The 57106-nt window shown below is 68.6% G+C and carries 46 protein-coding genes (1 of these 46 cut by a window edge); 29 read left to right on the forward strand and 17 right to left on the reverse strand.

Going from position 1 to position 57106, the window contains the following annotated elements:
• Nucleotides 1–170: 170 nt before the first annotated feature.
• Nucleotides 171–3350: a beta propeller repeat protein gene (locus ABQJ56_RS05650; protein ID WP_367844017.1), complete on the reverse strand. Its 3180-nt coding sequence runs from the start codon at nucleotides 3348–3350 to the stop codon at nucleotides 171–173.
• Nucleotides 3351–3797: 447 nt separating this feature from the next.
• Here ABQJ56_RS05650 and cycA point away from each other — a divergent pair, with 447 nt between their 5' ends.
• From cycA to ABQJ56_RS05700, 10 genes are all read left to right on the forward strand, one after another.
• A complete protein-coding gene (gene cycA, locus ABQJ56_RS05655; protein ID WP_367844018.1) occupies nucleotides 3798–5183 on the forward strand; it encodes a D-serine/D-alanine/glycine transporter in 1386 nt (461 codons plus the stop codon).
• An 83-nt stretch (nucleotides 5184–5266) separates the two neighbouring features.
• Nucleotides 5267–6193 carry a 2OG-Fe(II) oxygenase gene (locus tag ABQJ56_RS05660; protein WP_367844019.1) on the forward strand — a complete coding sequence of 309 codons (927 nt, stop codon included), beginning with the start codon at nucleotides 5267–5269 and terminating at the stop codon, nucleotides 6191–6193.
• A 60-nt stretch (nucleotides 6194–6253) separates the two neighbouring features.
• Complete coding sequence (locus ABQJ56_RS05665) at nucleotides 6254–7186, forward strand: peptidylprolyl isomerase (protein WP_367844020.1); 933 nt, start codon at nucleotides 6254–6256, stop codon at nucleotides 7184–7186.
• Between the two features lie 212 nt (nucleotides 7187–7398).
• Nucleotides 7399–7959, forward strand: coding sequence for a class I SAM-dependent methyltransferase (locus tag ABQJ56_RS05670; protein WP_367844021.1), 561 nt, complete (start codon nucleotides 7399–7401; stop codon nucleotides 7957–7959).
• A 98-nt stretch (nucleotides 7960–8057) separates the two neighbouring features.
• Nucleotides 8058–8705, forward strand: coding sequence for a PadR family transcriptional regulator (locus tag ABQJ56_RS05675; protein WP_367844022.1), 648 nt, complete (start codon nucleotides 8058–8060; stop codon nucleotides 8703–8705).
• A gap of 79 nt (nucleotides 8706–8784) precedes the next feature.
• On the forward strand, nucleotides 8785–9567 hold the full coding sequence (locus ABQJ56_RS05680; RefSeq protein WP_367844023.1) for a siderophore-interacting protein: 783 nt from the start codon (nucleotides 8785–8787) through the stop codon (nucleotides 9565–9567).
• Nucleotides 9568–9697: 130 nt separating this feature from the next.
• Complete coding sequence (locus ABQJ56_RS05685) at nucleotides 9698–11818, forward strand: AsmA family protein (RefSeq protein WP_367844024.1); 2121 nt, start codon at nucleotides 9698–9700, stop codon at nucleotides 11816–11818.
• Nucleotides 11819–11999: 181 nt separating this feature from the next.
• Nucleotides 12000–12929 carry a DMT family transporter gene (locus ABQJ56_RS05690; RefSeq protein ID WP_367844025.1) on the forward strand — a complete coding sequence of 310 codons (930 nt, stop codon included), beginning with the start codon at nucleotides 12000–12002 and terminating at the stop codon, nucleotides 12927–12929.
• A 357-nt stretch (nucleotides 12930–13286) separates the two neighbouring features.
• Nucleotides 13287–14213: a 23S rRNA (adenine(2030)-N(6))-methyltransferase RlmJ gene (locus ABQJ56_RS05695; RefSeq protein WP_367844026.1), complete on the forward strand. Its 927-nt coding sequence runs from the start codon at nucleotides 13287–13289 to the stop codon at nucleotides 14211–14213.
• A 51-nt stretch (nucleotides 14214–14264) separates the two neighbouring features.
• Nucleotides 14265–14774, forward strand: a complete 510-nt coding sequence (locus ABQJ56_RS05700; RefSeq protein ID WP_367844027.1) for a Slp family lipoprotein — start codon at nucleotides 14265–14267, stop codon at nucleotides 14772–14774.
• 108 nt (nucleotides 14775–14882) lie between these two features.
• Here the strand turns inward: ABQJ56_RS05700 and ABQJ56_RS05705 are convergent, their stop codons facing one another.
• Nucleotides 14883–15548: a DUF8737 domain-containing protein gene (locus ABQJ56_RS05705; RefSeq protein ID WP_367844028.1), complete on the reverse strand. Its 666-nt coding sequence runs from the start codon at nucleotides 15546–15548 to the stop codon at nucleotides 14883–14885.
• Between the two features lie 106 nt (nucleotides 15549–15654).
• On the opposite strand from ABQJ56_RS05705, the gene ABQJ56_RS05710 reads away from it, so the two are divergent.
• The 5 genes from ABQJ56_RS05710 (at nucleotide 15655) to ABQJ56_RS05730 (ending at nucleotide 21870) form a co-directional block, all read left to right on the forward strand.
• Complete coding sequence (locus tag ABQJ56_RS05710; protein WP_367844029.1) at nucleotides 15655–16068, forward strand: winged helix-turn-helix transcriptional regulator; 414 nt, start codon at nucleotides 15655–15657, stop codon at nucleotides 16066–16068.
• Nucleotides 16069–16143: 75 nt separating this feature from the next.
• Entirely contained in the window at nucleotides 16144–16692 is a 549-nt protein-coding gene (gene tsaA / locus ABQJ56_RS05715; protein ID WP_367844030.1) for a tRNA (N6-threonylcarbamoyladenosine(37)-N6)-methyltransferase TrmO, read from the forward strand.
• Between the two features lie 100 nt (nucleotides 16693–16792).
• Nucleotides 16793–17395: a GNAT family N-acetyltransferase gene (locus ABQJ56_RS05720; RefSeq protein WP_367844031.1), complete on the forward strand. Its 603-nt coding sequence runs from the start codon at nucleotides 16793–16795 to the stop codon at nucleotides 17393–17395.
• Between the two features lie 270 nt (nucleotides 17396–17665).
• Nucleotides 17666–21253 carry a transcription-repair coupling factor gene (gene mfd / locus ABQJ56_RS05725; RefSeq protein ID WP_367844032.1) on the forward strand — a complete coding sequence of 1196 codons (3588 nt, stop codon included), beginning with the start codon at nucleotides 17666–17668 and terminating at the stop codon, nucleotides 21251–21253.
• A 152-nt stretch (nucleotides 21254–21405) separates the two neighbouring features.
• Nucleotides 21406–21870, forward strand: coding sequence for a hypothetical protein (locus ABQJ56_RS05730; RefSeq protein ID WP_367844033.1), 465 nt, complete (start codon nucleotides 21406–21408; stop codon nucleotides 21868–21870).
• A 94-nt stretch (nucleotides 21871–21964) separates the two neighbouring features.
• Here ABQJ56_RS05730 and ABQJ56_RS05735 read toward each other — a convergent pair whose 3' ends face one another.
• The 6 genes from ABQJ56_RS05735 to ABQJ56_RS05760 all read right to left on the reverse strand — a co-directional run bounded on the left by ABQJ56_RS05735 (nucleotide 21965) and on the right by ABQJ56_RS05760 (nucleotide 28140).
• The gene (locus ABQJ56_RS05735) at nucleotides 21965–23524 is read right to left on the reverse strand and encodes a protein adenylyltransferase SelO (RefSeq protein WP_367844034.1); all 1560 of its coding nucleotides are present in this window, start codon (nucleotides 23522–23524) and stop codon (nucleotides 21965–21967) included.
• Nucleotides 23525–23703: 179 nt separating this feature from the next.
• On the reverse strand, nucleotides 23704–24417 hold the full coding sequence (locus tag ABQJ56_RS05740) for a class I SAM-dependent methyltransferase (protein WP_437343399.1): 714 nt from the start codon (nucleotides 24415–24417) through the stop codon (nucleotides 23704–23706).
• Nucleotides 24418–24562: 145 nt separating this feature from the next.
• Complete coding sequence (locus tag ABQJ56_RS05745; RefSeq protein WP_367844036.1) at nucleotides 24563–25165, reverse strand: 2'-5' RNA ligase family protein; 603 nt, start codon at nucleotides 25163–25165, stop codon at nucleotides 24563–24565.
• Nucleotides 25166–25502: 337 nt separating this feature from the next.
• Complete coding sequence (locus ABQJ56_RS05750; RefSeq protein ID WP_437343395.1) at nucleotides 25503–26354, reverse strand: DUF3014 domain-containing protein; 852 nt, start codon at nucleotides 26352–26354, stop codon at nucleotides 25503–25505.
• A 74-nt stretch (nucleotides 26355–26428) separates the two neighbouring features.
• The gene (locus ABQJ56_RS05755; protein WP_367844038.1) at nucleotides 26429–27190 is read right to left on the reverse strand and encodes an ABC transporter permease; all 762 of its coding nucleotides are present in this window, start codon (nucleotides 27188–27190) and stop codon (nucleotides 26429–26431) included.
• Nucleotides 27187–28140, reverse strand: coding sequence for an ABC transporter ATP-binding protein (locus ABQJ56_RS05760; protein ID WP_367844039.1), 954 nt, complete (start codon nucleotides 28138–28140; stop codon nucleotides 27187–27189). Before ABQJ56_RS05760 ends, ABQJ56_RS05755 begins: the two co-directional genes overlap by 4 nt.
• Nucleotides 28141–28305: 165 nt before the next feature.
• On the opposite strand from ABQJ56_RS05760, the gene ABQJ56_RS05765 reads away from it, so the two are divergent.
• From ABQJ56_RS05765 to ABQJ56_RS05790, 6 genes are all read left to right on the forward strand, one after another.
• Nucleotides 28306–28755, forward strand: a complete 450-nt coding sequence (locus ABQJ56_RS05765) for a MarR family winged helix-turn-helix transcriptional regulator (RefSeq protein ID WP_367844040.1) — start codon at nucleotides 28306–28308, stop codon at nucleotides 28753–28755.
• Between the two features lie 36 nt (nucleotides 28756–28791).
• Nucleotides 28792–29355, forward strand: a complete 564-nt coding sequence (locus tag ABQJ56_RS05770) for an isochorismatase family protein (protein WP_367844041.1) — start codon at nucleotides 28792–28794, stop codon at nucleotides 29353–29355.
• A 14-nt stretch (nucleotides 29356–29369) separates the two neighbouring features.
• Nucleotides 29370–29699 (forward strand): hypothetical protein, encoded by a 330-nt coding sequence (locus ABQJ56_RS05775; RefSeq protein WP_367844042.1) that lies wholly within the window; start codon nucleotides 29370–29372, stop codon nucleotides 29697–29699.
• Nucleotides 29696–30928 carry an MFS transporter gene (locus ABQJ56_RS05780; protein ID WP_367844043.1) on the forward strand — a complete coding sequence of 411 codons (1233 nt, stop codon included), beginning with the start codon at nucleotides 29696–29698 and terminating at the stop codon, nucleotides 30926–30928. The genes ABQJ56_RS05775 and ABQJ56_RS05780 overlap by 4 nt, the downstream gene beginning before the upstream one ends.
• A 98-nt stretch (nucleotides 30929–31026) precedes the next feature.
• A complete protein-coding gene (locus tag ABQJ56_RS05785; RefSeq protein ID WP_367844044.1) occupies nucleotides 31027–31488 on the forward strand; it encodes an SRPBCC family protein in 462 nt (153 codons plus the stop codon).
• A gap of 5 nt (nucleotides 31489–31493) precedes the next feature.
• Nucleotides 31494–31823, forward strand: a complete 330-nt coding sequence (locus ABQJ56_RS05790) for an ArsR/SmtB family transcription factor (protein ID WP_367844045.1) — start codon at nucleotides 31494–31496, stop codon at nucleotides 31821–31823.
• A gap of 3 nt (nucleotides 31824–31826) precedes the next feature.
• On the opposite strand, the gene ABQJ56_RS05795 is transcribed toward ABQJ56_RS05790, so the two are convergent.
• On the reverse strand, nucleotides 31827–32189 hold the full coding sequence (locus ABQJ56_RS05795) for a YciI family protein (protein ID WP_367844046.1): 363 nt from the start codon (nucleotides 32187–32189) through the stop codon (nucleotides 31827–31829).
• A gap of 176 nt (nucleotides 32190–32365) precedes the next feature.
• On the opposite strand from ABQJ56_RS05795, the gene ABQJ56_RS05800 reads away from it, so the two are divergent.
• Complete coding sequence (locus tag ABQJ56_RS05800; RefSeq protein ID WP_367844047.1) at nucleotides 32366–32536, forward strand: helix-turn-helix transcriptional regulator; 171 nt, start codon at nucleotides 32366–32368, stop codon at nucleotides 32534–32536.
• 121 nt (nucleotides 32537–32657) lie between these two features.
• Here ABQJ56_RS05800 and ABQJ56_RS05805 read toward each other — a convergent pair whose 3' ends face one another.
• Nucleotides 32658–34610, reverse strand: coding sequence for a M61 family metallopeptidase (locus ABQJ56_RS05805; RefSeq protein ID WP_367844048.1), 1953 nt, complete (start codon nucleotides 34608–34610; stop codon nucleotides 32658–32660).
• Between the two features lie 130 nt (nucleotides 34611–34740).
• On the opposite strand from ABQJ56_RS05805, the gene ABQJ56_RS05810 reads away from it, so the two are divergent.
• On the forward strand, nucleotides 34741–35283 hold the full coding sequence (locus tag ABQJ56_RS05810) for a DUF924 family protein (RefSeq protein ID WP_367844049.1): 543 nt from the start codon (nucleotides 34741–34743) through the stop codon (nucleotides 35281–35283).
• A 97-nt stretch (nucleotides 35284–35380) separates the two neighbouring features.
• On the opposite strand, the gene ABQJ56_RS05815 is transcribed toward ABQJ56_RS05810, so the two are convergent.
• The 3 genes from ABQJ56_RS05815 to ABQJ56_RS05825 all read right to left on the reverse strand — a co-directional run bounded on the left by ABQJ56_RS05815 (nucleotide 35381) and on the right by ABQJ56_RS05825 (nucleotide 39602).
• Nucleotides 35381–37648: a thiamine pyrophosphate-dependent enzyme gene (locus ABQJ56_RS05815; RefSeq protein WP_367844050.1), complete on the reverse strand. Its 2268-nt coding sequence runs from the start codon at nucleotides 37646–37648 to the stop codon at nucleotides 35381–35383.
• A gap of 10 nt (nucleotides 37649–37658) precedes the next feature.
• Nucleotides 37659–38162, reverse strand: coding sequence for a hypothetical protein (locus ABQJ56_RS05820; RefSeq protein WP_367844051.1), 504 nt, complete (start codon nucleotides 38160–38162; stop codon nucleotides 37659–37661).
• A 267-nt stretch (nucleotides 38163–38429) separates the two neighbouring features.
• The gene (locus tag ABQJ56_RS05825) at nucleotides 38430–39602 is read right to left on the reverse strand and encodes an acyl-CoA dehydrogenase family protein (RefSeq protein ID WP_367844052.1); all 1173 of its coding nucleotides are present in this window, start codon (nucleotides 39600–39602) and stop codon (nucleotides 38430–38432) included.
• A gap of 125 nt (nucleotides 39603–39727) precedes the next feature.
• On the opposite strand from ABQJ56_RS05825, the gene ABQJ56_RS05830 reads away from it, so the two are divergent.
• The 6 genes from ABQJ56_RS05830 (at nucleotide 39728) to ABQJ56_RS05855 (ending at nucleotide 51507) form a co-directional block, all read left to right on the forward strand.
• Nucleotides 39728–40603: a DMT family transporter gene (locus ABQJ56_RS05830; protein WP_367844053.1), complete on the forward strand. Its 876-nt coding sequence runs from the start codon at nucleotides 39728–39730 to the stop codon at nucleotides 40601–40603.
• A 70-nt stretch (nucleotides 40604–40673) separates the two neighbouring features.
• Complete coding sequence (locus ABQJ56_RS05835) at nucleotides 40674–41567, forward strand: aldo/keto reductase (RefSeq protein WP_367844054.1); 894 nt, start codon at nucleotides 40674–40676, stop codon at nucleotides 41565–41567.
• A gap of 311 nt (nucleotides 41568–41878) precedes the next feature.
• Nucleotides 41879–43129 carry an efflux RND transporter periplasmic adaptor subunit gene (locus ABQJ56_RS05840; protein WP_367844055.1) on the forward strand — a complete coding sequence of 417 codons (1251 nt, stop codon included), beginning with the start codon at nucleotides 41879–41881 and terminating at the stop codon, nucleotides 43127–43129.
• Between the two features lie 287 nt (nucleotides 43130–43416).
• On the forward strand, nucleotides 43417–46524 hold the full coding sequence (locus ABQJ56_RS05845; RefSeq protein WP_367844056.1) for an efflux RND transporter permease subunit: 3108 nt from the start codon (nucleotides 43417–43419) through the stop codon (nucleotides 46522–46524).
• Between the two features lie 208 nt (nucleotides 46525–46732).
• Nucleotides 46733–50038, forward strand: coding sequence for an efflux RND transporter permease subunit (locus ABQJ56_RS05850; RefSeq protein WP_367844057.1), 3306 nt, complete (start codon nucleotides 46733–46735; stop codon nucleotides 50036–50038).
• Entirely contained in the window at nucleotides 50035–51507 is a 1473-nt protein-coding gene (locus ABQJ56_RS05855; RefSeq protein ID WP_367844058.1) for an efflux transporter outer membrane subunit, read from the forward strand. Before ABQJ56_RS05850 ends, ABQJ56_RS05855 begins: the two co-directional genes overlap by 4 nt.
• A gap of 96 nt (nucleotides 51508–51603) precedes the next feature.
• Here the strand turns inward: ABQJ56_RS05855 and ABQJ56_RS05860 are convergent, their stop codons facing one another.
• From ABQJ56_RS05860 to ABQJ56_RS05875, 4 genes are all read right to left on the reverse strand, one after another.
• The gene (locus ABQJ56_RS05860) at nucleotides 51604–52002 is read right to left on the reverse strand and encodes a LiaF transmembrane domain-containing protein (RefSeq protein WP_367844059.1); all 399 of its coding nucleotides are present in this window, start codon (nucleotides 52000–52002) and stop codon (nucleotides 51604–51606) included.
• 97 nt (nucleotides 52003–52099) lie between these two features.
• On the reverse strand, nucleotides 52100–53014 hold the full coding sequence (locus tag ABQJ56_RS05865; RefSeq protein WP_367844060.1) for a 5'-nucleotidase: 915 nt from the start codon (nucleotides 53012–53014) through the stop codon (nucleotides 52100–52102).
• A 78-nt stretch (nucleotides 53015–53092) separates the two neighbouring features.
• Nucleotides 53093–53854: an NAD kinase gene (locus ABQJ56_RS05870; RefSeq protein WP_367844061.1), complete on the reverse strand. Its 762-nt coding sequence runs from the start codon at nucleotides 53852–53854 to the stop codon at nucleotides 53093–53095.
• 180 nt (nucleotides 53855–54034) lie between these two features.
• Nucleotides 54035–57106: the 3' portion of an NAD-glutamate dehydrogenase gene (locus ABQJ56_RS05875; protein ID WP_367844062.1), read on the reverse strand. Its footprint extends 1860 nt past the window's final position; only the last 3072 of its 4932 coding nucleotides appear in the window; its start codon lies beyond the right edge, outside the window; its stop codon occupies nucleotides 54035–54037.

Below are 57106 nucleotides of genomic sequence, written 5' to 3' on the forward strand. Positions count from 1 at the left end.
CGGCGGGTAGGCTTCTTCTTGGCGTCGAAACTCAACGAGGCGAACGAACGTTGTTTCATCGGGAATGGGCTTCCTGGGGCTCGCCGCTATGATGCCTCGGATGGGGAATAGATCAGAGCATCCCTAGCCGCCGAGATCTGGCGGCACCGACCGGTCCGCTCTGAGTCCGATCATTCGTTGCAAGTCAACAGGGAAATGTCTTTCGACATACGGTGCGGGTCCGTGCCGGTTTGCTCGAGTGCGGTATCCGGTTTCGTGAACTGCCGGCGCAATGCATTCCACGCTGCTGCATCGGTATTGAAGTCCCTGCACACTTCCCGATAAGTACGGTAAAGCGAAGCAGTCGGAGCGTTTTCACTGGTCGAAGCGATCATCTCGAGCAAGGCCGCTGATTGCCCGTTGATTCTGCTGAAGCTGGTGGCGCCTTTGACAGGTAGTACGGCGTAAGGCCCTCCGGAAAGACCGATGGATGCGTCGTCAAGTGTGCCGGTGAGTTTGGCAAGCTGCCGCTGCAGCGACTTGGTCTGCTGGTCGGGAGCAGCTTTGCTCGACGATGTCAGTTGCGTGCCCCATGCCTGGCCCTGTTCGTAGGCTTGCTTGCTAGCCGCCATGACGGCGATGACCTGTTGCGAGAGCGCCAGCTGCTTGCGCATGGCGTCCACGGTCGCCGGTGTCTCGCCCAAACGCGGGTCCGGCTCGAGCGTCAGCGGCTGCGTGGTCGAAATTCCGTCGACAGTCAGCCTCACCGTGTAGTTGCCGGGCAGCGCCACGGGACCTTGCGGGATGAAAGGCGTGTCATGCGGTTCGGCGCCCATGGATTGGTCGAAAAACAGCGCCGGCGGCGTCGGGTAACGCATGTCCCAGGTCACCCGATGAGCGCCGGCAGCAGCAGACAATGGCCGCTGCGGCCGGATCCAGAAACTGGGTGCAGGCGGGGCAGGCTGATCGAGCGCGGGGATCGGTGCAGTCGAATAGCTGCGCACGACCTTGCCGGTGTCGTCGAGAATCTGCAGTTGCACCGAACGTGCCGATTGCTCCAGCCAGTAGTCGATGATCGCTCCTTGCGGCGGATTCTTCGCGTGCGGAACCTCGGGCGGAAACGGGGTGTCCTGGTTCACGTTCGCTTGCACCAATATCGCCGCGGCGGGCCGGAACAAATGGACTGGCTGGCCGGCGCTATTCGCACTCATCTGCTCCAGTGGCGAGATATCGTCCAGGATCCAGATGGCGCGGCCGTAGGTCGCGGCGATCAGATCGCCGTCGTGGAGTTGCAGATCGTTGAAGGCCGTGGTCGGCAGGTTGAGCCGTAGCGATTGCCAGTGGTTGCCGTCATCGAACGACACGTAAACCGATGTTTCCGTGCCCGCGAACAACAAGCCCTGCTTGTGCGGGTCTTCGCGCACGACCTCCACGAAACTGCCGGTGGCCTGGTCCGTCGGCAGGCCGTCGACGATGCTCCGCCAGGATTTTCCATAGTCGCGGGTGCGATAGATGTGCGGCGTATCATCGCCGGTGGCGTCGTCTGCCACCGCCGCGTAGGCTTCCGCCGGATCGAAGCCCGACGCCTGGATATTGACAACGCCGTGCGTAGACAACTTCGGTGGCGTCACGTCCTGCCAATGTTGCCCACCGTCCCGGGTGACGTATACCACGCCGTTATTGCTACCGGTCCAGATCACCCCGGCCTTTACGGTCGAAGGCGACAGCGACTCGAGCGCGTCGCCGTGATGCACGCCTGCCGGCGGAGGCATTGGCGGCTTGCCCGGATGGGCGGTGAGGTCCGGGCTGATTTTCAGCCAGTGGTCGCCACCGTCCACGGTTTTCCAGACGTTCTGCGTGCCGTAATACAAGGCGTGCGAATCCTGCGGCGAGAACACGATCGGGGGTGAAATGGCCCGCCGAAAGTCGGTGTCGCTCACTGCACTGATGGCGCCGACGCCGGGATCGACGCTTTGTGCGCCCCAGGTCCTGCGGTTGAGCTTTTGCAGGAAGCCCATGTTGCCACCGTTGTAGATCACGTCGGGATTGGCGGGGTCGAGGGTCACGAATCCCGTCTCCCAGCCCGGCAGCGGAAACCAGTCGAGGTCGGTGACCTCGCCGAACAGGCCGCGACTGGCCACGGCGACCGCTCCGCTGTCCTGCTTGGTGCCATAGATCCAGTAGGGAAAGCGGTTGTCCGTGGTGATCTTGTACATCTCGGCCGTCGCCTGGTTGTACCAGAGGCTCCAGCTGCCACCGCCGTCGAGACTGATCGAGGCGCCCTGATCGCCACCGTAGACAATGTGCTTCGGATTGGTCGGGTCGATCCACCACTGGTTTGGATCGTCACCACCCGGCGCGCCTTTGTACGCAACCAGGGTGCGGCCTCCATCGGTGGACCGGTACACGCAAGTGCCCATGGTGTAAACGACGTCCGGATTGGCCGGATCCACCAACACCTGCTTGCTCGACGTATAGATGGTGCCGGTGGCGAGCGACCAGTTGTCACCGCCATCGTCCGAGCGATACAGGCCCTTGTGATTCAGCAGATACACACGCTGCGAATGGGTGCCGTCCGCGACCGCGGTCGGCCCGATCATTTCAGGCAGGCCGTGGCCCGTGAGTTTGGTCCAGGTCAGGCCTTCGTCGGTGGATTTGTAGAGATTTGAAGGCGCGGGGTGCTTGACCAGCGCATACCCGGGAGCTCCCGCCGAGTGATACGTCTGCGCCACGGTCGCAAATATCACGCGCGGATTGTCGCTCGCCCAGGAAAGATAGGTGGAACCCGACTCCGGCCCGACCGCCAGCACCAACCGCCAGCTGCGCCCGCCATCGGTACTTCGATACACCCCGCGCGCGCCGCCCTGGCGGTGATCCACCCCGCGCGTGGCTGCCAGCACCAGCTCGGGATTGTGCGGATCAACCAACAGCCAGCTGATGGCCCCGGCCTGTTCCAGCCCCGCGCTCTGCCAGTGCGCCCCGGCATCGATCGATTTCCATACCCCGCTGCCGTACTGGGTTCCGAAGATGCTGCCGGTGCCCGCATAGACGACCGACGCTTGGGACGGGGCCACCGCCAGTGCCGTGATCCCGCGAATTGCGTGCACGGCATCCGTCAGCGGATGCCAGGTGACCCCGGCATTCACGGTCTTCCAGACGCCGCCGTTGTCGGTGCCGACGTAGCCGATGGCTGGCTGCCCGCTCGCGCCCGACACGGAATCCACCTTGCCGGCGATGAACGGACCGACGTTGCGCCAATGCATGCCCTGCAACAGCTTCGGGCTGACCTGGGCTGGCGCCAGCGTCGCGATGCACAGTGCTCCGGCAGCCACCACGGTGCGGATACCCGCCGTTCCAAGCCGAGAAATCATGCTGAGCTCCTGTTTCTCCGTGATGGATTCCCCCAACCCAAGAACTCACGGCACGGGAAGATTCGGCCTTCGGGATGAGTATGGTCGGGCGGCAACCCGAGCGAAGCTGCATCGCCTTGCGGCGCATGGCCATGCAATCGAGTCTAGTTGATTCTCCCGTGCTCGGGCTTCTCGTGCGGCATGATCTCATGCGGCATGGTCAGGGGTTCTATCCCATTGGCACGACAAGTCACGCCTTGAACGGCTGCTATCCAATAGCTTGATCGGGGCCGCGAGTGGCTCCTCATGGCCGAGGCTGGCCCGTTGACCCGCGCTGCTAACAAGCGTTGCCAGTTCCCACGGCGGTGGTCAGGCTCGACATCGGGAATACTGCGCGGACTTCGCCGCCATTCCCTCGACCGAAGGTTTCTTCTATGGTGGCGAACCGTCTCCGACCATGGCGCCCGCATGTCCACATCCATCGAGCAACTGGACCACCTGAGGCGCAGCCTCTCCAACCGCCACCTGCAGCTGATCGCGCTTGGCGGCGCCATCGGCACCGGCCTGTTCATGGGGTCGGGCAAGACCATCAGCCTCGCCGGGCCGTCGATCCTCTTCGTCTATCTGATCATCGGCGTGATGCTGTTCTTCGTGATGCGCGCGATGGGCGAGCTGCTGCTGTCGAACCTGGAGTACAAGTCGTTCATCGACTTCTCCACCGACCTGCTCGGGCCGTGGGCCGGCTTCTTCTGCGGCTGGACGTACTGGTTCTGCTGGATCGTCACCGCGATCGCGGAAGTGATCGCGATCGCCGCCTACGTGCAGTTCTGGCTGCCGCACCTCGCCCCCTGGATACCGGCGCTGCTGTGCGTGCTGCTGCTGCTCAGCCTGAACCTGGCGACGGTGAAGATGTTCGGCGAGCTGGAGTTCTGGTTCGCGCTGATCAAGATCGTGGCGATCATCGCGCTGGTGGTGGTCGGCTTCGCGCTGGTGGCATGGGGCTTCCATTCGCCGGCGGGGAACAAGGCTACGCTGGCCAACCTGTGGAACGACGGCGGCTTCTTCCCGCACGGGCTGTCGGGTTTCTTCGCCGGGTTCCAGATCGCGGTGTTCGCCTTCGTCGGCATCGAGCTGGTCGGCACCACCGCCGCCGAGACGGCGGACCCGCGGCGCAACCTGCCCAAGGCGATCAACGCGATCCCGCTGCGCATCATCATCTTCTACGTGCTGGCGCTGGCGGCGATCATGGCGGTGACGCCGTGGCGCCTGGTCGAGGCGGACAAGAGCCCGTTCGTGGAACTGTTCGTGCTGGCCGGCGTGCCGGCGGCCGCCAGCCTGATCAACTTCGTGGTGCTGACCTCGGCCACCTCCTCGGCCAACAGCGGCATCTTCTCCACCAGCCGCATGCTGTACGGCCTGGCCGGCGAGAACCACGCGCCGAAGGCGTTCGCGCGGCTGTCAAAGGCGGCAGTGCCTTCGCTGGGCCTGCTGTTCTCCTGCTTCTGCCTGCTGCTGGGCGCGGCGCTGATCTACCTCGTGCCGAACCTGGTCACCGCATTCACCCTGGTCACCACGCTGTCCGCGGTGCTGTTCATGTTCGTGTGGTCGCTGATCCTGTGCGCCTACATGGCCTACCGCCGCCAGCGCCCGCAGCAGCACGCGGACTCGGCATACAAGATGCCCGGCGGCGTCTTCATGTGCTGGGCGTGCCTGGCGTTCTTCGCGTTCGTGCTGGTGCTGCTGTGCCTGCAGTCCGATACCCGCGCCGCCCTGCTGGCCAGCCCGGTGTGGTTCGTGCTGCTGGGGATCGGCTACGCGTGGAAGAAGCGGCGCGCCGGCCAGTCCGCCCCCTGAAAGGCGGGCCAGTCCAGCCATGGCTGCCGGTACGCGCCCGCGAGCCAAGTAGAATGGCGCGCCATCCACCGTCGGGAAGACACATGCAGGGTTCGCCGGGAGTCTCGATCATCCATCCGCACGTATTGGCGTCTGCGGATGCCTGCCGGGCCGAGTTCATCTCGGCGGCGCCGTTCCCGCACGTGGTGATCGACGATTTCCTCGCGCCGGATTTCGCCGCGGCGCTGCTGGACAACTTCCCCGCCTTCGAGCGCGGCAACGCGGTGGGCGACGACGGCAAGCCGGGCGGCAAGTCCACGCTGGCGAAGATCCGCCAGCTCGGCCCGGTCTGGCAGCAGCTGGACGACGCGATCCAGAGCCCCGAATTCCTCGAAGCGGTAGGCAGGCTCACCGGCATCGAAGGGCTGATCTACGACCCGTGGTATCTCGGCGGCGGCACGCACGAGAACCGCGACGGGATGAGCCTCGACCCGCACGTGGACTTCAACTACCACCCCAGCGAACGCTGGCACCGGCGGCTCAACCTCATCGTCTACCTCAACCCGGAATGGGATGCGCAGTGGGGCGGCTGCCTGGAACTGTTCCGCGACCCGCACGCCGATGCGCGGCCCGCGCGTTCGGTGGCGCCCGCGTTCAACCGCTGCGTGATCTTCGAGACCTCCGAGCGCTCCTGGCATGCCTTCGACCGGATCGAGCTGCCGCCGGAGCATGCCGGGCTCACGCGCCGCTCCGTCGCGCTGTACTTCTACACCAAGGATCGCCCCGCCGCGGAGACGGCGCCGCGCCACACCACCTATTACGTGAACCGCCAGCTGCCGCCGCACCTGGACGAAGGGCACACGCTGACGCGCGGCGACGTGGCCGAGATCCGGCAACTGATCGAGCAGCGCGACGGCCACATCCGCATGCTCTACGCCGAGAACACCGCGCTGCGCCAGGCCCAGGATGCCGGCCTCACCGGGCACCTGCTGTACCTGGCCAAGCGCGCCTTCGTGCGATTCCGCAAATAGCGCACACGCGAGCCGGCGCCTGCTAACGTGCCGCCACGCCAGCCACCCGGGGAGATCATCATGCGCCATCACCTTGCCGCCGCCCTCGCGATGACGCTAGCCCTCGCGGCAACGTCGACCCGTGCCGCAGAGGACAAGCCCACGCCCACCGCGAAGGAACTGCTGGCGGCCTCGAAGCCTTCCGAATGGCGCACACCCGACCCGGCCAACCTGCTCTACATGCAGTTGCCGCAGGGCCGCGTGGTGATCGAGCTGGCGCCGGACTTCAGCCCGCTGCATGCACAGAACATCCGCACCCTGGTGCGCCAGCGCTACTTCGACGGCCTCGCCATCGTGCGCGTGCAGGACAACTTCGTCACCCAGTGGGACGACCCGAACGGTGACGACGGTGGCGACAAGGCGAAGATGCATCCGCTGGGCAACGCCAGGGCCACCCTGCCGCCGGAATTCACCCGCCCGATCGACCCGAAGCAGGCGTGGACGCCGCTGCCCGACGGCGACATCCATGCGCCGCAGGTCGGCTTCTCCGAGGGCTTCCCGGTGGCGCGCGATCCGGCCCATGACAAGGAGTGGCTGGTGCAGTGCTACGGCATGGTCGGCGTGGGGCGCGACGTGCCGCCCGACAGCGGCAACGGCAGCGCGCTGTACGCCGTCATCGGCCAGGCGCCGCGCCGGCTGGACCACAACCTGGCCGTGGCCGGCCGCGTGCTGCAAGGCATGCAATACCTCTCGGCGCTGCCGCGCGGCACCGGGCCGATGGGCTTTTACGACAAGGCGTCCGAACGAACGGCGATCCTGTCGGTGAAGCTGGCTTCCGAGCTGCCGCCCGCGCAGCGCGAGAAGATCCAGGTGCTGCGCACCGACAGCCCCACGTTCTATGCGCTGATCGATGTCGCGCGCCATGGCCACAACGCGTTCTATCCCGTGCCGGTGGGCAAGCTGGGCATCTGCGACATCCAGGCGCCGGTGCGGGTGGACGGCAAGCCGCTGTAACAAGCCGCGCGGTCGCCAGCACAGACTCCCGCCCCACCCTTCCCGCAAGGGTGGCATCGACGCTCCGTTGCGCGGCAGCGGCAAGGCATGACGCCTTGGGCGTGACGATGGGCACGACGGCATAACCGTATCCGAACATCCGGCCTGGGCGTTCCGGTTATGGTGACTTCCATGCGTCGACCGGCCCGGCACCCATGTCCTTGAACGACACCATGCATCTGTTGCGTGCCTGGCTGCGCGATCCGCGCAGCGTGGGCGCCCTGGCGCCGTCCGGCCCTGCGTTGGCGCGCTTGATGACCGCCCACATCGACCATGCGCATGGCCCGGTGATCGAACTGGGCCCCGGCACCGGCGTGTTCACGCGGGCCCTGCTGGAACGTGGCCTGCCGGGACACCGGCTGGTGCTGGTGGAGACCGATCCGGTGCTGGCCAGCACGCTGGCGCAACGCTATCCGCATGCACGCGTGCTGCGCATGGATGCGGCCAGGCTGGGTCGCTCGTCGTCGCTGTTCGGCGACGAGCGCGCCAGTGCCGTGATCAGCGGCCTGCCCCTGCTGTCGATCCCCGCCGACAAGGTCGCCGCCATCGTCGAGGGCGTGTTCGAACGCCAGCTGCAGCACGATGGCGCGCTCTACCAGTTCACCTACGGCCTGCGCTGCCCGGTGCCGCGCGCGCTGCGCCAGCGCCTGGGACTGGAGGCCGAGCGCATCGGCGGCGCCTGGCTCAACCTGCCGCCAGCCTGGGTCTGGCGCATCCACCGCCGCAACCGCTGAGTCCCCGGTCACGTACGGCCGTGCCGGTCGCCCGCACTTGCAAACGACATATCTGCGATATATCTTAAATTTCCCAATTCGATATATCGGAGTTTGCCATGCGCATGCACCACCTGTTCCACCGCTTCGCGCACCATCACCACCACAGCTTCCAGGGCTTTGCCATGGACGAGGCCGGGTACGGCTACCACGCCGGCCGCCACGGCCCGTTCGGCGAGCATCACGGCGGCGACGCCTTCGGCGGCTGGGATGGCTTGCGCGGCGGCGGCCGGCGCGGCGGCGGCCGCATGTTCGGCCACGGTGACCTCAAGCTGCTGCTGCTGGCGCTGATCGAGCAGCAACCGCGCCACGGCTACGAGCTGATCCGCACCATCGAGGAGATGTTCCACGGCCAGTACTCGCCCAGCCCCGGCGCGATCTACCCCATCCTCGCCATGCTGGAGGACATGGGCTATGCACAGGTGGAAAGCGCGGCGGGCAACCGCAAGCTGTACGCGATCACCGCCGAGGGGCGCGCCTTCCTCGACGAGAACCGCGCCGCCGTGGACGCCGCGACCTCGCGCACCGAACACAGCGCACGCATCGCGGCGAAGATGGCCGCGCCGATGGCGGTGCGCAAGGCCATGCATGCGCTGAAGCATGCGCTGCTGATGCGCACGAGCTGGGACAAGGCCGAGGCGGAGCGCGTGGCCGCGATCCTGCAGCGCGCCGCCAGCGAGGTCGCCACCGGCCGCCCGCACGACTGAACCACGCCCGCCGCCGCCACGCGGCGGCTTCACCGCGCGCCAGCCATCGCCAGCGCCCGCTCCCCACGAGGTAACCACGATGGCCCTTCATGTCCACCGGCGCCTGCGCCACGACGTCGTGCTGCGCACGCTCGAGGTGCTGCGCGTCGAGCGTCTCTCCCCGCACATGCAGCGGGTGACGCTCGGCGGTCCCGGACTGCACGGCTTCCACAGCGCCGCGCCCGACGATCACGTGAAGCTGTTCTTCCCCAACCGCGACGGCGAGCTGGTGCTGCCCGCGCTCGGGCCGAACGGTCCGGAGTTCCCCGCCGGGCGCGAGGCTTCGCCGATGCGCGACTACACCCCGCGTCGCCACGATGCCGCACGCAACGAGCTGGTGATCGACTTCGTGCTGCACGGCGACGGCCCCGCCTCCGACTGGGCGGCCCGGGTCGCGCCCGGCCAGCGCCTCGGTGCCGGCGGCCCGCGCGGTTCCCACCTGGTCGCCGACGACTTCGACCGCTACGTGCTGCTCGGCGACGAGACCGCCCTGCCCGCGATCGGCCGGTGGCTGGAGGAACTGCCCGCCGGCACGCGTGCTACCGCGCTGATCGAGATTCCCGAAGCCGCCGATCGCCAGCCGCTGCCCTCGCGCGCCGATGTCGAAGTCCGCTGGCTGGTGCGCGACGGCGCCGCACACGGCGAACTGCTGGAGCATGCGCTGCGCGAACTGCCCGCCATCGAAGGCGACAGCTTCCACTGGATCGCCGCCGAGTCGAAGCGCGCCCGTGCGATGCGCCAGTGGCTGGAGCAGCGTGGCGTGCCAAAGGACTGGATCAAGGCCACCGGCTACTGGAAGGCCGGCGCGGACGACGACGACTGATCCCGGCCCGGCGCCGCAAGTGAACGCGCGGTGAGTGGAACCGCGCCATCACCACGAAATCTTGCCGCGCCATCGGCTATGCCTCGATCCATCGCCATCACCGGTCGCGCCGCGGCCGCAGGAGACGGGCATGAGGCGCAGGCACAAGCTGCTGGCATGGATCATCGGCGTGCCGGTGACGCTGTTCGTCGTACTGGTCTCGGCGCTGGTGATTACGCTGTCCCTGTTCAACTGGAACAGGCTGAAGCCGACCATAGCCGCGCAGGCCAGCACGGCGCTCGGCCGCCCGTTCGCGATCAACGGCGACCTCGGCGTGCAGTGGATGCGCGAGCCGCAATCGCGGGGCTGGCGCGCATGGGTGCCGTGGCCGCACATCGTGGCGCAGGACATCGCCGTCGCGAATCCGGCGTGGGCGAAGCAGCCGCAATTCGCGCATCTCGACGCGCTGCGCTTCAGCCTCTCGCCGCTGGACCTGCTGCGGCACCGCGTGCGCATCCCCACCCTGCAACTGGTGAATCCCAGCGTGGATCTGGAACGCGACGCGCAGGGCCGCGCCAACTGGACATTCAACCCGCCACCAGGCAATACGCCGTCCACGTGGACGGCGGATCTCGGCGCCATCGGTTTCGACGCCGGCCGGATCGCGCTGGACGACGCCACCGGCCGCGTGAAGATGGCCGTGCACATCGAGCCGCTGCAGCAGGCGATTCCCTACGACCAGATCGTGGCGCAGGCGACGGCGGACGCGCGCACGCAGGCGATCAGCAGCGCCGGCCGCGGCGCCGGCAAGACGATGGGCAAGGACGACGGGCAGAACCAGCCCGACGACGCGGCCGCGCGGCGATCCAGCTACCAGTTCGCCTGGACCGCGAAGGGCAGCTACCAGGGCGCACCGCTGGACGGCAGCGGCAGGATGGGCGCCGTGCTGGCCTTGCAGCAGTCCGACCAGCCGTTCCCGCTGCAGGCCAAGCTGCGCATCGGCGACACCCACATCGCCCTGGTCGGCACGCTCACCGATCCCGTGCACCTTGGCGCGCTGGACCTGCGCCTGTGGCTTGCCGGCTCCAGCATGGCCAGGCTCTATCCCATCCTCGGCGTCACCCTGCCCGACACGCCGCCCTACGCCACCCGCGGCCGCCTCACCGCCACGCTGGGCCGCCACGGCAGCCGCTTCGGCTATCACGATTTCCACGCGCGCGTGGGCGGCAGCGACCTCGCCGGCGACGTCGACTACGTCACCGGCGGTACGCGCCCCAGGCTCAGCGGCAAGGTACAGGCCACGCAATTGCGCTTCGCCGATCTCGCGCCGCTGGTAGGCAGCGGCGGCTCCAGCACCACCGCGCCGCCACCCGCCGCATCGGACCGCGTGCTGCCCACGCAATCCTTCCGCACCGACCGCTGGAAGGCGATGGATGCCGACGTGAGCTTCTCTGCCGGGCGCATCGAGCACGGCCCGTCGCTGCCGATCCAGTCGCTGTCCACGCACCTGGTGATGGACGACGGCACGCTCACGCTGGATCCGCTGCGTTTCGGCGTGGCCGGCGGCCAGGTGGACGGCATGCTGCGCCTCGACGGCAGCACCGCGCCGATGCGCGGCACGCTGAAGCTCGATGTGCGCCACCTGCACATCGAGCAGTTGTCGCAGCGTTTCGCGGCGATGCGCACCAGCCTGGGCGAGATCAACGGCGACGCCGCGCTGGATGCGCGCGGCAACTCCGTCGCCACCCTGCTCGGCACGGCCAGCGGCCAACTGAAGCTGCTGATGAACAACGGTGCGATCAGCCGCAACCTGCTGGAAATGGCCGGCCTCAACGTGGGCAACATCGTGCTCGGCAAGCTGTTCGGCGACAAGACGGTGAAGATCGACTGCGCCGCCAGCGACCTCGTGGCGCAGGACGGCCTGTTCCGCACGCGGCTGTTCGTGTTCGACACCCGGGACGCGCTGATCGACGTCAAGGGCAACGTGAACTTCGCCAACGAGAAGATGGACCTGGACGTGACGCCCCACACCAAGGGCCTGCGCGTGCTGTCCCTGCGCTCGCCGCTGTACGTGCGCGGCACGTTCAAGCAGCCCGACGTGGGCGTGCACACCGGCCCGCTGCTGGCACGCGGCGCCGGCGCGGTGGCGCTGGGCGTGGTCGCTGCGCCGGCGGCCGCGCTGCTGGCGCTGGTCGCCCCCAGCCACGACACCGGCAACGCCGATACCTGCACCACCATCCTGCAGCAGATGCGCACGCCGGCACGGCGCTGAGTGTTTATCCTTGCGATCGTCCCTGATCGCGTGGAGCGAACGGGTGGCCATCCCCGGCCGCACTTTATCCATGGTCCTTGCGATCGTTCCTGATCGCGAAAATCAACCGGGCAGCCATCCCTGGCCGCACTTTTCAGATGGGCGCGACGTAGAATGCCGCGTCTCCCATCGATGCATCCCCATGCAAGCCACCAACCAGGCCCGCCTGCAGATCCACTTCTGCGTGCTGTTGTGGGGCTTCACCGCGATCCTCGGCAAGCTGATCACCCTGCCCGCGCTGCCGCTGGTGTGGTGGCGCATGCTGCTGGTGACGGCCGCGCTGCTGCTGATGCCGCGGGTATGGCGCGGCCTGCGCGCGATGCCGGCGCGGCTGCGCTGGGCGTATGCCGGCATCGGCGTGCTGGTGTCGCTGCACTGGCTCACCTTCTACGCGGCGATCAAGCTGGCCAACGCCTCGGTGGGCGCCACCTGCATCGCGCTGGGGCCGGTGTTCCTCGCCTTCGTCGAGCCGTGGATCGCCAGGCGCAAGTTCGACCCGCGCGAACTGCTGGTCGGCGCGGCCGTGGTGCCGGGCGTGGCGATGGTGGTGGGTGGCGTGCCCGGCGGCATGCGCCTGGGCATCGCGGTGGGCGTGCTGTCGGCGCTGTTCGTGGCGTTGTTCGGCGCGCTCAACAAGCGCCTGGTGGAACACGGCGACCCGCTCACCGTCACCTGCATCGAACTGGGCACCGGCACCGCCTTCCTCACCCTGCTGGCGCCGCTGCTACCCCACACGGGCGCCGCCTTCGTGCTGCCGGACGCACACGACGCGCTGCTGCTGCTCGCGCTGGCCTTCGGCTGCACCCTGCTGCCGTTTGCACTGGCGCTGGTGGCGTTGCGCCACTTGAGCGCGTTCGGCACGCAGATGGTGACCAACCTGGAACCGGTGTACGCGATCGTGCTGGCGATATTGCTGCTAGGCGAGCAGCGGCAGCTGGACGGTTGGTTCTATGCGGGCGTGGCGGTGATCCTGGTCGCGGTGTTCGCGCATCCGCTGCTGGGGCGTCGGCAGCGGCCCGCCGGGCAGCCGGAGTTGCTGGGGACTGCCGAGAGCCACAACATCGTGGAGTAGAGGCTGGTTCGGCAGCAGCGGGCCCCGCCCCTGCGTGGCTGCTGCGGCCTGCTTCGCGGCCGCTCCAGTCGCCGGATGCCCGGCCTTCGTCATGGCGATGCACTCGCGCAGATGCTCGATGAAGGCACGCACCTTGGCCCGGACGCGCGGTATCGGGCGCACGCAGGTCTCAAGGCAAGGGCGCCGCCACCCGCCATGGGCGAAAGCCGGACGGGTGCACCGCACGCAGGCCGGAACCGCGCAGCGGGCCAACGCCAGGTCAAAGCAGCCGCCCGGCGCCCGCTCTGCAGCGGCCTTCATGCGGCCCGCGCACCACCCGCGGCCTATACTTGCGCGCCAATACCCACGGTCGCCGCCATGAACTACCGCCACGCCTACCACGCGGGCAATTTCGCCGATGTCCTGAAGCACACGGTGCTGCTGGCGCTGGTCGAAGCGCTCAGGCTCAAGCCCGCCCCGTTCTGCGTGGTCGACACCCATGCCGGCAGCGGCTGCTACGCGCTGGATGGCGCCGAGGCCGACAAGACCGGCGAATACCGGGACGGCATCGCCCGCCTGCTGTTTCCCGACCTGCACGGCGGCGGCGCCCACGCTGCCGCGCTGCCGCCGCTGCTGCGGCGCTGGCTGGACGCCATCCTCGCGCTGCCCGGCAACGAACACGGGCTGAAGCTCTATCCCGGCTCGCCGCTGCAAGTCGCGCAGGCCATGCGCGACATCGACAGCGCGCAACTATGCGAACTGCATCCGGAGGAGGCCGCGCGCCTGCGCGAGCTGTTACGTCGCGACGCGCGCATGCACGTGCACGAACGCAACGGCTACGAGGCGCTGAAGGCGCTGCTGCCGCCGAAGGAGAAGCGCGGCCTGGTGCTGATCGATCCGCCCTACGAGGCGCAGGAGGCCGAGTACCGGCTGATCGAGCAGGCCTTGAAGGAGGCCTTGCAGCGCTGGCCCACCGGCATCTACGCGATCTGGTACCCGATCAAGCGGCGCAGCCAGGTGCAGCCCTTCCTGCGCTGGCTCGGCCACTGCGGCGCCAGGCGCGTGCTGCGCGCGGAACTGCTGGTGCACGGCGACGACTCGCCGCTGCGCCTCAACGGTTCCGGCATGGCCATCATCAATGCGCCCTGGCAACTCGACGAAACCCTGCGCGAGCCGCTGCGCGCGCTGGCACGCCTGCTGACGCAGGAGCATCCGGCCGAATGGAAGCTGGATTGGCTGGCGAGCGAAACCGCTGCCGCGCCCGCCAGGCCACTGCGGCTACCGCCCACACCGCGCCGACGCTAAGCTCGCGACGCACCTTTGCGCTCAGGCCATCACACGATCCGGGAGCCCGCCATGCGCCATGCCACCGTTGCCGCCCGCATCCTTCTGCCCACCCTGCTGCTCGGCCTCGCCGCCTGCGCACCCGCACCGATTTACAAGAACGCGCCCGGCATCATCGCCGCCACGCCGATGCAAGTGGCGCAGGCTCCGGAGCAATACGCACACGGCCAGGTGATCTGGGGCGGCCGCGTGGTGGATGTGCGCAACCTGCCCGACCACAGCGAGATCGAGATCCTTGCCTACCCGCTGGACTCTTCGCAGCGCCCGGAATTCGGCGCTGGCGGCAGCGGTCGCTTCATCGCCATCGTGCCCGGCTACGCCGAGCCGATGAACTATCCCGCCGGCGCCCCGATCACCGTCGACGGCCAGCTGGCCGGCAGCCGCGCCGGCAAGGTCGGCGAAGCCGACTACGTGTTCCCGCTGGTGCGCGCGGCGCAATCGCACGTGTGGACTGCCGGGGAAATGCGCAGCGGACACCCGAATGTCAGCTTCGGCGTGGGGCTGGGGGTTGGCATCCGCTGAGCCGCGCCTCGGCGCCGCAACCGCGCGAGGCCCAGGAACGACAGGAGCGGCCGGCGTACCGTCGCCACCGCCGACAGCAGACAGCACGCCGGCCGCTGCCGTGCTTCCTTACACGTCCTGCCCGCGGGCGATGAGCCGGCTTTGCATCAAGGCCGCGGTGTGCAGCATCAGGAACAACGGAACCAGGAACGCCGGGATCACCAGCAGCGGCAGCGTTGCCATGGGAGCGGCCGTGACCTCGCCCGGGGCCCCCGTGGACAAGCTGGCACTCAAGGCCCCAAGGACGATGGCCACGGCAAGATCGAGCATGCCCAGCACGTTCCAGCGGACGAATGCACGGCTGGCGGCAAAGTCGCGGCGACGTGCAAGGGCCAGGACCATCCATGGGGCGACGAAGCCTACCGCCATGTCGCCCAGGCCCGCCGGCAACGCGAACACGGCCGGCAGCACATCGTGTGCGTACAGTGACAGGAAGCCCAGGCCGGCCCATCGCCAGGCCTGCATGCCCGTGATCAGGCGCAGGTCGAGCGAGAGAACGAACGCGCGAAACGACGGCGAGAACCGCAGCCACGCAAAGAACAGCAGGAGGGGCGTCGCGACCCCGATGGCAATGGCGATCGGCGGCTGCCCGGGACGCCCGACGAAGGCGCCCGATGCACCGAGTGACACGACAAGCGCGAACCATAGGGACAGGACCAGGATGATCCCGGGGCGGATGCCGCCGTTCCCCATGGGACGGGATCTGGTCGGGCGCGGAAAAGCCGTGGCTGACATGGGCGCTCTCCTCAAGCAACTTGCATTTTGCAAGTCTATGGCGACGCTACCCCACTTGCTTGCATAATGCAAGTGACAGGCCTCCCATCATCGAGAGCCAGCGAAAATGAGTATCGCCAAGCCCTTCGCGCGCTCCGCCTGCGCGGTCGCCAATTCGCTCGACATCGTGGGCGACAAATGGTCGCTGCTGGTGGTGCGCGACCTGTTGCACGGCAAGAGCACCTACGGTGAGCTCGCGGACTCGCCGGAACGCATCCCGACCAATATCCTCGCGGAGCGCCTCAAGCGTCTGGAGGCTGCCGGCATCATCGTCGGCACACCCTACCAGGAGCGCCCGGTGCGTTACGCCTACACGCTTACCCCGAAGGGCAAGGCCCTGGGCGACGTGCTGCTCGCGTTCGTACGCTGGGGCAAGCGGCACATACCGGGAACGGTGGTGATGGGCCGGGGGCCGGCCGGCGGCGGAACCGCGGCACCGGCGGCGACCACGCGGCGCACGCGCACGACACGCGCGAAATAAACAAGACAGCCGGCGGCGCCTAACGCGACCACTACAATGGCAGCCACCTCCGGACCATGGCTCGCATGCCCGACCATGTCGACGTCGCACGTCACTCCCTTCACCGCCAGCCCCATCGCCCATGTGCGCTCGCCCTATGCGCGGCGCATCGATGCGCCGCACCAGTCCACCGTGGTGGCGGGCACCGAAACGGGCAGCGAAGTCGAGGCGCGCATCGAGTTCGTGGAGAGCCTGCCGTCTGAAGCGTTTGCCGATCTCCCCGGCTTCGAGCGGATCTGGCTGCTGTTCGTGTTCCACCGCAGCGAGGGCTGGAAGCCGCAGGTGCGACCGCCGCGCGGCGGCGGCAAGCGCGGCGTGCTGGCCACGCGCTCGCCGCATCGGCCGAACGCCATCGGGCTGTCCGCAGTCGAGCTGGTGGCGGTGGAGGAGCGCGCGCTGCGTGTGCGCGGCGTGGATCTGCTGGACGGCACGCCCATCCTCGACATCAAGCCCTATGTGCCTTACGCCGATGCCTTTCCCGATTCGCGCGCCGGCTGGATCGACGCGATCGACGCGGCGCAGGGCCGGCATTCCGCCCCTGGTCCAAGGCGGCCGCGGAAACCCGCCAACGACGAGAAAAGCTGAATCGCGGCGCTTGCGCGACTGCGGCAAACCGGCGCAAGGACTTGTATCCAGGCTGGAATCGGAACATGCTGCACTGCACACAATACGCCGAAGTATTGAAATGATCTCCGCCAGCCTGCGCTCGACCACCCCGCACCCGCCGCTGCCCCCGCGCAGCCGCGAACGCTATGCCCCTGCGCTCACCGTGCACACCACCCGCGGCGAACGCGTGCGCAGCCGCGACGGCCGCGAGCTGTGGCTGCGCGATATCGAACCCGGCGACGTGGCAGCGCTGCAGCGCTGCTTTGCCCGGCAGTCGCCGGAGGACATCCGTCGCCGTTTCCTGCACGCGATGTCCGAGCTGCCCGCGCCGATGGCACGGCGCCTGTGCAACATCGACCCGACGTGCGAGACCGCGCTGGTGCTGGTGGACGAGTCGGCCCGCCCCGCCGAAATCCGCGGCGTGGGTCGCATCTATGTGGACGAGTCCGCCGACAGCGCCGAGTTCTCGGTGATCGTGGAACACGACTGGAGCCGCATCGGCCTCGGCGCGCTGCTGATGCAGCGCCTGGTCGACGATTGCCGCCGCCGCGGCCTCGCCGAGATCTGGGGCTATGTGCTGCTGGAGAACCGCCCGATGCTGGAGCTGTGCCGGGAACTGGGTTTCACCCAGCGCCTGATGCCGGACGAGCCGGGCACGGCGCAGATCACGCTGCGGCTGTAACGCACTGCTCCCTCCCCCCAGCGGGGAGAGGGCTGGGGTGAGGGGCCATGTTTGCCTCGCCGCAAAGCCGAAGCAGGCTTTGTCGGCGGCATTCCCGCGAGCACCCGCCCCATCTCCTCGATCCTCTTCCTCGCCCCTCAGAGCAGGGCCATCCATGGCCCTTCCCCGCGTCCCCGCTGAGAGAGGAAAAAGCCAAGCTTACGCATCACGCTACACTTGGGCGCTTTCCCGGTGCGATCAGACGTTCGCGCCCCCAGTGCCAACGTGTCCATGCCCGCCCCGATCCCGCATCCCCCGCTCCCCACCACACCGAAACAGCGCCGCTACTGGACGACGCCGCACGGCTCGTCGCGCGCGCTGCTGCTGGCCGAGGCTGCACGCTCGCATGAAGGCCTGCTGGTGGCGGTGACGCGCGACACCCAGCGCGCCTCGGCGCTGGAGGACGAACTGCGCATCTTCGCCGGCGACCTGCCGGTGCTGCACTTCCCGGACTGGGAAACCCTGCCCTACGACGTGTTCAGCCCGCACCCGGAGATCGTCTCGCAGCGCATCGCCACGCTGTACCGCCTGCCCGGCGTGAAGCTCGGCGTGCTGGTGGTGCCGGTGGCCACGCTGATGCAGCGCATCGCGCCGCGCTCGCACATCACCGGCTCGGGCCTGATGGTGGCGAAAGGGCAGAAATTCGACCTCGCCACCGAGCAGCGCCGGCTGGAAGCCAGCGGTTACCGCAACGTGCCGCAGGTGGCCGAGCCCGGCGACTTCGCCGTGCGCGGCGCGCTGATCGACATCTATCCGATGGGCACGGAGCAGCCCTACCGCATCGAGCTGTTCGACGACGAGGTCGACTCCATCCGCAGCTTCGACCCGGAGACGCAGCGTTCCGCACAGCCGGTGGAAAAGGTGGAGCTGCTGCCCGCGCGCGAATTCCCGCTCACCGAGAACGCCGCCAAGGATTTCCGCAACGCGCTGCGCGAGCGCTTCCCGATCGACGTGCGCCGCTGCCCGCTCTACCAGGACATGAAGGAAGGCGTGACGCCCGGCGGCATCGAGTACTACCTGCCGCTGTTCTTTCCTGCGAAGAGTCCGCACATGGATATGCGGGGTGTTGCGGAGGATCCGCATGAAGGGAAAGGCACCTCCACCCTGTTCGAGTACCTGGCCGACGACGCGCTGTTCGTGCTCGGCGAAGGTGCCGGCGAGGCGGCCGACCAGTTCTGGACGCAGACCGCCGAGCGCTACGACCAGCGTGCCCACGACATCGAACGTCCGGTGCTGCCGCCGGCCGAGCTGTACCTGTCGCCCGGGCAGTTGCGCGAGCAGCTGAACAAGCGCCTGCGCGTGGAAGTCGTTGAAAGCGGCCATGCGCACGCGGCGGACGCCGGTACCCAGCCGGCGCCCGAGCTGCCGCTGAACCGCAAGGGCGAGGAGCCGGGCACCTCGCTGCGGCATTTCCTGGAAAGCTACCCGGGCCGCGTGCTGGTCGCTGCCGATTCGGCCGGCCGGCGCGAAGCGCTGGTGGAGACGCTGGCGGGCGCAGGGCTGAAGCCTGCGCACGTCGACGGATGGCAGGATTTTCTCCTCCCCCTGCGTGCAGGGGGAGGCCGGGAGGGGGTTCGCGGCAAGCCTGCAGAACCCCTCCCCAACCCTCCCCTGCACGCAGGGGAGGGAGCGAAATTCGCCATCACCATCGCCCCGCTGGAACAGGGCTTCGCGCTGACGAAACCGGCGCTCACCGTGCTCACCGAGCGCGAGCTGTTCGGCGAGCGCGTGCGCACCGAGCGCCGCCGGCGCCGCGGCGCCGCGCGCGATCCCGACGCGATCATCCGCGACCTCACCGAGCTGTCCGTCGGCTCGCCCATCGTGCACGTCGACCACGGCGTGGGCCGCTACCAGGGCCTGCTGTCGATGGAACTGGGCGGCATGGAGGGCGAGTTCCTCGTCATCGAGTACGCCAAGGGCGACAAGCTCTACGTGCCGGTGGCCCAGCTCGGCCTGGTCAGCCGCTACAGCGGCACCGCTCCGGAGCTGGCACCGCTGCATTCGCTGGGCGGCGACGCCTGGGAACGCGCGCGCAGGAAGGCCGCCGAGAAGGTGCGCGACGTCGCGGCGGAGCTGCTGGCGATCTACGCCCAGCGCGAGGCGCGCGGCGGCGAGTCGCTGTCGATCGACCGCCAGCTGGTGGAGGAATTCGGCGCCAGCTTCCCGTTCGAGGAAACGCCCGACCAGGAACAGGCCATCGACGCCGTGTTGCGCGACCTCGCCGCGCCGCGCGCGATGGACCGCGTGATCTGCGGCGACGTGGGCTTCGGCAAGACCGAAGTCGCCCTCCGCGCCGCCTTCGCCGCCGCCACCGCCGGCAAGCAGGTGGCGGTGCTGGTGCCCACCACCCTGCTCGCGCAGCAGCACTACCGCAACTTCGCCGACCGCTTCGCCGACTGGCCGGTGAAAGTGGACGTGCTCTCGCGCTTCAAGTCGAGCAAGGAAGTGAACGAGGCGCTGAAGCGGCTGGCCGACGGCCAGATCGACGTGATCGTGGGCACGCACAAGCTGCTGCAACCGGACATCAAGTTCAGGAACCTCGGCCTCGTCGTGGTCGATGAGGAGCAGCGTTTCGGCGTGCGCCAGAAGGAGCAGCTGAAGAAGCTGCGCGCGGAAGTCGACCTGCTCACCATGACCGCCACGCCGATCCCGCGCACGCTGAACATGGCGATGAGCGGGCTGCGCGACCTCTCGCTGATCACCACGCCGCCCGCGCACCGCATGGCCGTGCGCACCTTCATCTCGGCGTGGGACCCGGCCACCATCCGCGAGGCGTTCCAGCGTGAGCTGCAACGCGGTGGCCAGGTGTATTTCCTGCACAACGAAGTGGAGAGCATCGAGCGCACCGCGCGCGAGCTGGAGGAACTGATCCCGGAAGCGCGCATCGGCGTGGCCCACGGGCAAATGGCCGAGCGCGAGCTGGAACGGGTGATGGCGGACTTCCACCGCCAGCGCTTCAACGTGTTGGTGTGCACCACGATTATTGAAACGGGAATCGATATTCCCACGGCCAATACCATCGTCATCGACCGCGCCGACCGCTTCGGCCTGGCCCAGCTGCACCAGCTGCGCGGCCGCGTGGGCCGTTCGCACCATCGCGCCTACGCCTACCTGATCGTGCCCGACCGCAAGTCGATCACCGCCGATGCGGAGAAGCGGCTGGAAGCGCTGGCCTCGCTGGAGGAACTCGGCGCCGGCTTCACCCTGGCCACGCACGACCTGGAGATCCGCGGCGCCGGCGAGCTGCTGGGCGACGAACAGTCCGGCCAGATCCAGGAGATCGGCTTCGGCCTCTACACCGAACTGCTGGACCGCGCCGTGCGCGCGCTGAAGAGCGGCAAGGTGCCGGACTTCGACCTGTCGTCCGAGCACGAGACCGAGGTGGAACTGCACCTGCCCGCGCTGATCCCCGACGACTACCTGCCCGACGTGCACACGCGCCTGACGCTGTACAAGCGCATCGCCAGCGCGCGCAACGAGGACGCGCTGCGCGACCTGCAGGTGGAGATGATCGACCGCTTCGGCCTGCTGCCCGAACCGACGAAGACCCTGTTCGCGCTGTCCGGCCTCAAGCTGATGGCCACGCCGCTGGGCATCCGCAAGCTGGACTTCGGACCGAACGGTGGCCGCATCGTGTTCCGCGAGAAACCCGAGGTCGATCCGCTGGCGATCATCAAGCTGATCCAGGGCCTGCCACGCGTGTACAAGCTGGACGGCCAGGACAAGCTGCGCGTCACCCTCGACCTGCCCGGCGCCAGCGAGCGCATCCGCAGCGCGCAGGAAGTGCTGGTGCTGCTGGGGGCGCGACGGCCCGGCTGAACCATGCCAGCCATCGCCCGGAAGGGCCCGGCAGCGCATGGTCAGCACCGGCCCGGTGCATGCCGATGCATTCCTTCGGCATGCCAGCTGTCGCTGGATCGCCGCGCCTGCGCGCCGGGAAGATGGCCGGGCCATCGCATCGAGGATGCGACATGGAGGGGAACACCCGCGAAAGCGAGCAGGGCCGTGCACCCGGCCAGCCGCGCTTCGGCATCGACGCGCCGGGCCTGGTGCTGGGCTTCGCCATCGGCGGCCCCTTGCTGTTGCTCGCCAGCCTTTTCGATGGTTTCGCGCCCGCGCTGTCGCTGACGATGCGCTATACCGGCTTCGTGCTGTGCGCCGAAGCGATCCTGATGACGCTGAGCAGCCTGTACGGCAAGCGCCAGGTGGCGCGCCAGGTGATCGACGCCCTGCGGTTGCACGGCGACGAGCAGGTGCTGGACGTGGGTTGCGGCCGCGGCTTGCTGCTGCTTGAAGCGGCGCGCCGCCTGCCGCGCGGCCGCGCCACCGCGTTCTACGCGCAGATCCTGCGCGAGACCGGTTTCACCGTGCAGCGCTCGTGGCCGGGATTCCGGATGTTCCCGTGGGTGCGGATCGTGCGTGGGCGGAAGCCTTGAGAGCCTGCCCAACGCCTCCACGTGGCCCGCGCCGGGAGCTGTTTGCGCACAGGCCAGGGAGGATCGCATGTGGAGACGTTAGGCAGGCTCCTGGTCAGGAACTGCACGAGAGCATCGAACAGCCGGGCTTGTGCCGTGCCCAGTCGGGACGCTTGCGCGCAAAGACCTCGCGGCCGGCTTGCTCGTCGTACGGATGACGCAACACGTCGAGCAGTTCGTGGACGCCGGCACAGTCGCCCTGCTCGGCGCGTTCGATCGCCTGCTGCGCCAGATAGTTGCGCAGCACGTAGCGCGGGTTGGCGAAGCGCATGCGGACGCGGCGCTCCGCGACAGGCAAGGAGTCGTCGGCGAGGCGGGCAGCGTAGCGCGCCAGCCAATCGCCGAAGGCGGCTTCGTGCGCACGGCGCTTCGCCTCGTCGTAGAACGCCTCGTGCAGCGATTCCAGCACGGGATTTTGCGGATCGAAGTCGGCGAGGCCACGAAACCACAGCGTCATGTCCACCTCGGCCTCGTGCAGCAAGGCCTGCAATGACTGCATCAGCGCCACGTCCTCGTCGCGGCAGGCGGCGAGTCCGAGCTTGGCGGCGACATTGGCGCGATCCGCCTCGGCGTAGACGGCGGCGTAGCGGTCCAGTCCGGCCTGCAACGGCGCGGTGTCGCCGAACAGCGGCGCCAGCGCGGCGGCCAGCCGCGACAGGTTCCACCACGCCACGTTCGGCTGCTGGCCGTAGCGGTAGCGGCGGCGATGCGCATCGGTGGTGTTCGGCGTCCAGTCCGGATCGTAGTCGTCGATCCAGCCGTAGGGACCGTAGTCCAGGGTGAGGCCGAGGATGGACAGGTTGTCGGTGTTCATCACCCCGTGCACGAAGCCCACCCGCATCCACCCGGCGAGCAACCGCGCGGTGCGTGCGCAGACGTTGCCGAACCAGTCGCCGTACAAGGTTTCGCCCTGCCCCGCGAGCTGCGGAAAATCGCGCCGGATGGTGAAGTCGGCCAGTTGCCGCAGCAGCGCGGTGTCGCCACGCGATGCCGGCAGCTCGAAGCTGCCGAAGCGGATGAAGGAAGGCGCCACGCGGCAGACGATGGCGCCGGGTTCCGCACGCGGATGGCCGTCGTAGAGCATGTCGCGCACCACCGCCTCGCCAGTGCCCACCAGGCACAGTGCGCGCGTGGTGGGAATGCCCAGGTGGTGCATCGCCTCGCTGCACAGGAATTCGCGGATCGAGGAACGCAGCACCGCGCGGCCGTCCGCGCCGCGCGAATACGGCGTGGGGCCGGCGCCTTTCAGTTGCAGCTCCCAGCGCTCGCCACTCGGCGTGATCGCTTCGCCCAGCGAGATCGCACGGCCGTCGCCGAGCTGGCCCGCCCACACGCCGAACTGGTGGCCGCCGTAGTTCGCCGCCCAGGGCTGCATGCCGGGCAGCAGCGCGTTGCCGCCGAACACCTGCGCGAAAGCGTCGCTGGCGAGTTCCTCGGCGCCGAAACCGAGCGCGGCAGCCATCTCCGCCGAATGGGCGAGCAGCCGGGGCGCGGCCACCGGCGTGGGCAGAACCCGCGAGTGGCAGGCGCCAGCCACCTCGCGCGGGCCGGGTGCGTCGGAGGGATCGCCGGGGAGTTCGCCGAGGAAGGCGTTGTCGAAATGCAGCGTGTGCATGCTGCGATGGTAGCTCGCTGCGCGCACCAACCTGCAGGGCGTGTTACCCGATGTCCGGAAAATGCCTCCTGCACTTTCCAGACTCGCCCGGTCCGGCCGCAGGCCGGGCTGGGTTCCGCCGGCCCATCACGGACGTGACGGGCCGCCTGCGAGCCATCGATGGCTCGCGTGACAGCTGGTCACTTCGGTTTGCGGAAGCGATAGATGAACTGGTCGGTGTGGCCGCGTATCGACTTGTCGAACACCGCCTTGGTATGCGGATCGGCCGGGTTGCGCAGCGCGTCGCTCTCGCCGTCGAACACGAAGCCGGCGGCCTCCACTTCCTTTTTCACCACCGCGGGATCGATGCGGTGCAGGGTGTCGGTGTCGGCCAGCCCCGAGCCGGCCGGCGCCACGTGGTCGATCACCACGAACACCCCGCCGGGCCTGAGCGCGTCGAACACCGCCTTGTCGAATCCCGCCATGTCCACCGGCCCCATGAACGGGTCGTGGTAGTCGTGGTAGTTCTGCGCGGTGAACACCACATCGACCTTGACCGGCACGCTGAGCCGGGCGGCGGGCTGCTGGAGCAGAGTGACGTTGGCGTAATGCGGCGTGGCCACCAGTTTCTGCCAGTTCGCATAGCTCTTGGCCGAGTACTTCCCCATCTCGTCCGGCCACACCGTATAGACGTGGCCTCCGGGTCCCACGATGGCGCTGAACACCCGCGTCCAGTAACCGCTGGAGGGCACCAGCTCCAGCACGGTAGCGCCCGGCTTCACCTGGGCGAAAGTCATCACCGCGGCCATCTGGCGGCGGGCGTCGTCTTTCGTATCGGCGGCGCGGGCGGGGTCCTTGATCGCGGCGGTGACGTAGGCGGGTATGGACTGGCCACCGGATTGCGCGGCGGGCATCGCGGAGCTGGCGGCGGGGAGTGCGAGTACAAGCAATGCGGCAAGAACGGTCGGACGCATGACGAACTCCGTTTTCAGCGGGGGGACGCCGATTGTGCACCCGATCGCCCCGTGCCGCGCCCATGACGGATGACGCATGCCGTGCTCAACCCGGCAGCAACGGCCAGCGCGCCAGCGCGCGGTAGTCGCGCCCTGCGGCCCGGCTCTCGAGCAGCGCCAATGCCCCCACCGTCCAGTGCACCGGCGTCACCGCCGTCTCCGGCAGCACCCGGCGACCATAGGCCAGGGTGACGTGCGGCACGAAGCGTTCGTCCAGCTTCAGGCCCGGCATCTCCCGCAGCAGCCCGTCTCGCCATTGCCGCCACAGCTGCTGCAGTGCTTCCGGCAACACGCTGCCGCACAGCACGCGCGGCGGACGACGCCCGTGGAAGCTGCGCAGGCGATCCAGCGTCCAGTCGAAAGCCATGCCATGCACGCTGCCGGCAACCCGCTCCACCGCCGCGACCAGATCGGGCCGCGGCCGGTCATGCTCGCCGAGGAAATGCAGGGTGGCGTGGTAGCGCCGCGGGTTCACCGGGCGCAGGCCGGCATCCCGCGACCTCCCCGCCCCCGCTGCAGCCAGCGACAGCGACCTGCGCACGCCCTCGTCCGGCAACAGGGCGAGGAACAGGCGGCAAGTGCCTATCTCCGTCCGGGTGGACGAATCACTCTTGCTGTGTCGCCCGGCGATGTGGTCCAAGGCATTCATGAAGGTGCCGCAGTACCGGAAACCCCGTTTTGCAGGCGTCGCCGCAAGTAATTGCGCACGCGGCGCGAATGTCGCTAAAGTGCGCACGACGGTCGCGCAGGGGCGGCCGAGGGCTGAAGCATGAACATGCCATTGACCCGCTCCACAGTGGAACGTGGGGTACGCAGGGTCGCAGGGATGCTCGCCGGAAAAACCATCGTGACACCGATACCGAAGCACGGGCCAGTGGAAATTTCCCCCCTGGTGTCCTGGCGTTCGGACGCGCACTCGCGCCGCGCCGATGAAGACGCCCGGCGCGCGCAGACAGGTGAAACCGACTGAGCTGCGGGACGTCCCGTCAGCGTGCCCGCGCGGCCGGCAACGATTGCGCCGTCAGCAGGGTGCGGATCGCGTGCAGTTTCGCCTTAAGCCGCGTCTCGTTGGCCGCGCCCAGCCGCACCATCAGCTTCTGCCCCACCGACCGTGACTCCAGCGCGGGATCGACGTAGAGGTAGCGCCCCTGCACCAGCTGCAGCGCGGGCGGCTGTGCCGGCACGGGTGCGGCCAGCATGTCGTCGATCGCCGCGATCAGCCGGTCGTTGAAATAACCCTTGGGATAGCCCAGTTCGCGATACGCCTGCTGGAACAGCGGATAGCTGTGCACGTACCACGCCACCAGCGCCTGCGGATCGGCATGCTGCACGACGGCCATGTAGGGCGCGTAGCGTTCGGCGTTGCGTGCATCGGCCGTGAGGATGCCCTGGGTTTCGTTGGCCCGGAACGCGCCGCGCGGTGTCTGCAACGGCAGGATGAAGCTGCTGCCCAGCGCATGCCGCGGCAGCGCATCGACCGTGGCCACGATACGGCCCACGACCTGCTGCGGCAGCAACAGGCCCTTGAGCCCCGCGCCGCCCAGCGCATGGAGCGCCGAACTCACGCTGGCATCGCTGTCATCCAGCGCGGGCAGTGGCGCGGTGGAAGCCGATGCCGGCACCGCGGCCTGCGCGATCGGATGCTGGATGCTGGCCGCCGGGGCTGGCGCCGCCACGCTCGTGGCAGCGGCCGCGGTGGACGCCGCCGCCGGGACGGTGCCTCCGTTCGGCTGGGTGGCACGCCACCCCACATAGCCGGCCGCCGCGGCAATGACCACCACCGCGACCACCGCCAGCGTCCAGCCGCTGCTGCCCGATCTGCGTCGGTACGTCACCATCCACCTCCTGCCCGTCGTCTCGATGCAAGTTCGACTCGTGCACGGCCGAATCGTTCAGTGCGGAGCGGCCGCGCTCACACCTTCAGCCGGTAACCGGTCCTGAAGATCCACCACACCGCGACCAGGCACAGCACGAGGAAAGCCAGGGTGGCGGCAAGGCTGATGCCCACCCCCACGTCGGCCAGATCGTAGAAGCTCCAACGGAAACCGCTGATCAGGTACACCACCGGATTGAACAGCGTCACCTTCTGCCAGAACGGCGGCAGCATGTGGATGGAGTAGAAGCTGCCGCCGAGGAAGGTCAGCGGCGTGATCACCATCAGCGGCACCACCTGCAGCTTCTCGAAGTTGTCCGCCCAGATGCCGATGATGAAGCCGAGCAGGCTGAAGGTGAGCGTGGTGAGCAGCAGGAAGGCCACCATCACCAGTGGATGCGCGATGGAGTAGTGCACGAAGACGCGCGCCGTGGCGAGGATGATCAGGCCCACGATGATCGCCTTGGTGGCCGCCGCGCCCACGTAGCCCAGCACGATCTCCAGGAACGACAGCGGCGCCGAGTGCACCTCGTAGATGGTGCCCACGAACTTCGGGAAGTAGATGCCGAACGAGGCATTGGACACGCTCTGCATCAGCAGCGACAGCATCACCAGGCCGGGGATGATGAAGGCCGCATAGCTGACCCCGTCCACGCTGGTGATGCGCGAGCCGATCGCCGAGCCGAACACCACGAAGTACAGCGAGGTGGACACCACCGGCGAGGCCACGCTCTGCATCAGCGTGCGCCCGGTGCGCGCCATCTCGAAACGGTAGATCGCGCGGATGCCGTACCAGTTCATGCGGCGCTCTCCTTGACCAGTTGCAGGAAGATCTGCTCCAGCGTGTCCTGCCGCGTGCTGAGGTCGCGGAAGCGGATGCCGGTCGCGGCGAGGTCGGCCAGCAGCGTGGTGATGCCGGTGCGCTCGCCCTGGGTATCGTAGTTGTAGACCAGTTCATTGCCACCGGCGGCCAGTTCCAGGTGATGGGCCGCCAAGGCGCCGGGCACTGCATCCAGCGGATCGTGCAGTTGCAGGCGCAGCTGCTTGCGGCCCAGCTTGTGCATCAGCGCGGCCTTCTCCTCCACCACGATCAGCTCGCCCCGGTTGATCACGCCCACGCGGTCGGCCATCTCCTCGGCCTCCTCGATGTAGTGCGTGGTCAGCACGATGGTGACGCCGCTCTCGCGCAGCCGCCGCACCATCGCCCACATGTCGCGGCGCAGCTCCACGTCCACGCCGGCGGTGGGCTCGTCGAGGAACAGCAGCTGCGGCTCGTGCGACAGCGCCTTGGCGATCATCACGCGCCGCTTCATGCCGCCGGAGAGCATCAGCATCTTGTTGTCGCGCTTGTCCCACAGCGACAGCTCCTTCAGCAGCCGCTCGATGTAGGCGTCGTCCGGTGCCTTGCCGAACAGGCCGCGGCTGAAGCGCACCGTATTCCACACCGTCTCGAATGCGTCGGTCTTCAGCTCCTGCGGCACCAGGCCGATCAGCGAGCGGGTGGCGCGCCAGTCGCGCACCACGTCGTGGCCGTCCACCGTGATGCTGCCGGCGCCGAGGTTGACGATGCCGCAGATGATGCTGATCAGCGTGGTCTTGCCGGCGCCATTGGGGCCGAGCAGCGCGAAGATCTCGCCGCGCCGGATCTCGAGATCGGTCGGCTTCAGCGCCTGGAAGCCACCCGGGTACACCTTGTCCAGCCCGCGCACGACAAGGATGTCGTCGTCCGCCCTTTGTACCGCCGCATTCATGCGTGCCTCCCGCGTTTCGCCGGCTGCCGCCGGGCAGTCAAGAGCGGAAATACTAAACCAATAAGTCCTGAAATCAACCGGTCGACGCCACAGCATGCAGGTCACTTTCAGTAATATGAAGTTTAACTTTGCAGTTTTCCTGTGCATACTTTACGATGTGCCACCATGAAAGCCTCCCCTGATCCCCGTCTCGCCCAGGCCCAGGCCACCGCGCACGAGCTGCGTGCGCTGGTCGGCAAGCTGAAGCGCCAGTTGCGCGAAAAGGTCGGCGTCGAAGGGCTCACGCTTTCGCAGATCGCGGTGCTGATCCAGCTGGACCGCGAAGGCACCGCCACGGTCAGCGAACTGGCGCGCGCCGAGAATGTCAGGCCGCAATCGATGAGCACCACGGTGGCCGATCTGCAGGCACTCGGCCTGGTCGACGGCGCCCCCGATCCCGGCGACGGGCGACGCATCCTGCTTTCGCTGACCCGGCTGGCCCGCGAAAAAATCCGCGCCAACCGTGCGGCGCGCGAAGACTGGCTGTTCCACGCCATCCGCGAACGCTTCAGCGGCACCGAACAGGACGCCCTCGCGCGCGGCGTCGAATTGCTCAAGCGGCTGGCCGAAGGCTGAGCCCCTCCCCTTTCCACACACGACGGGATTTTCCCCATGGCACTGACCACGCTCGACCCCAAGACGGCCCTGATCGTCATCGACATCCAGCAAGGCATCGTGCAGCTGCCTTGCGCGCACCCCATGGCCGGCGTGATCGACCGCGTGGTGGAGATCACCCAAGCCTTCCGCAGGCATCATGCGCCGGTGGTGCTGGTGAACGTCGCCGGCGGTGCACCGGGCCGCAACGAGCAACCGAGGCGGCTGGGCGAGCTGCCGGCGGACTGGGCCGAACTGGTTCCGGATCTCGACGCGCAGGCGACCGACCACCGCGTCACCAAGCGCACCTGGGGTGCGTTCGCGCATACCGACCTGCACGAACACCTGCAGCAGCTCGGCGTGACCCAGGTGGTGATCGTGGGCGTGGCCACCAGCATCGGCGTGGAATCCACCGCGCGCCAGGCTTACGAGCTGGGCTACAACGTCACCCTGGCCACCGACGCGATGACCGACATGAATGCCGACGCGCATGCGAACAGCGTCGCGCGCATCTTCCCGCGCCTCGGCGAAACCGGAAGCACCGCCGAGGTCATCGCCCTGCTTGCAGGCAGCCGCGGCTGAGCAAGGAGCACCGCATGTCCTGGCTGCACTTCGTGTCATGGTTCTGCGGCGGCGCCGTGCTCGCCAATGCCGTGCCGCATGCGGTCAGCGGCCTGATGGGACGGCCGTTCCAGAGTCCCTTCGCCAGGCCGCGCGGCGAGGGGCTCTCGTCCGCGGCCACGAACGTCGCGTGGGGATTTTTCAATCTCGCGCTCGGCTACCTGCTGCTGGCGCGCGTCGGCAGCTTCGATCCGCACGACCTGGCATGCATGGGCACGGCCTTTGCCGGCGCCTTGCTGTTGAGCCTGTGCATGGCGCGCCACTTCGGGCGCTTCAACGGCGGCAACACGCCGGAGCGCAGGTGAGCGCGGGCGGTTCCGGCATGTTCCGCGCGCTGCGCATCCGGAATTACCGCGTCTGGGCCGGCGGCGCGCTGGTGTCCAACGTGGGTACGTGGATGCAGCGGGTGGCGCAGGACTGGCTGGTGCTCACCATCCTCACCCAGCGCAACGCCAGTGCGGTGGGCGTGGTGATGGCGCTGCAGTTCGGCCCGCAGCTGCTGCTGTTGCCGTGGAGCGGCTATGCCGCCGACCGCTTCGATCGCCGCAGGCTGCTGATCGCCACGCAGGCCGCGCTGGGGCTGCTGGCGCTGGGCCTGGGGCTGGTGACGGTCAGCGGCGCCGTCACGCTGTGGCAGGTGTATGTGTTCGCCTTACTGCTCGGTTGCGTATCCGCCTTCGATGCGCCGGTACGCCAGGTTTTCGTCAACGACCTGGTGGGCGACGAATACCTGGCCAACGCGGTGTCGCTCAACTCCACCTCGTTCAACGCGGCACGCATGATCGGCCCGGCCGTGGCGGGTTTGCTGATCGCCGCCGTGGGCTGCGGCTGGGTGTTCCTGATCAACGCCGCCTCGTTCGCGGGCGTGCTGGCCTCGCTGATGCGACTGCGCGTGGATCAGCTGCACGGCGGATACAAGTCGCGCAAGGTCGGCGGCATCACCGAGGGCTTCCGCTACGTATGGCGACGGCCCGACCTGATGGCCGTGCTGGTGATGCTGTTGCTGATCGGCACCTTCGGCCTCAACTTTCCCATCTTCATCTCCACCATGTCGCTCACCGCGTTCCACGGCGGCGCCGGGCAATACGGCCTGCTCACCTCCGCGTTCGCCATCGGATCGGTGGGTGGCGCGCTCTATTCCGCGCGTCGCAGCCGACCGGGCATGCTGCTGCTGTGCACGGCCTGCGCCGTGTTCGGCACGGGCTGCGCGCTGGCGGCGCTGGCGCCGAACGAAGGCTTGTTCGCCGCCGCGCTGGTGCTCACCGGCCTGGCCGCACTGGTGTTCGCCACCGGCACCAACAGCCTGATGCAGCTCACCACGGAGCCGGCCATGCGCGGCCGCGTGATGGCGCTGCGCATCGCCGTCGCCATGGGCGGCACGCCCATCGGCGCGCCCATCGTCGGCTGGATCGCCGACCGCTTCGGCCCGCGCTGGGCCCTGGGCGTCGGCGCGGCCGCCGGCCTCGCCGCGATGCTGGTGGCGCTGCGCCACCTGGCCGGCCTGCGGGTACGGGCGGTGGAAGCCCAGGCCTGATTCCTCAGACAAATAACGCAACCACTGGGTTGCATTTCTCCGGGCGCGACTGCAACATGCAACCGCATGGTTGCATTCACCCGCCTCGGAGAACCCTCATGAACACGAGCACAGATCGCATCGAACGACAGATCCTGCTGCGGGCCACGCGCGACAAGGTCTGGCACGCGCTGGTCGACGCCGAAAGCTTTGGCGACTGGTTCGGCATGAAACTGCAGGGCCAGCGCTTCGTCGCCGGCGAGACCACCAGCGGCCATCTCACCTATCCCGGCTACGAGCACCTGCTGTGCGAGTTGCAGATCGAGCGCGTCGAGCCCAAGCACCTGTTCTCGTACCGCTGGCACCCCTACGCCATCGATCCCGACGGCGACTATGCGCACGAGCCGACCACGCTGGTGGAGTTCCTGCTGGAGGACCATGCCGATGGCATCCTGCTGCGCCTGGTCGAATCCGGCTTCGACCACATCCCGCTGGCGCGCCGCGCCGAGGCCTGGCGCATGAACAGCAGCGGCTGGGACCAGCAGATGCAGAACATCCAGCGCTATCTGGCCGGGCGCTGAGCGCCATGGCACGGAACCCCGCCTGGCAGAAAAGCGCGCCGGTATTCGCCGCCCTGGGCGACGCCACGCGGTTGCGGCTGCTTGCCGCGTTGTGTGCCGGCGGTGCGCTGTCCATCGCGCAGCTCACCACCGGCACCGCCATCACCCGGCAGGCCGTCACCAAGCACCTGCAGGTACTGGCGGATGCCGGACTGGTGCGCGACAGCTGGCAAGGCCGCGAGCGGCTATGGGAACTGGAACCCTCGCGGCTGGACGAAGCGCGCCGCTCGCTGGACGCGATCGCCGCGCAGTGGGATCAGGCACTGGCACGCCTGAAGCGGTTCGTCGAGCGCTGAGCGTCATGCCGCTTCGCTGCAGTCCTCCATGACCTGGCGCACTTCGCACTCGATCTCCCATTCGTCGCCATGGACCGCCAGGAAGCGGCGGGTCAGCGCCAGCGCCTCGTCCATCGAGGCGGCCTGCAGCATCGCGTAGCCGCCGATCACCTCCTTCGCCTCGGTGAACGGGCCGTCGAACACCGTCTGCCGGCCATGCGACAGGCGCACGCGCTTGCCCTCGGCCGTGGGCCGCAGCCCGGCGGTGTCCAGCAGCGCACCGGTCGCCGTCATCTCGGTCATCAGCTTGCCCATGTCTTCCATCAGTTTCGCGCTAGGCTTCTGGCCGGCGCGTTCGTTGATCCGGATCATCGAAAGGAATCGCATCGCGTCTCTCCTGTGGGGCATCGACGCCGCGTGGCACGCGGCACTCGTCCGGACGACGAACGATGCGACGCCGGATCGACACGCCCCGAACCGTTGCGAATCCCCGCCGCCCTGCCCGCGGAGGGTCGCGCGCGATGCAGGCACTCAGGCCATCGCCATGGACTTGCCGGCACCCGGTGGCTATCCGCGCGGGCCTCACGCGCCAGACCCTCGCCGCGACCGAGCAGGGTCGCTGTTCACCCTCGCTGGAAGTGGCCTTCCGCATCGCCGGCGTGTTCGGCAAGCGGCTGGACGAGGTGTTCCACTGGAATCCGGGCGGCGAAGCCGCAACCAACGATGCGAGGTAGAAGGTTGCCTCGCAAAGCTGTATTCCGGCTTCACCGTGGGTATCGACGCGTCGGCGAAGCGCTTTGGCGGGTGCTCGCCCCTCACCTCGGTCCTCTCCCAAAAGGGAGAGGACGTGGAAGCTCATTTCCGCGCCGCGATGATCTCGTCGAGGTAGTCCGGCGTGCCGGCGATGCGCTCCAGGTGCGGGTACTGCAGGCCATCGTGGTAGTCCACCGGCACGGTCTGCAGGTTGCCCTGGTACTTCAGCAGCAGCCGGATCGGCGCCGTGCCGCTCTTGGCGGCAACGATCGCCTCCTTCAGCGCGTCGGCCGAGTACGCCTGCCCGTTCACCGCCACCACGGTGGCGCCGGTGCTGACGCCGGCCTTGAACGCGGGGCCGCCCCAGCGCACGTCGTTGATCTCGCCGCTCTTGGCGAGCGTGAGCCCGATCGACCAGGCGAAGTTGTACATGTGGCGCGAGGATTCCGGCCGGCTGTCGTACTGCTTCTCGTATTCGCTGGGCGTGTCGGTGTAGACCAGCTTCCAGCCCGAGGCGGCGAGGCCGTCCAGCAGCGGCGGGTTCAGGGCATCGGCGCGGGCGCGCAGGAAGCCGGCCCAGTCGTATTTCACCACGCCGTCCAGCGCGGCCACCACGTCGTCGAAGGTGTAAGTCTTGGTCACGAAGCTGCCGTTGTCCACGCCGAAGAAGGCCTGCGCGAAATCGTCCAGCGACTTCTTGCCGTGGCTGAGCTGGCGCAGCCTGGCGTCGACCGACAGCCACAGCATCTGGCCGCCGGAGTAGTAGTCCTCGCTCATCTGCCAGCTGCGGTACGGCAGCGCCGAGCGGTGCGCGGCGGGGGCGTCGTTGGTGGTGTCTTCCAGCGTGCGCCACTGCAGGCCGGCGCGGTTGCGGTCGTAGTTGGCCGCCACCATCGCCAGCGCGTCGCGGAACTGCGCGGGCGTCCACAGCCCGGCGCGCGCCGTGAGCACGAAGCCCCAGTACTGGGTCTGGCCCTCGTACACCCACAGCAGCGAGTCGCCCATCGGCACGTTGAAGTCCGGCGTCCACAGGTCGGCCGGGCGGCGGAACTTGCCGTTCCACGAGTGCACGTACTCGTGCGCCAGCAGGTCGCGGTTCGGCGCGTCGCCGGACCAGGCGGTGAAGTAGTCCGCGCCCATGCCGTCCTCGCTGGACTGGTGGTGCTCCAGCCCGTTGCCGGCCAGCTCGTCGGACAGCGAGAACAGGAAGTCGTAGTGGTCGTAGTGGTGCGAGCCGAACAGCTTCACCGCCTGGCTCACCAGCGCGCGGTGCTGCTTGAGCTGCTCGGGGGTCATCTCCAGGTACTTCGGCGCGTCGGCCACGACATCCAGGTGCACCGGCGCCTGGCCGCCGGGATTGAGGTCCACGCGCCTGAAGTAGCGGCCCGCGTACATCGGCGAATCGACCAGGGTGTTGTAGCCCACCGGCTTGAAGGTGGTGGTGGCGCCCGCTTGCGAGGCCGTCTCCAGCGCCGAGCCGAACTGCCAGCCCTGCGGCAGGGTCACGCTGGGCGTTACATGGATGTCGCGGGTGTAGTGGCCGGCCGGGTACAGGCTCAGCTTGTCCCATTCCAGCATCAGCATGCGGTCGGTCATCTCGTAGCCGCCGCGGCGGGGCGAGAGGTATTCGAAGTCCGCATCCAGGCGGGTGGCGCCCGCCGGCACGTCGAGGTGGAAGGCGTAGACGTCGTACTTGTCGCGCTTCCATGCCACCGGCTGGCCGTTCGCGCTGAGCCTCAGGCCCGCGAGCATCGCGACGGGGCCGCTGGGCGAGTGGTTGCCGGGAATCCATTCCGGGTACAGCAGGGTCAGCTTGCCGGCCTCGACCGGGATCGTCTCGTGCACGCGGAAGATGCCCTGCCGCGTGTCGCTGGCGTCGACGTGCACGGCAAGCGTGCCCGGGTACGGCGTGTCCTGCGGCGCCGGCACCTGGACGCTGCGCGAGACCTGGGCGTACGCGGAGCCGCCGGCAAGCGCCAGCGACACGGCCAGGGCGAGGCGCACCGCGGCATGGCGGCGGGCGGGTTGTGGACGCACGGGCGAAGCGATGGGCATGGCGGCACCTGGTGGCGGATCGGGTATTTCCCCAACTTAGCACCACGTGCACGCCGCACGAGGGTGACGACTGGCACAGGCCGCCGCTGTGCAACCATGCATCGTCCTCCCGCGCAGCAAGGCATCCGCCATGACCGAGATCGTCCAGCCCCGTGAAGTCGTCCGCTTCTGGCGCGAAGCCGGGCCCGACAAGTGGTTCGGCAGGGACGAGGCGTTCGATCGCGAGTTCAGCACGCGCTTCCACGACGTCCACATGGTTGCCGCGCGGCGCCGGCTCGACCCCTGGCTGGATGATGCCGAAGGCGCGCTGGCGCTGCTGATCCTGCTCGACCAGTTCCCGCGCAACGCCTTCCGCGGCACCGCACACATGTTCGCCACCGACCCGCTGGCGCTGTCCTTCGCGCGGGAAGCCATCGCACGCGGCCACGACCGCGCGGTTGAACCGGCGCTGCGCGTGTTCTTCTACCTGCCGTTCGAACACAGCGAGGCGCCGGCCGACCAGGATCGTGCGGTGGTGCTGTGCGAAGGGCTGGACAACTATGCCAGGTACGCCCGCGTCCACCGCGAGGTGATCGCCCGCTTCGGCCGTTTCCCGCACCGCAATGCCGTGCTCGGCCGCGAGACCATGGCCGGGGAACAGGCGTTTCTCGACGAAGGCGGATTTGCAGGCTAGCGGCAACCACCGGACGAGCGCAGGAGCGGCTTCAGCCGCGACAATCGAAGGCATCGCGGTTAAGGAATCGCGGCTGAAGCCGCTCCTGCGGCGGGCGTCAGGCGAGCTTGTGCGCCGCCGCCACCACGTCCGCCTCGCCCGGCAGCACCAGGAAGGCCGCGCCGGCCAGCGGGGTGAAGGTGTCGGCGCCCACCACGCGCTGCAGAGGCGTGGCGCCCAGGCCCGCTTCCACGATGGCGGTGATCACGCCTTCGCCCACGCCCGCGCTCTTGCGGCCCTCGTCCAGCACGATGATGCGCCTGGCGCCCTTCGCCTGCGCGGCGATGAAGGCGTCGTTGAGCGGCGCCAGCCAGCGCAGGTCGACCACGCGCACCTTCCACTTCAGCTCGGCCTCGATGCTGCGTGCGGCGCGCAGCGCCATCGGCACGCCGTTGCCGAAGGTGAATACGACGAGATCCTTGGCCTGCTCGTTGTAGACGCGGCCCTCGCCCAGCGGCATCGCCTCGCCCGGCGCGGGATAGGCGAACTGCCACTGCCCGTCGCCGGCCTCGTAGAGGTCCTTGGCCATGTACAACGCGATGGGTTCGAGGAAGGCGCAGACGCGGCCATCCACCCTGGCCAGCGCGGTGAGCGTGCGCAGCATGGTCGCCGCATCGTCGCCGCGCGAAGGGCAACCCACGACCAGGCCGGGAATGTCGCGCAATGCGGCGATCGAGTTGTCGTTGTGGAAGTGGCCGCCGAAACCGCGCTGGTAGCCCAGCGAGGCCACGCGCATCACCAGCGGGTTGCGGTACTGGTCGTTGGAGAAGAACTGCAGGCTGGCCGCCTCGCCGCGGATCTGGTCACCCGCGTTGTGGAAGTACGCGAGGTACTGGATCTCGGGGATAGGCAGCATGCCCATGTTGGCGTAGCCCTGGGCGAGGCCGAGGATGATGGTCTCGTCCAGCAGGGTGTTGAACACGCGCGTGTTCCTGAACGCCTTGTGCAGGCCCTTGGTCACCGTGTACACGCCGCCCTTCTGCGCCACGTCCTCGCCGAACAGCAGGGACTCGGGATACTTTGCCATGACGTCGTGCAGCGCCTGGCCGATCTGGATGGCCAGGTGGCGCGGCGGCTGGTTCTCGGGGAGCTTGGCCTCGCCGCCGAAGGCCTTGAGGCGCGCGTCGGCGTAGTCGGCACGCTCGGCCTCGGCCTGCACCGCGGCCGGCGTGTACGGCGCCAGCGGCTTCATCACGTCGTCCAGGCGTTCCAGCTTCGGCCGGCGGTCGGCTTCCTCCGCAGCGACAAAACAGCGCTTGCGGATGGTCTCGTTGAGTTCGAGCAAAGCATCCTTGGTGTACAGGCCCGCCTCCAGCGCGATGGCCGCCGACCGCAGCAGCGGATCGCTCGCCTCCACCGCCACCAGCTCCTCGATGCTGCGCCACTCGATCTCGAAGTCGGTGCCGGCGTGGCCCATGATGCGGGTGGTGCGCAGGTGCAGGAAGGTGGGGCGGCGCGTGCCGCGGCAATGCTCCACCGCGCGCTGCACCTGGGCGTAGCCTTCGGCGAGGTCGAGGCCGTCGGCGTAGAAGTAGTCGAGGTTGGAGCGCGACTGGAAGTTGCTCGCCACCCAGCCGCCCGGCGTCTTCACCGAGATGCCGATGCCGTTGTCCTCGCACACGAACAGCACCGGCGCGGGCAGCTTCTGGTAGGCCGTCCACACCGCGGCGTTGAACGCGGTCTGCGCGGTGGCGTGGTTGCTGGAGGCGTCGCCGAACGAGCAGATCGCGATGGAATCGTCGGGCACCGGCAGCACGTGGCCGATGCGCTTCGCGTGGTCGATGGCGATGGCGGTGCCCAGCGCCTTGGGCAGGTGCGAGGCGATCGTCGAGGTCTGCGGCAGCACCCAGAGCGGCTTGCTGCCCCATACCTTGTGGCGGCCGCCGGAAGCGGGATCGTCCTTGCTGGCCGCGAACGACAACGCCGAATCCATCACCGGGTCCATCCCCGGCAGCTTGCGGAAACGCTCGGCCATGAAGCCGCCGCTGCGGTAATGCAGGAAGGCCGGGTCGGTGTGGCGGGTCAGCCGCGCCACCATCGCGTTGCCTTCGTGGCCGCTGGAACCGATGGTGTAGAACACCTTGTTCTGCACGCGCAGCACGCGCGCCATCAGGTCGAGGTGGCGCGAGATCAGCTGCGATTCCAGCAGCTCGCGGAAGCCTTTCGCGTCCAGCGTGCTGCCCGGCAGTACCGGCGCATCGTCGCGCGGCGCGGCGCGCACCTCGCCCCGCCATTCGCCGACGAACTCGGTGAAGTTCTGGTCGACGATCTCGGCGCGGTTGAAGCCCTTGTGGCGGGCGGCGATGGGGGTTGGCGTGGTGGTCATGGCGATGCCGTCAGGAAGAGGAAACGATGGAAAGCGCGGAAGGCTGGCGCAAGCGGCGCAAGGCCGCGGCGCGCTCGCGATCCTTGTCGCGGCCGAAGGATTCGAGGATGCGGATCTGCTCGTCCAGCGCAGGCACCGGCACGGCCATGCCTTGCACGCCGGCCAGCACCAGCCGCCCCGGCGATACCGGCTGCCAGCCTTCGCCCTGGTCGAGTTCCAGGCCGCCCATCACTTCCACCGGCAGGCCGGGAAAACGGAAGCGGCCGAAACGCGAACGGAAGCGGCCGTCGTCGGCCGGCGCATGCGCGGCGTCGCGGCGACCGGCCCACAGCGTCGCCAGGGTTTCGGCATCGGCGCGCGAAACCAGCACGTCGACGTCGGCCACGCCCACCTCGGCACCGAGCAGGCGCGCCGCCGCGCTGCCGATCAGGCACCACGGCTCGGCGCACTGCACGTGCAGCTCGGGCACCAGCTCGGCGAGTGCGACGAACAGCGCGGGGGGAATGTGGCTCATGCGTCGAAACCTGCGCGCAGGATCGGGGCATCGGCTTCGATGTAAATGTCGCGAACGCGCAAGGCTCGGGCTCCTGAAAGCCCCTCTCCCGCCGGGAGAGGGGTTGGGGTGAGGGTACGACTGAAACGCGGCGCTTCGTCCGTACCCCCATCCGCCCTTACTCATGCCATCCATGGCATTCGCCCCTTCGGGGCCAGCTGTCGCTGTTCCGCAGGCGCTCCTGCGCCTGCAGGTCGGCACCTTCTCCCGGAGCGGGAAGGACAAGAATCAGAACGCGTTGATGCCGGTCAGCTCGCGTCCCACCACCAGCTCGTGCACCGTCTCGGTGCCTTCGTAGGTGATGACCGATTCCAGGTTCAGCGCGTGGCGGATCGCACCGTGCTCGGTGGTGATGCCCGCGCCGCCGAGGATGTCGCGGCACTGGCGCGCGATGTCGATGGCCATGCGGCAGTTGTTCCACTTCGCCAGCGACACCTGGGTGGGCTGCATGGTGCCGGCATCCTTGAGGCGGCCGAGCTGCAGCGACAGCAGTTGCGCGGTGGTGATGCGGCGCGCCATGTCGGCGAGCTTGAGCTGGATCGCCTGGTTCGAGGACAGCGGGCGGCCGAACAGGATGCGCTCGGCGGTGTAGTCCAGCACTTCCTTGAGGCAGGCCTGCGCCGCGCCGATCGGGCCCCAGGTGATGCCGTAGCGCGCCTGCGTCAGGCAGCCCAGCGGCCCCTTCAGCCCCTTCACGTTGGGCAGCCGGTTCGCATCGGGCACGCGCACGTTGTCGAGGAACAGCGCGCTGGTGACGGAGGCGCGCAGGCTCATCTTCTTGTGGATCTGCTGGGCGGTGAAGCCCTTGGTATCCGTGGGGACGATGAAGCCCTGGATGCCGTCCTCGGTCTGCGCCCACACCACGGCGATCTGCGCGAGGTTGCCGTTGGTGATCCACATCTTGGCGCCGTTGATGACCCAGTCGCCGCCGTCCTGCTTCGCGTGGGTCTTCATGTTGGCCGGGTCGGAACCGCCATGCGGCTCGGTGAGGCCGAAGCAGCCGATGATCTCGCCCGCCGCCATCTTCGGCAGGTACTCCATCCGCTGCTCTTCGCTGCCGTAGGCGTAGATCGGGTACATCACCAGCGAGCTCTGCACCGAGGCGAAGCTGCGCAGGCCGGAATCGCCGCGCTCCAGTTCCTGGCAGATCAGGCCGTAGCTGACGCCGTTCATGCCGGCGCAGCCGTACTGCTCGGGGATGGTGGCGCCGAGCAGGCCGAGGCTGGCGATTTCCGGGATCAGCTCGGTGGGGAAGCGCGCCTGGTCGAAGGCGTCGCCGATGATCGGCAGCACCTTCTCGTCGACGAAGCGGCCGACGGTGTCCTGCACCATGCGCTCCTCGTCGGAGAGCAGCGAGCGGACGTCGTACAGGTCGAGCGGGTTCAGGCGGGCAGCAGCCATGTGCGTTCCAGTGGCGGACGGGGAAACCCCGGATTCTACCCGGGGCGCCCGCTGCCGGTCATGGCGGGGCGCAACAGCGGCGGCGTGCGATCATGCGGACTCTCCCCTCCCGCCACGGAAAACCCATGATCAAGGGTGTGCTGCTGGGCTTCGCCAGCTTCGCCGCCTTCGCCATCAGCGACGCCTTCGTGAAGGCCCTGCACGGCAGCGTGCCGCCCTACGAGTCGGTATGCATCGGCGCCGCACTGGGCCTGGCCGCCCTGCCCTTCCTCATGGACGAGGGCGACCGCTGGCACGACGTGTTCGCCGCGCGCCGCCCGGCATTGTGGTGGGTACGTGCGCTGGCCGGGGCGGTCGGCAACATCGCCTCGGTCACCGCGTTCACCCTGCTGCCGATGGCCGAGGTGTTCTCGATGATCTTCCTGATGCCGATCTTCGTGACCATCCTCTCGGTGCTGCTGCTCAAGGAGCACGTGGGCTGGCGGCGCTGGACCGCGGTGTTCGTGGGCTTCGCCGGCGTGCTGGTAGTGCTCAGGCCCGGCTTCCGCACGCTGGGGCTGGGGCACCTGGCGGCGATCACCTGCGGCGTTGCGGCGGCGGGATCGGTGGTGGCGCTGCGCATGGCCGGCGGCGACGAGAAACGGATCAGCCTGTACGGCGCCGGCATGGTCGGTCCGCTGGTCGCCGGCGGCGTGCTGATGCTGCCGCACTTCGTGTGGCCGGACCTCGCGCAGTGGGGGCTGCTCGCCGGCTACGGCCTGCTCGCCGGGCTGGCCAGCGTGTTCCTGATGTACGCCACCCGGCTCGCCCACGCCAACCGCGTGGCGCCCACCCAGTACAGCCAGATGCTGTGGGCGATCGGCTTCGGCTACTGGCTGTTCGGCGACCGCCTCGACTGGCCGATGGGGATCGGCATCGCGATGATCCTCGGCGCGGGCCTGTTCACCCTGGTGCGGGAGGAGAAGGTCACGCCCTGGTGGAAGCGCACGAAGATGCTGTGATGCACCGGCGGCTTCCCGGCGGCCCGCCGGCAATCGCACAATGGCCACCTTGCCCGCACCGGATTCCGTCGTGACCATCGACCGCCCGCACATCCCCTCCCTCGCGCTTTCGCCCGTCGTCGCCGGCCTGTGGCGCATCGCCGACTGGAAGCTCGACGTGCAGGCAAGGGTGCGCTGGATCGAGCAGGCGCTGGAACTCGGCATCAGCAGCTTCGACCATGCGGACATCTACGGCGACTACCGCGCCGAGGCGTTGTTCGGCGAGGCGCTCCAGGCCGCACCCGCATTGCGCGGGCGCATGCAGCTGGTGAGCAAGTGCGGCATCCGCCTGCGCTCCGTGCAGCGGCCGTACCGGGTGAACCACTACGACGCCACGCCGGCCTACGTGCGCGCGCAGGTGGAACAGTCGCTGCGCAACCTGCACACCGAACAGCTGGACCTGGTGCTGATCCACCGCCCCGACTACCTGATGGATGCCGCCGCGCTGGCGGACACCTTCCGTGCGCTCAGCCGCGAAGGCAAGGTGGCGCACTGGGGCGTGTCCAATCACACGGTCAGCCAGTTCGCGCTGCTGCACGCCTGCCATCCGCTGGCGACGAACCAGGTCGAGCTGTCGCCGCTGCAGATGGACGCGCTGGACGACGGCACGCTGGACCAGGCCCAGCAACTGGGCCTGCGTCCGATGATCTGGTCGCCGCTGGGCGGCGGCCGGCTGTTCACCGGCCGCGACGAACAGGCCGTGCGCGTGCGCGGGGAAATGGAGGCCATCGCCGCGCGCCTCGGCACCAGCCTCGCCACCCTGGCCTTCGCCTGGATCCTGCGCCACCCGTCGCGCCCGCACCCGATCACCGGCAGCGGCCGCATCGACGGCCTGCGCGAAGCGGTCGCCGCGCTGGACCTGCGGCTGGACGCGGAGGACTGGTACGCGATCTGGACGGCCAGCAAGGGACATCCCGTGCCGTAGCGGGAAACCGGGCCGGGATCGAAGACGCAACCAGGCGTTGCCATCACCCTCCCGTGACGCGGCTTGTGTCATCCGGCTGCAGCACGATGTCCGCAAGGCGGGTGCACGATGCTGAATCGCAGCCCCATGGCATGCCCCCTGCCGGAAGCCATTCCCGCCGGCAGGTCAACCTCGCCGGGAGTGAGTCGTTCAAGACGGCCTGACTTTTGCTCCGGTCGCCGCGGGCATCGCCCGTTCGATGTCGCCATCGCAGGATGGGACGGGGCCGGTTCTTCGTGTAAATGACGGAATGAATCGCCTGGAGATGGCATATGAATGCCGGTGCATCGAGTTCCACCCCGCCCCGCCGCCCGAAGCGCCGCGCGCTGATCGTCGCGGTCGTCGTCGTCGTGGTGATCGCGCTGATCCTGCTCCACCTGCTCGGCGGCAAGAAGACCCGCGGCGGTTTTGCCGCGCAGGTGGTGGGCACGGCCACCGCCACCCTCGGCGACATGCCGGAAAATCTCGACGAGCTGGGCACGGTGACGCCGACGGCCACGGTCAACGTGCTGCCGCAACTGAGCGGCTACCTCACCGCGGTGGGCTACCGGGAAGGCCAGGACGTGACCAAGGGCCAGTTCCTCGCCCAGATCGACCCGCGCCAGTACCAGATCAGCAAGCAGCAGTCCGAGGCACAACTCGCCAAGGACCAGGCCAGCCTGGGCCAGGCCCGCGCCGACCTGGCGCGCTACACGCAGCTGCACCGGCAGAAGTCGATCGCCGAGCAGACCTTCATCGACCAGCAGTTCACCGTGCAGCAGGACGAGGCGGCGGTGAAGGCCGACCAGGCCGCCATCGCGCAGGATGACCTGGACCTTTCCTACTGCCACATCACCGCGCCGGTGGCCGGCCGCGTCGGCCTGCGCCTGGTCGACCCCGGCAACTACGTCACCGCGTCCAGCTCGCCGGGCATCGTGACCATCACCACGATGAAGCCGACCACGGTGCAGTTCTCCGTGCCGCAGAACGCGCTGGCGCAGGTGCTGCAGCGCTTCGGTGCCGGCGCCAGGCTACCGGTGGCGATCTACGACAGCGACAACAGCAGGCAGATCGCCACCGGCACGGTGTACGCGATCGGCAACCAGATGGCCACCGGCACCGGCACGGTGCCGCTGCGCGCCACGGTGCCGAACGACGACGAGGCGCTGTTCCCCAACGAGTTCGTCAACGTGCGCCTGCTGGTGGATACGCGGAAGAACGCGGTACTGGTGCCGACCCCGGCCGTGCAGAACGGCGCACCGGGCGATTTCGTCTATCTGGTCAACGCCGACGATACCGTCTCCGTGCACAAGGTCACGCTCGGCCCCAGCGACGGCAAGAACACCGTCATCCTGTCCGGCCTCGCCGCCGGCCAGACCGTGGTCACCGACGGCACGGACCGCCTCAGCGACGGCGCGAAGATCAAGCTCGCCGGCGCGCAGCCGGCCGCGGCGGGCAGTGCGCCGGCGGCGGCCTCCGCGGCGGGCAAACAGCATTCCGGCTGGAAGAAGAAGCACGCGTCCGCCGACAGTTCGGCTTCGTGAGAGCCTGTTCAATGTCTCCACATAGCCCGCGTTGCCTTGCCGTGGCCGCCAGGTGGTGGCTCGTGGCGCAGCGCCTGCCTGGCTGGCAGGTCAAGCCGCGCGCTGCCGCATGGCGGCCACGGCAAGGCAACCCGCAGGGCCGGGTCTGTTTGCCCGCACCCCTGCGTCATCACTCGGTCGTGGACCGACGTCCACTCCTTCGTTCTTCCTTGGCCTGCGCGCAAACAGCTCCCGGCGCGGGCCATGTGGAGACATTGAACAGGCTCTAGGCGGCGGACGCACAAGCGATGAACATTTCCCGACCGTTCGTGCTCCGTCCGGTGGCGACGGCGCTGCTGATGATCGCCATGGTGCTGGTGGGCCTGGTCGCGGTGCGCTTCCTGCCGGTGTCCTCGCTGCCGGACGTGGACTACCCGACGATCCAGGTGCAGACCTTCTACCCGGGCGCCAGCCCCACGGTGATGGCGACCACGGTGACCGCGCCGCTGGAAGTGCAGCTGGGCGAGATCCCCGGCCTGCAGCAGATGACTTCGACCAGCTCCGCCGGCGCGTCGGTCATCACGCTGCAGTTCGACCTCTCGCTCAACCTCGACGTGGCCGAGCAGAACGTGCAGGAGGCGATCAACGCCGCCAACAGCCTGCTGCCCAGCGGCCTGCCAGCGCCGCCGACCTATGCCAAGGTGAACCCGGCCGACCAGCCCATCCTCACGCTGGCGGTGACCTCGGACTCGATGTCGCTGCCCCAGCTGCAGGACGCCGCGAACAACCGCCTCGCCACCAAGATCTCCGAAGTGCCCGGCGTGGGCCTGGTCACCGCCGCGGGCGGCAACGTGCCGGCGGTCCGCGTCGAGGCCGACCCGCACAAGCTGGCCGCCTACGGCCTCAACATCGACGACCTGCGCTCGCTGATCGCCAACGTCAACGTCAGCCAGCCCAAGGGCAATTTCGACGGCCCGAAGCTGGACTACACGATCAACGGCAACGACCAGATCCAGAACCCGCAGGGCTACCTCGACACGGTGGTCGCCTACCAGAACGGCGCGCCGGTGTTCCTGCGCGACGTCGCCCACGTGACGCAGGCCGCGCAGAACAAGGAGCTGGGCGCCTGGTACGACAAGACGCAGGCCATCGTGCTCAACGTGCAACGTCAGCCGGGCGCCAACGTGATCGCCACGGTGGACCGCATCACGCAGGAGCTGCCCGCGCTGGAGGCCACCCTGCCGGCCGGCATGAAGATCAGCATCGTCAACGACAGCACGGGCGTGATCCGCTCCTCGGTGTCCGACGCCACGTTCGAGCTGGTGCTGGCGATCGCGCTGGTGGTGCTGGTGATCTTCGTGTTCCTGCGCAACCTGCCCGCCACCCTCATCCCCAGCATCTCGGTGCCGGTGTCGCTGATCGGCACGCTGGCGGTGATGTACAAGCTCGGCTACTCCATCGACAACCTCTCGCTGATGGCGCTGATCATCGCCACCGGCTTCGTGGTGGACGACTCGATCGTGATGATCGAGAACATCGTGCGCTACCTGGAGGAAGGCAGGACGCCGCTGGAAGCCGCGCTGGAAGGCGCCGGCCAGATCGGCTTCACCATCCTCTCGCTCACCGTGTCATTGATCGCGGTGCTGATCCCGCTGCTGTTCATGGGCGGCGTGATCGGCCGCCTGTTCAGCGAGTTCGCGGTCACGCTCGCGGTCACCATCGTGCTGTCCGCGGTGGTGTCGCTGACCCTGGTGCCGATGATGTGCGCGCGCATCCTGCGTGCGCAGAAGGAGCGCCATCCCAGCCGCTTCGAGCGGATCAGCGAGGGCCTGTTCGACAAGCTGCTGGACGCCTACCGCCGCGGCCTCGCCGTGGTGATGGAGCACCAGACCGCCACGCTGCTGGTGTTCCTGGCCACACTGGCGCTGACCATCGTGCTCTACGTGGTGATCCCCAAGGGCCTGTTCCCGGTGCAGGACGTGGGCGTGCTGCAAGGCATCAGCACCGCCGACAACTCCGTCTCCTACGACACCATGGTGGATCGCCAGCAGGCGCTGGCCGAGGCCATCCTGAAGGACCCCGACGTCGCCAGCCTCACCTCCTACGTCGGCATCGACGGCACCAACATCACGCTCAACAACGGTCGCTTCCTGATCAACCTGAAGCCGCGCGACGAACGCTCCGGCACCGCCCGGCAGATCGCCCGCCGCATCCAGCAGGAAACCGCCGACGTGCCCGGCATCAAGCTGTTCCTGCAGCCGGAACAGAACCTGACACTGGACACCACGGTGTCGCCGAACCAGTACCAGTTCGTGCTGCGCGGGCCGAGCCAGGCCGCGCTGCAGCAGTACGTGCCCGCGCTGATCGCGCACATGAAGGGCATCAAGTCCATCGCCGACGTCACCAGCGCCCTCGACAACGACGGCCTCAGCGTGAACGTGGAAGTGAACCGCCAGCTGGCGGCGCGCTACGGCATCACCGCGGCGACCATCGACAACGCGCTGTACGACGCGCTGGGCCAGCGCATCGTCTCGACGATCTTCGACCAGTCCAGCCAGTACCGCGTGATCCTGGTCGCCAAGCCGGAGAGCCTGCCCACGCTGCAATCGCTGGGCAACCTGTACCTGCCCAGCCAGACCAGCAGCAGCGGCCAGGTGCCGCTGGGCGCGATCGCGAAGATCCAGGTGAGCAAGTCGCCGCTGGTTATCAGCCACCTGGCCCAGTTCCCGTCCACCACCATCTCGTTCAACCTGGCCCAGGGTGCCTCGCTGAGCACCGCGGTGAACGAGATCACGCAGGCCGAACAGGCGGTGCACCTGCCGTCCTCGATCGAATCCTCGTTCCAGGGTGCGGCGGCGGCCTTCCAGGATTCGCTGTCCAGCGAGGTGTACCTGCTGATCGCCGCGCTGGTGGCCGTCTACATCGTGCTCGGCGTGCTGTACGAAAGCTTCATCCACCCGGTGACCATCCTTTCCACCCTGCCCTCGGCCGGCATCGGCGCGCTGCTGGCGCTGATGGTCGCCGGCGCCGACCTGGACGTGATCGGCATCATCGGCATCGTGCTGCTGATCGGCATCGTGAAGAAGAACGCGATCATGATCGTGGACTTCGCGCTGGAAGCCGAGCGCACGCACGGCAAGCCGCCGGCCGAGGCGATCTTCGAGGCCTCGCTGCTGCGCTTCCGGCCGATCCTGATGACCACGCTGGCGGCGATGCTGGGCGCCCTGCCGATGCTGTTGGGCACCGGCATCGGCTCGGAGCTGCGCCGGCCGCTGGGCCTGGCGATCATCGGCGGCCTCGCGCTCAGCCAGTTGCTGACGCTGTTCACCACGCCGGTGATCTACCTGTTCTTCGACCGGCTGGCGCGGCGCCTGCGCCCCGCGCCGGCGCTGGACGCGGAAGGCAGTGAAGCGTGAGCACGCATTCCCCCGCTTGCCGCAACCTGCCCCCTCTCCCCTCCGGGGAGAGGGCTGGGATGAGGGGCCGGACTAGCCAGGCCCCATGTGGCCTTGACGCAAACTCGCCACCAACGCATCCGCGCGGCAAACCTGCGTTTGCGCAAGATCGGCCCCTCACCCCAACCCTCTCCCCAGTGGGGAGAGGGAGTGAGCAAGGTGACTGCGCATGAGCATCCCCGGCCTGTTCATCCGGCGACCGGTGGCGACCACCCTGCTGGCGGTCGCCATCCTGCTGTCCGGCCTGCTCGCGTACTTCCACCTGCCGGTGGCGCCGCTGCCGAACGTGACCTACCCGGTGGTGGTGGTGTCGGCCAGCATGGCGGGCGCCAGCCCGGATATCATGGCTTCCACCGTCACCGCGCCGCTGGAACGGCGCCTCGGCACCATCGCCGACGTCAACGAGATGACCTCGACCAGCTCGGTCGGCAGCGCCAGGATCGTGATCCAGTTCGGCCTGGACCGCGACATCAACGGCGCCGCGCGCGACGTGCAGGCGGCGATCCAGGCGGCGCGCGCGGACCTGCCCTCCACGCTGCGCGGCAACCCCACCTATCGCGAGTACAACCCGGCCGATTCGCCGATCATGATCCTGGCGCTGACCTCGGACACGCTGACCCGCGCCCAGCTCTATGACTCGGCCGACTCGGTGATCCAGCAGCAGTTGTCGCAGATCGACGGCGTGGGCGAGATCACGCTGGGCGGCAGCGCCCTGCCCTCGGTGCGCGTGGAGCTGCAGCCGGACCAGCTCAACAGCTACGGCATCGGCCTGGAGGACGTACGCGCGGCGATCAGCGCCGCGAACGCGAACAGCGCCAAGGGCCACATCGACCAGAACGGCCTGCGCTACGAGGTCACCTCCAACGACCAGATCAGCAAGGCCGCCCCTTACCGCGACCTGGTGGTGGCCTACCGCAACGGCGCGCCGGTGCTGCTGCGCGACGTCGCCGACGTGCAGGATTCGGCGGAGAACATCCGCAACATGGGCCTCTACAACGGCAAGCCGGCGGTGCTCGTCATCGTGTTCCCGCGGCCCGGCGGCAACATCGTCAAGACGGTGGGCGAAATCCAGGACGTGCTGCCTTCCATCGAGGCGGCGCTGCCGGCGGGCATCCACGCCGACGTCGCGCTGGACCGCTCGGTATCGGTGCGCGGCGCGGTGAGCGACACCGAGCGCACCCTGTTCATCGCGGTGCTGCTGGTGATCGGCGTGGTGTTCGTGTTCCTGCAATCGCCGCGGGCGATCCTGATCCCGGCGGTGGCGCTGCCGCTGTCCATCGTCGGCACGTTCGGGCCGATGTACCTGCTGGGCTACAGCATCGACAACCTGTCGCTGATGGCGCTGACCATCGGCACCGGCTTCGTGGTGGACGACGCGGTGGTGGTGCTGGAGAACATCGTGCGCCACGTCGAGGCCGGCATGGACGTACGCGAGGCGGCGGTGCGCGGCAGCACCGAGGTCAGCTTCACGGTGATCTCGATGAGCCTGTCGCTGATCGCGGTGTTCACGCCGATCCTGCTGATGCCCGGCATCATCGGCCTGCTGTTCCACGAATTCGCAGTGACGCTGTCGATCGCCATCCTGCTCTCGCTGGTGATCTCGCTCACCATCACGCCGACCCTGGCGGCGTACGTGCTCAACCGCAAGACACTGCATTCCAAGGCGCGCTGGGCACTGTGGTACGAACGGCAGTTCGAGCGCTTCAAGCGGGCCTATTCGCGCTCGCTCGACGCCGTGCTCGACCACGCGCTGCTGGTCGGCCTGAGCCTGGTCGGGCTGATCGCGCTGAACATCGTGCTGTTCAAACTGGTGCCCTCGACCTTCTTCCCGGAGCAGGACAACGGCATCCTGATGGGCCAGGTCATCGCCGACCAGAGCACCTCCTTCCAGGCGATGGAGCAGAAGCTGGCGCAGTTGCAGGCCATCGTGCAGAAGGATCCCGCGGTGGCCTCGGTGGCCGGCTTCACCGGCGGCCGCACCTTGAACACCGCGTCCGTGTTCGTGGAGCTGAAGCCGCTGGCCGTGCGCAAGATCTCCGCCGCGGCGGTGGTCGAACGCCTGCGCCCCAAGCTCAACCGGATCACCGGCGCGCGGCTGTTCCTGCAGGCGGCGCAGGACCTGCACATCGGCGGCCGGCAATCCGCCGCCGAATACCAGTACACGCTGACCGGCGACGACGCCGACCAGTTGTACCAGTGGGTACCCAGGCTGGTGACCGAACTGGGCAAGTACCGCAGCCAGCTGACCAGCGTGAACTCGGACCTGCAGCAGCACGGCCTGCAGATCGACATCAACTTCGACCGCGCCACGATGAAGCGCTACGGCTTCACGCCGGCCCAGCTCGACAGCGTGCTGTACGACGCCTTCGGCCAGCGCACCGTCTCCACCGTGTACAACGAGCTCAACCAGTACTACGTGGTGATGGAAGTGGCGCCGCCGTATTGGCAGTACCCGCAGATGCTGGACCGCATGCGCTTCAGCGGCGCAGCCGGCGTCGCCAGCGGCACCGACCAGACGCAGATGTCGCACAGCCTGGTGTCTGGCGTGCAAGGCCATTCGGCGGCCGCCACGTCGTCGGGCGCGGCCTCCACCACCAACGCGAACAACGCCAACGCCGAAGCGAACCTGCTCACCAACGCCATCGCCAACTCCAAGGGCGGCGCCTCCAGCGGCAGCGCGGACAGCACGGCCACCGAGACGATGGTGCCGTTCCCGGCGCTGGCCACCTACAAGAGCGACCACACGCCCACCCAGGTCAACCACCAGAGCGGGCTGGTGGCGACCACCATCTCGTTCAACCTTCCGCCCGGCGGCTCGCTGAGCAAGGCGCTGCTGGCGATCGACCAGGCCGAGCGGGACATCCACATGCCGGCATCCATCCGCGGCGCCACCGCGGGCGCGGCGCAAGTCTATTCGCAGTCGATGTCCACCATGCCGCTGCTGATCCTCGCCGCGCTGGTGGCGGTGTACATCGTGCTGGGCATGCTCTACGAGAACACCGTGCACCCCGTCACCATCCTCTCCACCCTGCCCTCCGCGGGCATCGGCGCCACGCTGGCGCTGCTGATCTTCGGCACGCCGTTCTCGGTGATCGCGATGATCGGCATCATCCTCTTGATCGGCATCGTCAAGAAGAACGCGATCATGATGATCGACGTGGCCATCCACCTGCAGCGCGACGAAGGTCTCGACCCGCGCAAGGCGATCCACGACGCCGCCGTGGTGCGCCTGCGCCCGATCATGATGACCACCGCCGCCGCCGTGCTGGGCGCCATTCCACTGGCCATCGGCATCGGCCAGGGCGCCTCGCTGCGCCAGCCGCTGGGCATCACCGTGGCCGGCGGCCTGATCCTCAGCCAGGTCTTCACCCTGTACACCACGCCGGTGATCTACCTCTACTTCGACCGCGTGCGCGCCAGGCTCGCCGCCTGGTCCGCCACCCTGCCGTGGAACCGATCGGACGCAAGCGCATGAACACCAAGCTGCTCTCCCGCGTGACCTTTTCCCGCGCCCTGCCGGCCGCCACGCTGGCCCTGCTGCTCGGCGGCTGCATGGCCGGCCCGGACTACCATCGCCCGGCGGTGACGATGCCCGCGCAGTACCAGCCCCTGCCCGGCTGGATGGCTGCCGCGCCGGCCGCGGCAGCGCCCAAGGGCGACTGGTGGACGATGTTCAACGACCCGCTGCTGGACGAGCTGGAGCCGCAGGTGTCGGTTTCCAACCAGACCGTGCGCCAGAGCTACGCCAACTACCAGGCGGCCCTGGCCCAGGTGCAGGTGGCGCGCAGCGCGCTGTTCCCCGCCATCGGCATCAGCGGCTCGGCCGACAAGCAGCGTTCGGCTGCGGGCAATGCCGGCAGCGGCACGGCGCGCCAGCACTCGATCAGCACCTCCGGCTCGCTGGAGGGCAACGTGAGCTGGGCGCCGGACCTGTGGGGCAAGGTGCGCCGCACCCTCGAGGAGAACAAGGCGAACGCGCAGGCGGGCGCGGCCACCCTGGCCAACGCCACGCTGTCCGAACAGACCGCGCTGGCCAGCGCGGTGATCGAACTGCGGGTGACCGACGCCAGCATCGACCTGTTGCAGCAGACCGTCGACGCCTTCAAGGAATACCTGCGCGTGGTGGGCAACCAGGCAAGCGCCGGCACCGTGCCGCCTTCCGACCTGCTCAGCGCGCGCACCCAGCTGGAGAACGCCCAGTCCAGCCTGCTCGCGCTGGGCATCGCCCGCGCGCAGTACGTCCATGCCATCGCGGTGCTGGTCGGCAAGAATCCGGAAGACCTGCAGATTCCGCACGGCGACTCGCTGCCCACCCTGCCCGAGGTGCCGGCGGGCGTGCCCTCGACCCTCCTGCAGCGCCGGCCCGACATCGCCGTCGCCGAACGCCAGATGGCCGCCCAGAACGCCGCGATCGGCGTCGCCGTGGCGGCCTACTATCCCAGCCTCTCGCTGTCGGCCGCGGACGGCTTCACGCAGTCGCCGCTGGCCGGCCTGCTGCATGTCGCCAACCATGTCTGGTCGCTGGGCGCCGACGTCGGCGAAACGCTGTTCGACGGCGGCGAACGCCACGGCGAGGTCGCCGCGGCCAAGGCGAACTACGAGGCCGCGGTGGCCAACTACCGCGGTACCGTGCTGACCGCACTGCAGGGCGTGGAGGACGACCTCTCCGGCCTGCACGTCCTCGCCCGGCAGGCCGACGTGCTCGACGATGCCGTGCACAACGCGACCCGCGGCGCCGAGATCGCGCTCAACGAATACCAGGCCGGCACCGTCGACTACACCACCGCCGCCACCGCCCGCGCCACCCAGCTGAGCACCCAGCAGGATGCCTTGAACGTGCGCCAGCAGCGCCTGCTCGACACGGTGTCGCTGATCGGCGACCTGGGCGGCGGCTGGTCGGTGGACCAACTGGGTGCGGCGGCGCAGACCGGAGCCAGGCGCTGACCGTCCAACCGGCCCCGCGGCTGCAACCGCGGCATCGTGCCGACCGGCACCACGCCGACGCATGCCCCGGTGACGCGGGACCAACAGCCAGCGGGATTACCGCGCGCCGTCCCTGCGCCGGCGTCGCGGCCCGTGCACCAGCATGCACAGGCCGCCGTAGATCACGAACAGCGGCCACCACTTCGCCCAGGACAAGTCGAGGATGAAGATCATCGCCACCATCGCGACGGCGAGGGCGCTCAGCAGCGACTGCGCCACCGCGCCGTCCACCGTGCCGACGGCGCGGTAGCGTTCCCAGGCCTCGGACAGCGGCCACGCCGCGCCGAGCAGGATGAACCACGCCCACCAGTTCGCCCAGTCGAGGAAGGGAAGCTGCACGCCCAGGTTGCCGCACAGGAAGATCAGGCCCACCGCGACCACCAGCAGGGCCGGGATGATGCGATGGCTGCGCCACGCAGCAGTGTTCGTTCCGTTGCCCGATTCGTTGTCCGTCATCGTCGTCATCCTCCCCGGAATGGCGTCACGGTAGAACGCCACCCGCGCTCCAGCCAGTGACAGGCGTCACCCGAAGCACCTGCAGGCGGATGCCGCGTCACCGGTTGCTCACCCCGTGCGGCACATGCCCCGTGGCCACGTGTTTGCGCGCGGATTCCACGTTGGCCGGCGAGTCGTCGAAGAAGATGTCGGCGCCGAAGGCGTCGAGGAACGGCCCCTTGTCGCGCCCGCCGAGGAACAGCGCCTCGTCGATGCGCACGCCCCAGCGGCGCAGGGTGAGGATGACGCGCTTGTGCGCTGGCGCGGAGCGCGCGGTGACCAGGGCGGTGCGGATCGGCGAATTCTCCGCGGGGAACGCCGCCTGCAGCCGATGCAGCGCGGTGAGGAAGCCGCGGAACGGGCCTACCGACAGCGGCTCGTCGGCATGCTCGCTCTCGCTGCGGTGGAAGGCTTCCAGCCCTTCCTCGCGCGAGACGCGCTCGCCCTCGTCGCCGAAGATCACCGCATCGCCATCGAAGGCGATGCGCAGTTGCTCACTCATCCGCGGCGGCGCGACGCTGGGCAGGATGGTCGCGGCGGCCACGCCGGCCTTGAGCGCGCGGCCCACGTCCTCGGCGTTGGCGGAGAGGAACAGGTCGGCCTTGAACGGCGCGATGTAGTCGGAGGTGGGCGCGCCGCTGGTGAAGGCGGCGCGGCTGATCTCCAGGCCGTAGTGCTGGATGGCGTTGAAGATGCGCAGGCCGGTGTCGCCGGAATTGCGCGAGAGCAGGATCACCTCCACCGGCGGCACGTCGCCCGCCAGCTTGTTGAGGTCGAGCAGCTTCTGCACCAGCGGGAACGCCACGCCGGGCTTGAGGATCTCGTCCTCGTGCGCGATCTGGAAGCTGCGGTAGGCGTCCAGCCCCTCGCGCTCGAACAGCGCGTGGCTGTTGCCGAGGTCGAACAGCGCGCGCGAGGAGATCGCCACGACGAGGCGGTTGTCGGCGGATGCGGAAGGGTCGTGGGCAGGCATGGGCTCAATCTAGCGCATGCCAGGTGCATGGCGTGAGACTGGCCTGCCCGTCCGCAGGCCGGGACAGGAAGCCGCCCCTCAATCCGCGGCGAACTGCTCGTCGAGGATGCGCTGCTCCAGGTTGTGCTCGGGATCGAACAGCAGGCGCACGCCCTGCCCCTCGGACTGGCGCACGACCACGTCGCGCACGTCGCGCACCTCGTGGAAGTCGGCGGTGGCGCTGACCGGCCGCTTGCCGGGATCGAGCACGCGCAGGCTGACCTGGGTGCGGTGCGGCAGGATCGCGCCGCGCCAGCGGCGCGGCCGGAACGGGCTGATCGGGGTGAGCGCCAGCACGTTCGCGTCCAGCGGCAGGATCGGTCCGTGCGCGGAGAGGTTGTAGGCGGTGGAGCCGGCCGGGGTGGCGACCATCACGCCGTCGCAGATCAGGTTGGGCAGCTTCACCGTCTCGTTGAGCTTCACCTCGATGTGCGCGGCCTGGTTGCTCTGGCGCAGCAGCGAGACCTCGTTGAAGGCCAGCGCGCGGTGGGTGTCGCCCGCGGCATCGGTGACCAGCATTTCCAGCGGGAACAGTTCGGCGGCATGGGCGCGCGCCACCCGCTCGGGCAGTTCGTCCACGCGATGCTTGTTCATCAGGAAGCCGACGCGGCCCAGCTTCATGCCGTACACCGGCACACCCAGCGCGAGGTGCGCATGCAGGGTGCGCAGCATGAAGCCGTCGCCGCCCAGCGCCACGATCAGTTCGGCCTCCACCGCCGGCACGTCGCCGTAGCGTTCCACGAGCTTGCGCCGCGCCTGCTGGGCAACGCTGGTGTCACTGGCGACGAAGGCGAAGCGCATGGCCGAGCGGGCTCCGGATGGGATGCCGGGAGCTTACTGCATGGAGCGCGGAGACATGCCGCAAAAGCGAAGCCCCGGACGAGCCGGGGCTTCCTGAAACATGATGCTTTGCGCCAGAGCTTGCCCTCTCCCCCAGCCCCTCTCCCGCAAGCGGGAGAGGGGAAAGGCAAGGCATTACCCTCAACCCACCGGCACCTGCGCCAGCTGGGCCAGCCGGCGCACCGCCACCGAGGCGATCGGGTAGTCGGCGTTCTGGGTGAGGATCTCGGCCAGCATGCCGCGGGTGTGCTGCAGCGTGGGATCGTCGCGCTGCAGCCAGACCTGCACCGGCGAGACATCGGTGCGGTTGCCGGCCAGCTTCAGCACCTGCTGGACCAGCGCGCGGTGCTGGTGGGTGAGCTCGTCCAGCAGCGAACCGCGCGCCTGCGCATGCCAGTGGCCTTCCACCGGCAGCGCCTCGATCTGGCCGCGCAGCCATTCCAGGTCCAGCACTTCGCCCAGTTCGTAGAACACGCCGGCGACCTTCTCGATCGGCTGGCCGCTCTGCTGCGCCACCTCGACCATGTCCAGCGCGGCGCGCAGCTCCGACAGGCGCGCCAGCCGCACGGCCAGTTCGGCAGGCAGGCCCAGGCCCTCCCACTTTTCCTGGCTGCTGGCGAAATCGCCCTTGCCGGTGGCGGTGAGCACTTCCGGCAATGCCTTGCGCAGCGCGCTCACGCCGGCCTGGTAGCGCTCGACGTTGGCGGCGATCTCCAGCGTGCCGCCGGGGCGGTTGAGCAGCCAGCGGGTCAGGTGGCGCAGCAGCGACCAGATCTGCATCACCGCGTCGACCTGGGTGCCCTCGGCCACCTGGCTGTCCAGCGCCTCGATCTCGGCCCACAGCTCGCGCGCATCCAGGATCTCGCGCGCGGCGGTGTAGGCCTTGGCGATCGCCGCCGGGCCTTTGCCGGTGTCCTCCTGCATGCGCATCATGAAGGTGGCGCCCATGCGGTTGATCGTGGAGTTGGTCACCGCGGTGGCGATGATCTCGCGCTTCAGGCGGTGGCGTTGCATGTGCGCGGCGTACTTCTCGTGCAGCGGCGCGGGGAAGTAGCGCACCAGCTCCTTGGACAGGTACGGGTCTTCCGGCACGTCGGAATCGAGCAGCTGCTGGAACAGGCGGATCTTGTCATAGGACAGCAGCACCGCCAGCTCCGGCCGGGTCAGGCCCTGGCCGCGCGTCTTGCGCTCGGTCAGCTCGGCCTCGCTCGGCAGGTTCTCCACCTGGCGATCCAGCGAGCCTTCGGCCTCCAGCGTGCGGATGAAGTGCGCCATCGAGCCGATGCGCTTCACCGACTGGTGTTCCATCAGGGTGATCGCCTGGTTCTGGCGATAGTTGTCCCACAGCACCAGCTGGCCCACCTCGTCGGTCATCGCGGCGAGCTGGGCATTGCGCGCCTCCTCGCTCAACTCGCCGCGGTGCACGGCATCGTTGAGCAGGATCTTGATGTTCACCTCGTGGTCGGAGGTGTCCACGCCGGCGGAGTTGTCGATGAAGTCGGTATTGAGCAGCACGCCCTTCTGCGCCGCCTCGATGCGGCCCTTCTGGGTCATGCCGAGGTTGCCGCCCTCGCCCACGATCTTGCAGCGCAGCTCGCCGCCGTCCACGCGCAGGCCGTTGTTGGCGCGGTCGCGGGCGTCGGCATGGGTTTCGCTGCTGGCCTTGACGTAGGTGCCGATGCCGCCGTTCCAGAGCAGGTCCACCGGCGCCTTGAGGATGGCGTTGAGCAGCTCGGTCGGCGCCATCTGGGTGACCTCGGGCCTGAGGCCCAGCGCCGCGCGCGCCTCCGGCGAGAGCGGGATCGATTTCGCGCTGCGCGGCCAGATGCCGCCGCCGGCGGAGATCAGCGACCTGTCGTAGTCGTCCCAGCTCGAACGCGGCAGCTTGAACATGCGCTCGCGCTCGACGAAGGAACGCGCCGCGTCCGGGTTCGGGTCGATGAACACGTGGCGATGGTCGAACGCGGCCACCAGGCGGATATGCTTCGACAGCAGCATGCCGTTGCCGAACACGTCGCCGGACATGTCGCCGATGCCCACGCAGGTGAAGTCCTGCGTCTGGCTGTCGCGGCCCAGCGCGCGGAAGTGGCGCTTCACCGACTCCCACGCGCCCTTGGCGGTGATGCCCATGCCCTTGTGGTCGTAGCCGTTGGAACCGCCGGAGGCGAACGCATCGCCCAGCCAGTAGCCGTGCTCGATCGAGATGCCGTTGGCGATGTCGGAGAACGTGGCCGTGCCCTTGTCGGCCGCCACCACCAGGTAGGGATCGTCGGCGTCGTGGCGCACCACGTCGTGCGGGTTCACCACCTTGCCCTCGACCAGGTTGTCGGTGATGTCGAGCAGGCCGTTGATGAACAGCTTGTAGCAGGCGATGCCCTCGGCCAGCTGCGCGTCGCGGTCGCCGCCGACCGGCGGCTTCTTCACGAAGAAGCCGCCCTTCGAGCCCACCGGCACGATCACGGTGTTCTTCACCATCTGCGCCTTCACCAGGCCCAGCACCTCGGTGCGGAAGTCCTCGCGGCGGTCCGACCAGCGCAGGCCGCCGCGCGCCACCGGGCCGAAGCGCAGGTGGATGCCTTCCACGCGCGGCGCGCACACCCAGATCTCGCGGTACGGCACCGGCTTGGGCAGCTCGGGCACGGCGTGCGAGTCGAGCTTGAAGCTGATGTAGTCGCGGTAGGCGCCGTTCCACTGCTGGAAGAAGCTGGTGCGCAGGGTGGCGTGGATCACCGCGATGAAGCTGCGCAGGATGCGGTCCTCGTCCAGGCTGGCCACGTTCTCCAGCAGCACGTTGATCGCGCCCTCGATCGTCTTGACCTGCTCCGCGCGCGGCTGCGCCAGCGTGGCGGCCAGGCCGTCGACCAGGGCCGGGTTGGCGGCCTGCACGTGCGCGGGGATCAGCGCCGACATCTCGCCGTGCAGCGACTCGGCGGCGGCCTTGCGCTCGTCGGCCGCGAGCGTCTCGCGACGCGGATCGAACTTGGCCAGGAACAGCTCCACCAGCAGGCCGGCGATCGCCGGGTAGTTGTTGAGGGTGTCTTCCATGTACGGCTGCGAGAAGGTGCTGCCGGCCTGCAGCAGGTACTTGCAGTAGCCGCGCAGCATCGCCACCTGGCGCCAGCTCAGCCGGGCGCCCAGCACCAGGCGGTTGAAGCCGTCGTTCTCGGCGTTGCCGCGCCAGATCTGCTCGAACGCATGCTCGAACAGCGAGCC

This window comes from Rhodanobacter geophilus, assembly GCF_040812275.1.
Lineage (GTDB): Bacteria > Pseudomonadota > Gammaproteobacteria > Xanthomonadales > Rhodanobacteraceae > Rhodanobacter_A > Rhodanobacter_A geophilus.

What these genes read in the sequence shown, in the direction of transcription:
- ABQJ56_RS05650 (WP_367844017.1), bottom strand. Translation starts at nt 3,350, where the DNA reads ATGATTTCTCGGCTTGGAACGGCGGGTATCCGCACCGTGGTGGCTGCC.
- cycA (WP_367844018.1), top strand. Translation starts at nt 3,798, where the DNA reads ATGTCCACATCCATCGAGCAACTGGACCACCTGAGGCGCAGCCTCTCC.
- ABQJ56_RS05660 (WP_367844019.1), top strand. Translation starts at nt 5,267, where the DNA reads ATGCAGGGTTCGCCGGGAGTCTCGATCATCCATCCGCACGTATTGGCG.
- ABQJ56_RS05665 (WP_367844020.1), top strand. Translation starts at nt 6,254, where the DNA reads ATGCGCCATCACCTTGCCGCCGCCCTCGCGATGACGCTAGCCCTCGCG.
- ABQJ56_RS05670 (WP_367844021.1), top strand. Translation starts at nt 7,399, where the DNA reads ATGCATCTGTTGCGTGCCTGGCTGCGCGATCCGCGCAGCGTGGGCGCC.
- ABQJ56_RS05675 (WP_367844022.1), top strand. Translation starts at nt 8,058, where the DNA reads ATGCGCATGCACCACCTGTTCCACCGCTTCGCGCACCATCACCACCAC.
- ABQJ56_RS05680 (WP_367844023.1), top strand. Translation starts at nt 8,785, where the DNA reads ATGGCCCTTCATGTCCACCGGCGCCTGCGCCACGACGTCGTGCTGCGC.
- ABQJ56_RS05685 (WP_367844024.1), top strand. Translation starts at nt 9,698, where the DNA reads ATGAGGCGCAGGCACAAGCTGCTGGCATGGATCATCGGCGTGCCGGTG.
- ABQJ56_RS05690 (WP_367844025.1), top strand. Translation starts at nt 12,000, where the DNA reads ATGCAAGCCACCAACCAGGCCCGCCTGCAGATCCACTTCTGCGTGCTG.
- ABQJ56_RS05695 (WP_367844026.1), top strand. Translation starts at nt 13,287, where the DNA reads ATGAACTACCGCCACGCCTACCACGCGGGCAATTTCGCCGATGTCCTG.
- ABQJ56_RS05700 (WP_367844027.1), top strand. Translation starts at nt 14,265, where the DNA reads ATGCGCCATGCCACCGTTGCCGCCCGCATCCTTCTGCCCACCCTGCTG.
- ABQJ56_RS05705 (WP_367844028.1), bottom strand. Translation starts at nt 15,548, where the DNA reads ATGTCAGCCACGGCTTTTCCGCGCCCGACCAGATCCCGTCCCATGGGG.
- ABQJ56_RS05710 (WP_367844029.1), top strand. Translation starts at nt 15,655, where the DNA reads ATGAGTATCGCCAAGCCCTTCGCGCGCTCCGCCTGCGCGGTCGCCAAT.
- tsaA (WP_367844030.1), top strand. Translation starts at nt 16,144, where the DNA reads ATGTCGACGTCGCACGTCACTCCCTTCACCGCCAGCCCCATCGCCCAT.
- ABQJ56_RS05720 (WP_367844031.1), top strand. Translation starts at nt 16,793, where the DNA reads ATGATCTCCGCCAGCCTGCGCTCGACCACCCCGCACCCGCCGCTGCCC.
- mfd (WP_367844032.1), top strand. Translation starts at nt 17,666, where the DNA reads ATGCCCGCCCCGATCCCGCATCCCCCGCTCCCCACCACACCGAAACAG.
- ABQJ56_RS05730 (WP_367844033.1), top strand. Translation starts at nt 21,406, where the DNA reads ATGGAGGGGAACACCCGCGAAAGCGAGCAGGGCCGTGCACCCGGCCAG.
- ABQJ56_RS05735 (WP_367844034.1), bottom strand. Translation starts at nt 23,524, where the DNA reads ATGCACACGCTGCATTTCGACAACGCCTTCCTCGGCGAACTCCCCGGC.
- ABQJ56_RS05740 (WP_437343399.1), bottom strand. Translation starts at nt 24,417, where the DNA reads ATGCCCGCCGCGCAATCCGGTGGCCAGTCCATACCCGCCTACGTCACC.
- ABQJ56_RS05745 (WP_367844036.1), bottom strand. Translation starts at nt 25,165, where the DNA reads ATGAATGCCTTGGACCACATCGCCGGGCGACACAGCAAGAGTGATTCG.
- ABQJ56_RS05750 (WP_437343395.1), bottom strand. Translation starts at nt 26,354, where the DNA reads ATGGTGACGTACCGACGCAGATCGGGCAGCAGCGGCTGGACGCTGGCG.
- ABQJ56_RS05755 (WP_367844038.1), bottom strand. Translation starts at nt 27,190, where the DNA reads ATGAACTGGTACGGCATCCGCGCGATCTACCGTTTCGAGATGGCGCGC.
- ABQJ56_RS05760 (WP_367844039.1), bottom strand. Translation starts at nt 28,140, where the DNA reads ATGAATGCGGCGGTACAAAGGGCGGACGACGACATCCTTGTCGTGCGC.
- ABQJ56_RS05765 (WP_367844040.1), top strand. Translation starts at nt 28,306, where the DNA reads ATGAAAGCCTCCCCTGATCCCCGTCTCGCCCAGGCCCAGGCCACCGCG.
- ABQJ56_RS05770 (WP_367844041.1), top strand. Translation starts at nt 28,792, where the DNA reads ATGGCACTGACCACGCTCGACCCCAAGACGGCCCTGATCGTCATCGAC.
- ABQJ56_RS05775 (WP_367844042.1), top strand. Translation starts at nt 29,370, where the DNA reads ATGTCCTGGCTGCACTTCGTGTCATGGTTCTGCGGCGGCGCCGTGCTC.
- ABQJ56_RS05785 (WP_367844044.1), top strand. Translation starts at nt 31,027, where the DNA reads ATGAACACGAGCACAGATCGCATCGAACGACAGATCCTGCTGCGGGCC.
- ABQJ56_RS05790 (WP_367844045.1), top strand. Translation starts at nt 31,494, where the DNA reads ATGGCACGGAACCCCGCCTGGCAGAAAAGCGCGCCGGTATTCGCCGCC.
- ABQJ56_RS05795 (WP_367844046.1), bottom strand. Translation starts at nt 32,189, where the DNA reads ATGCGATTCCTTTCGATGATCCGGATCAACGAACGCGCCGGCCAGAAG.
- ABQJ56_RS05805 (WP_367844048.1), bottom strand. Translation starts at nt 34,610, where the DNA reads ATGCCCATCGCTTCGCCCGTGCGTCCACAACCCGCCCGCCGCCATGCC.
- ABQJ56_RS05810 (WP_367844049.1), top strand. Translation starts at nt 34,741, where the DNA reads ATGACCGAGATCGTCCAGCCCCGTGAAGTCGTCCGCTTCTGGCGCGAA.
- ABQJ56_RS05815 (WP_367844050.1), bottom strand. Translation starts at nt 37,648, where the DNA reads ATGACCACCACGCCAACCCCCATCGCCGCCCGCCACAAGGGCTTCAAC.
- ABQJ56_RS05820 (WP_367844051.1), bottom strand. Translation starts at nt 38,162, where the DNA reads ATGAGCCACATTCCCCCCGCGCTGTTCGTCGCACTCGCCGAGCTGGTG.
- ABQJ56_RS05825 (WP_367844052.1), bottom strand. Translation starts at nt 39,602, where the DNA reads ATGGCTGCTGCCCGCCTGAACCCGCTCGACCTGTACGACGTCCGCTCG.
- ABQJ56_RS05830 (WP_367844053.1), top strand. Translation starts at nt 39,728, where the DNA reads ATGATCAAGGGTGTGCTGCTGGGCTTCGCCAGCTTCGCCGCCTTCGCC.
- ABQJ56_RS05840 (WP_367844055.1), top strand. Translation starts at nt 41,879, where the DNA reads ATGAATGCCGGTGCATCGAGTTCCACCCCGCCCCGCCGCCCGAAGCGC.
- ABQJ56_RS05845 (WP_367844056.1), top strand. Translation starts at nt 43,417, where the DNA reads ATGAACATTTCCCGACCGTTCGTGCTCCGTCCGGTGGCGACGGCGCTG.
- ABQJ56_RS05850 (WP_367844057.1), top strand. Translation starts at nt 46,733, where the DNA reads ATGAGCATCCCCGGCCTGTTCATCCGGCGACCGGTGGCGACCACCCTG.
- ABQJ56_RS05855 (WP_367844058.1), top strand. Translation starts at nt 50,035, where the DNA reads ATGAACACCAAGCTGCTCTCCCGCGTGACCTTTTCCCGCGCCCTGCCG.
- ABQJ56_RS05860 (WP_367844059.1), bottom strand. Translation starts at nt 52,002, where the DNA reads ATGACGGACAACGAATCGGGCAACGGAACGAACACTGCTGCGTGGCGC.
- ABQJ56_RS05865 (WP_367844060.1), bottom strand. Translation starts at nt 53,014, where the DNA reads ATGCCTGCCCACGACCCTTCCGCATCCGCCGACAACCGCCTCGTCGTG.
- ABQJ56_RS05870 (WP_367844061.1), bottom strand. Translation starts at nt 53,854, where the DNA reads ATGCGCTTCGCCTTCGTCGCCAGTGACACCAGCGTTGCCCAGCAGGCG.